The sequence below is a fragment of the Chitinophaga costaii genome, from assembly GCF_900094705.1.
Taxonomy (GTDB): domain Bacteria; phylum Bacteroidota; class Bacteroidia; order Chitinophagales; family Chitinophagaceae; genus Chitinophaga; species Chitinophaga costaii.
Window position 1 is genome coordinate 115,343 of record NZ_FMAR01000001.1, and the last position, 57,671, is coordinate 173,013.

Annotated in this window: 13 protein-coding genes (1 of these 13 cut by a window edge); all 13 read right to left on the reverse strand. The window is 49.8% G+C overall.

Annotation, left to right across the window (positions count from 1 at the left end):
• Positions 1–109 precede the first annotated feature (109 nt).
• Tightly spaced (at most 49 nt apart), the 13 genes in view from GA0116948_RS00460 to GA0116948_RS00520 form a layout consistent with a single transcriptional unit that may run on beyond the window.
• On the reverse strand, positions 110–808 hold the full coding sequence (locus GA0116948_RS00460; protein WP_165798306.1) for a thioesterase II family protein: 699 nt from the start codon (positions 806–808) through the stop codon (positions 110–112).
• Positions 809–815: 7 nt separating this feature from the next.
• Positions 816–1,751: a TauD/TfdA family dioxygenase gene (locus tag GA0116948_RS00465; protein ID WP_089707895.1), complete on the reverse strand. Its 936-nt coding sequence runs from the start codon at positions 1,749–1,751 to the stop codon at positions 816–818.
• Between the two features lie 13 nt (positions 1,752–1,764).
• The gene (locus tag GA0116948_RS00470) at positions 1,765–3,228 is read right to left on the reverse strand and encodes a serine hydrolase domain-containing protein (protein WP_089707897.1); all 1,464 of its coding nucleotides are present in this window, start codon (positions 3,226–3,228) and stop codon (positions 1,765–1,767) included.
• A 26-nt stretch (positions 3,229–3,254) separates the two neighbouring features.
• Positions 3,255–13,964 (reverse strand): hybrid non-ribosomal peptide synthetase/type I polyketide synthase, encoded by a 10,710-nt coding sequence (locus tag GA0116948_RS00475; protein WP_089707899.1) that lies wholly within the window; start codon positions 13,962–13,964, stop codon positions 3,255–3,257.
• A 26-nt stretch (positions 13,965–13,990) separates the two neighbouring features.
• A complete protein-coding gene (locus GA0116948_RS00480) occupies positions 13,991–16,096 on the reverse strand; it encodes a hypothetical protein (RefSeq protein ID WP_089707901.1) in 2,106 nt (701 codons plus the stop codon).
• An 11-nt stretch (positions 16,097–16,107) separates the two neighbouring features.
• Entirely contained in the window at positions 16,108–17,859 is a 1,752-nt protein-coding gene (locus GA0116948_RS00485; RefSeq protein ID WP_089707903.1) for a carbamoyltransferase family protein, read from the reverse strand.
• A 49-nt stretch (positions 17,860–17,908) separates the two neighbouring features.
• On the reverse strand, positions 17,909–25,504 hold the full coding sequence (locus GA0116948_RS00490) for a hybrid non-ribosomal peptide synthetase/type I polyketide synthase (RefSeq protein ID WP_089707905.1): 7,596 nt from the start codon (positions 25,502–25,504) through the stop codon (positions 17,909–17,911).
• Positions 25,505–25,533: 29 nt separating this feature from the next.
• On the reverse strand, positions 25,534–34,242 hold the full coding sequence (locus GA0116948_RS00495; RefSeq protein WP_165798307.1) for a non-ribosomal peptide synthetase: 8,709 nt from the start codon (positions 34,240–34,242) through the stop codon (positions 25,534–25,536).
• Between the two features lie 42 nt (positions 34,243–34,284).
• Complete coding sequence (locus GA0116948_RS00500) at positions 34,285–37,377, reverse strand: non-ribosomal peptide synthetase (protein WP_089707909.1); 3,093 nt, start codon at positions 37,375–37,377, stop codon at positions 34,285–34,287.
• A 34-nt stretch (positions 37,378–37,411) separates the two neighbouring features.
• Positions 37,412–39,268, reverse strand: coding sequence for an asparagine synthase (glutamine-hydrolyzing) (asnB, locus tag GA0116948_RS00505; RefSeq protein WP_089707910.1), 1,857 nt, complete (start codon positions 39,266–39,268; stop codon positions 37,412–37,414).
• A gap of 37 nt (positions 39,269–39,305) precedes the next feature.
• A complete protein-coding gene (locus GA0116948_RS00510) occupies positions 39,306–40,913 on the reverse strand; it encodes an MBL fold metallo-hydrolase (RefSeq protein WP_089708882.1) in 1,608 nt (535 codons plus the stop codon).
• A 31-nt stretch (positions 40,914–40,944) separates the two neighbouring features.
• A complete protein-coding gene (locus GA0116948_RS00515; RefSeq protein WP_089707913.1) occupies positions 40,945–53,904 on the reverse strand; it encodes a non-ribosomal peptide synthetase in 12,960 nt (4,319 codons plus the stop codon).
• 9 nt (positions 53,905–53,913) lie between these two features.
• Positions 53,914–57,671, reverse strand: the 3' portion of a protein-coding gene (locus GA0116948_RS00520; RefSeq protein WP_089707915.1) for a non-ribosomal peptide synthetase. It continues 2,563 nt past the right edge of the window; the window shows 3,758 of its 6,321 coding nt (coding positions 2,564–6,321); its start codon lies beyond the right edge, outside the window; it ends in the stop codon at positions 53,914–53,916.

The window sequence follows — 57,671 nt, forward strand, 5'->3', positions numbered from 1 at the left end:
TTTATAGCGATTTATGCATATAAAAAACCTGCCGTGCCATTGTATGAAGTACATAAAATAGCAAAACGGCAGGAATAAATAATAGCGTGGCATCTGCAACCAACGTGGGTTAGGTTAAAGTCCGGTTGATCAGTGTCATCACTTTTTCAACGTTATTATTCAGGAAGAAATGCCCTCCTTCAAAGTAGCTGACATGGCAGGCTCCGGTGGTATGGTACTTCCACGCATCGGCACTTTCAACCGATACTTTTTCATCTTTCCCCAGCAACACACTGATATCGCAGGCATGTGTGGTTACCTTCCGCAGGCTGAAATCCGTTTCGGCCAGGCGAAAATCATTCCGCAGCAACGGGATGAAAAACTCCTGTAATTCAGGATATTGAAAAAACTCCGGTGGGGTGCCTCCCATTTCCAGCAGCATTTTTTTGAAGCTGTGGTCATCCAGCCAATGGTAAGTTCTTTCTACCGGAAGCTGCACGTCAGGCGCGCCTTTTCCCAGGAAAAACAAATGTACCGGTGCCGGGAGATGTTGTTCTTTTATTTTCAGCGCCAGTTCGTAAGCAAGCACTGCGCCCATACTGTAGCCCAGTAAGGCGTAAGGGCCGTTGTGCAGTTCTTCCCTGATGCGCATTAATACATCGGCTACAGCTGCTTCAACAGTAGCATACGGCGGTTGCGCCATTAAAGTGCCGCGCCCGCTCATTTCCACGGGATGGAGCGAAATATTACTGCCGGTAAATTCCCGGCATTTATTAAATACAGCCGCCGAGCCACCGGCATACGGCAGGCAAAAAAGTTTGATAGCCATTTGTTTTTTATTTAGACATCGCCACAATAACGCTTCTGTCGCCCGTATATGAATTACGGCCATGACATACCAACTCGTTATCCAGTACTAAAAACTGATGTTTTTGCCATACCGGCGCAATCGTAACCTCGTCGATGGTAGCAATTACCTCTTCCACCATATCGGGGGGTATTGGCGTACCATCTCCAAATTCCACATATGTCGGGAAGTTTTCGGGGGTTTCATAGATGGCCGTCATTACGCCATATAATTCTTCTCCCAGGTGCGAAGGATGAAACTGATCCAGCTGGTTAAACCACAGTTCTTCATTCGTAACGCGGTGGCGCAAAATACCGGGGCTATCCTGTTCGAGGCGCAGCTGCCCGAAATCCGTCCATGCATATTTGATCCCGTGTGAAGTACAATAGTCGGTTACTTCCTGCTGATTTTCCGTTTCAAAGGTTTTCTGCCAGGTAGGGCCCATGCCCTGGCCGCCATGAAGGTTGCGGATGTATTTGATGCCTTTCCGGCGAATTTCGGCAGTAATAGACGGGTTCATTACCTCCAGGATCTGGCGGCTGTTGGCCAGCAGCGTTTCGCCGCCGGATTCGCTGGGCTGCAGGCAGCTGAAATACAATCTGCCGGGCCACCGGGACGTATACGACAGTTCATTATGCATGGTAATGCGTTTTGTTTTGTCGTATTCGGTAGAGGTATATATGTTATCTATCAGTTTAATACGGGGCGAGTTACCATCGATATAATTCAGAAATTCAACGGCGGTAGCATTTACGATTTGCCGGAAATCATAGGTGGAATCGATACGTACACCACTGAATTTAATAGCACCGTACTTGCATAACGCAGCATCTATACTATTTGAACTCTGCTGCAGGTAGTCAACAAATTCGGCGGGCGACAAATCACTGAGGGTAACCATAAGTGGATCCAGTAAGCTTCTCATTGCGGTTTTGTTTTTATAGATTCTTGTTTAACAAATATTCTTTACATTTTTTCAGATAGTCGTCAACATTAATAGCGGTCTGGTTTAATGCTTTTGCTTTTGAAAGATAGGCTCCTGCTTTGGCGCAATCCTGGTGCAAATCGATGCAGGCGGCGCCCAGTATGGCGTAACCATTTGCATACGCCGGGTTATTTTTAAATAGAAGATCGGCCAGTGCTTCTCCGGCCCGCGGATCGTAATGATAAATATCGGGCAACATACTTTCGAGGAACTGTGCCTTTTCTTTTGATGCCAGCATACTTTGGGCAGTTTGCAACATAGTTTGGCGGCCATTTTTACGCAGTGTATTTACTATTTCCGACATACACGCGGTACGGGCAAAATAGCTGCCACTGAAGTATACAGCCGCATCCAGGCGGGTGGTGAGCTTATTAATTGTTTCATCGGGCAGGATGCCAAGGTCGTTGTTGGCAAAAAAAACATATCCCCTTTTCTGCCGGGGGGAATAAAGCATATCTGCTTTAAAACCGGTGTTATTGCCGCTGAAGTTAACAATAGTATCCTGCGCCGTAATTATTTCAAAAAAACCATTGCCGATATAATATCGCCCGGAGGCTTGCTGGTTCAGCAGTATAGCGGTATCTAGCATTTGATGCAAACTATTAGCGCTAAGATGTTTCCCGTCGAACAACCGGATGATAAAAGCAGCGTAATCGCCTGCCGAAATATTTACAGAAGAGGCAGGCCATGGCTCGGAAGTAGCCCATTTGTCGAGGGTTGCAGCAAACTCATTATGCCCGAGGGCAAAATCGCCGGTACTGTCGGCAGGCGTATAGTAGAGCTTTGTATGCTGCAGCTGCAGCGGATGGAGTACCCTTAGCTGAACATATTCTTTATAAGGCATTTTGAGTATGGAGGCAATTACCCTGGCGAGGTAATGATAGCCTTCCCCGGAATAGGTAAATGCTGCGCCCGGATCTTTTACAATCTCAAGTACATATTCATCATTCATACCCTGCCAGTTTTCCATGCCGGAAGTATGACTCAGGATCATACGCGCCGTAATCTTCTTATAACGCGGATCATGTTCCAGGCGCGGCTCTGGCTGATACTGGTACAATGGTTTATCCAGGTCTAACACGCCTTCGTCTGCCAGCTGGTAAACTACATCCAGGAGAAACATTTTCGACAGGGAACATGCCTCGAACATGGTATTTTTACCGGCAGCATGTTGATGTGCTGCATCTTTATATCCCCAGGTATTCGTATATACGACCCTGTTGTTTTCGATAACTGCCAGCGACAGTGCCGGGATACCGCTGTTATCAAGGATCCGCTTCATTTGTAAGTCGAGATCTTTAATATCTACCTTCCTGTTATCAGAGAGGAAGTATTGCGGAGATTGCCCGGCCGATTCCGGGATGTTCCCAAATAACAGCAGGCATGCCAGGAGCAGGCGGAGATATACTGAATTCATAGACGATGATTTTAAATGAAGAGGTGTTAACGTACGGCTTGTCCGGATAATAGTTGCCCGTCGATATGCGCGGCCAGTTCGCGTACAGTGGGCATAGCGAGGAAATCGATGATGGCAATGCGGATGTTCAGCTGCCGCTGGATTCGGCGGACGAGAACAGGCGCGTTGAGCGAGTGGCCGCCCAGGTCGTAGAAGCTGTCGTTGATTCCCAGCTTTTCAGCGGGCACCTCTAACACGGCTGCCCAGATAGCGGCAATGGCGCGTTCGGTTTCCGTTGTGGGGGCGGCAACAGGGGCTATCTCCGGCGATATCGGTTCTGGAAGCGCGGCACGGTCAATTTTCCCGGAGGCATTTACCGGCAGCTTTTCCATTTCTACAAAGCAGGAAGGCACCATGTAATCGGGCAGCCTGGCGGCCATGTATTGCCGGATAGATGGCCGGTCGACCCCTTTGTCTGCCACATAATAAGCGGCTAAAACCGGTTGCGGCAGGTCTTGCCGGTAAGTAACCGCAGCCTCCCGGATGGCAGGGCATGCAGCCAATACGCCTTCTATTTCTCCCAACTCCACGCGGTAGCCCCTGATTTTTACCTGGTTATCGGTACGCCCGCTCAGTGCTACATCTCCCGATAAAAGCCAACGTGCGCGATCGCCGGTTTTATAAAGTAACAGATGCCCCGGTTGCTTAAACGGATTTTCAATAAAGCATTCTGCAGTAAGATCCGGTTTTTGGTAATACCCGGCAGCAAGGCCGGCTCCGGAGATATACAAATCGCCATTCACCAATGATGGCAATGGCTGCTTATTTTTATCCAGCACAAAAAACCGGGTGTTCGCAATGGGCCTGCCTACGGTTACCGGCTGGCCTGCCTTTAATTTGCAGGCGGAAGACCAGATGGTTGTTTCGGTAGGTCCGTAAAGGTTCCAAACCGGATACTGACTGATGCCCAGCAGGCGGTCTTTCAGCGTTTCCGTGATAGCTTCGCCACCTGTAAGGATATGGAGGGATGTTTCGTTGGTCCATCCGGCATCCAGCAATTGCTGCCAGCGCGAAGGCGTTGATTGCAGATGGGTAGGCCGGATATCGCGGATACGTGCGATCAGGAGGGCCGGATCTGTTAATGCCGCTGCAGAAGCAATATCCACGCAACCGCCAAAGCAAAGCGGCAGATAGTATTCGAGGCCGGAGATATCAAAACTGTAAGTAGTAACACTCAGCATCACCATCTCTTCATCGGCTCCTAACAACTCCTGCATGGCCCGGATAAAATTATGCAGCGAGCCATGCGTAATTTCCACGCCTTTAGGCCGGCCTGTAGTGCCGGAGGTATACATCACGTAGGCAGTAGTTGCCGGTGTGCATACCGGCAGCGAGCTGGTGGCGCCGGATATATGTTCCGGTAACTGATCCACGTTGATGATACGTATACCCGTTTCCATTACCACTTCATGAGCGGCAGTATCATTCCCTACCAGCAGCAGCGGGGCCTGCAGGTCATCCAATATGAGGCGGGTCCTGTTTTTTGGATGTTTGGGATCCAGCGGCACATAAGCACATCCTGCCTTCAGTACCCCCAGTAATACCACCAGGAGGTTAACAGAGCGCTCCAGGTATATTGGTATAACAGTGCCGGTGGGCACAATTTCCGTGAGGTAAGCCGCAAGTATGGAAGAATGCTTGTGGAGCGTGGCATAATCCAGCAGCTGTTCTTCAAAAACCACCGCATTTGCATGCGGTGTACGCGCAGCCTGCGCCGCAAAAAGGCCGGGGATGGTATCAGCATCATATGCTTTATCAGTAGCATTCAATGATTCCGGTAACAACGGCTGCGTAGCGGAACCTGTTAAAATACCCGTACCGAATACACTGTCTGTTTGTTCGCCGATCTCTATTAATGCACGCTGAAGGGCAGCCAGGAAGGCTTTAGCCACTTCGGTTGCGGCAAAACCGGTTACATAGCTCAGCGCCAGCGCACAGCTATGGCCGGTAACGTTTACATCCAGGTTAAACAGCGAGTTGTTACGCAGCTGATGGCTTACATCACCACCTTCAGGCGCGGAAGCTGGCTGTAGCGGCGGTAATGGGGTAAGGCTGTCATAAATATGAAAATCTGTGAAATTGAATAATACATCTGTGATAGGATTGCCCGCTCCCCTGCCGGCATTAAGCGATTGTACAATGTCCATAAAAGGTACGCCTTCATAGCCCCGCTGCCTGCTTAGTTTTTCATGGATAGCCGTGATGAAAGTAAACCAGCTTTGCTGAAACGGAACCGTAACACGGAATGGAATGGTATTGAGAAAGCAACCGAGTACTTTATCGCCATCTTCTGTTTCGAGCCGGTTGTTTACAACGATGCCCACCGTAAGATCATCATCATAGCTAAAACACTTCAGTGCGGCCAGGAATGCGCCGAAGAAAAGGCTGCGCAAACTTACCTGCAGCCGGCCTGCCTGTTGTTTTAACGCTTGCAGTTGCGGTTTTGTTAATTCAAAAGTATCCCTCCGGAAAATGCCCGGAGTGGTGGTTTCATCAAATGTGAAGCGCTTGTAACCGGTAAGGGTATCTTTCCAGTATTGGCGCAGCAGCGGATTTTCGGCGTCTACAAGCCTGGCTTTCACAAAATCAAGATAAGTGCTTTGCAAAGGCTGCGGCTTAAAATCAGCATCCGTGGCCAATGCAGCCAGTGTGTTATGCAATTCGGTATTAAGCGATGCATCGCTCCAGCCATCAATAATGGCATGGTGACAAATAAAGCAGATACAGTATTGTTCTGCATCCAGTTTGAATATTTTATACCTGAATAATCCCGGCTGTTCGAGGCGGAATGGTTGTTGCCGGTCGTCCTGTAAACTGTTGCGGATGACCGCCTGTTGGGCCGTTGGTGCGAGGCTGCTGAGATCCTGGTAGTCGTAGCTCCGGCTGATTTTTTTATAAACCACCTGCCACAGGTTATCTTCTTCCTGTAAAAAGGCAGTGCGCAAAATAGCGTGCTTCTCCGCGAGCAGTTCCACGGCCTGCGGGAACAAAGCAATCCATTCGTCAGGATATTGCAGGTAATGCACCATCTGGTCGTGATACATGCCTGCATCTTTCATGGCATGATAGATCATTCCTTTTTGTATATCACTCGCCGGATATGCCATCTCTATTGTTGCCGGATCAAGTTCCGGATACCTTACCAGTAAAGCCGCAGCGCCGGCAGCAATCCGTTTTTCGATGGCTTCCATGGCGGCTGTAGTTTCACTCCGCGGTTGCAGGCTGATGACATGTTTTGCAAATGCACCGGCAGCCTGGTGCAGGAATAAATCGGTGACGCGGGCTTTAATACCAAAGGTTTTGTTTACCTGGTTGATCAAACGGATGGCTATCATGGAGTCGCCGCCAAGAGCGAAGAAATTACTGGCGGCAGTAACGTTACCGCATTTCAGTACGGTTTTCCACAAGTCGTACATAGCGTCGCCACCAGCGTCAACATCGGAAGCTTCAGGAGCCTCCTCAGTTGCCTCCGGTGCAGGCAGCCGGGATTTATCTGTTTTGCCGTTAACCGTTTGCGGGATGGCCTCCATTGAAATGATATAAGCGGGCAGCATATAGTCTGGCAGGCGTTCCGCCAGCGAAGCACGAACGGCATCTTTATCCGCAAAGCCCGGATGGAAAACGATGTAAGCGCATAGAAACGTATGCTGCTCTTCTTTCCTCGCTATTACCACTGCATCTTTTACCTGTGGATGCAGCAGCAGGCAGGAGGCGATTTCACCCAGTTCGATACGGAAGCCGCGGATCTTTACCTGGTGGTCCATTCGGCCGATATATTCCAGCTCCCCATTTTCCAAACGACGGGCAAGATCGCCGCTACGGTATAATCGTTGTGCAGGTATATAAGGATGCTGCACAAAGCGGGCGGTAGTGAGTTCATCCCGGTTGAGATACCCACGCGCCACACCGGCGCCACCTACATACAATTCACCAACAACGCCATTGGGCACCACATGACCGGATGCGTCCAGCAGCACCACAGACAGCGTTGGAATTGGCCGCCCGATATTGCTGATATTCGTATTGATTTCATGGATGCCGATTTCCTTATAAGTTACATGTACCGTGGTTTCTGTGATGCCGAACATATTGATAAGGCGAACCCGCGGATAACGCTCATACCAACCTTGCAACCGTGCAGGCTGTAAGGCTTCCCCGCCAAAGATAATATACCGCAAATGCAGTGGTGAAGGCGCTTGTAAAAGCGCTGCATCCGCTAAATTATAAAAGGCCGCTGGCGTTTGATTCAATATGGTAACACGTTCTGACCGGAGCAGGTCGAGGAATGCCTGCGGATCACGGGCGGTTGCTTTTGGCACTATCACCAGTTTTCCGCCAAAAAGCAAAGCGCCATACATTTCCCATACACTGAAATCGAAATACTGGTTGTGGAACATGGTCCATACATCTTCCGCAGTAAAACCGAACAACGGTTGATCATTAAAAAACAACCGCACCACATTTTCATGCGTGATCATCACCCCTTTTGGGCGGCCGGTTGTGCCGGAGGTATAAATAATATAAGCGAGATCGCCGGGTTCATTATGGTTGACCGGAGCAACGGCATTGCTGTGAGCTTCGGTGCTGCCAATAAACATACAATTCCTGTGATAGGCGTTGTGGCCTTCTTCTTCGGTTAACAACAACACGGCGCCGCTGTCTTCCAGCATAAAACGTATCCGATCTTCCGGGTATTCAGTATCTATTGGCAAATAACATGCACCTGCTTTGAGAATACCCAGCATACCGGTAATCATGGCAGTGGAACGGCCGGTAAGCAGGCCCACTACATCATTGCGCCCCACTCCTGCCAGCTTTAACCTGTTTGCCAGGATGTTACTCTGCGTTTCCAGCGCCTGATAGCTCAGGGTTTCCTCATTCAGCACGAGGGCTGTGCGGTCCGGATAGCGCGCGGCGGCGGCAGCAAACAATGCATGCAATGTGGCGGTTGCCGGATAAGCCACGCCGGTATAATCGGAGGCATGCACCAATGCGGTTATCTCTCCGTCCGACAACCACTGCAGTTCATCGATGCGAACATCCGGTTGTTGAATAATGGCTGTGAGTATATTTTTAAACCAGTGGCCGAATTGTATCACCGTACTTTCTTTGAACAGGTCGGTGGCATATTCAAAACCCATCATCAATCCCGCCGGTGTTTCCGCCACAGAAAGGATAAGATCGAATTTGGCGGTTTCCTGGGTAGTTGCTATCGACGACAGCTCCAACCCCGGAATGGAGAGTGATACCGGTTCAAAACTATCGTACACAAATACCACATCAAAGAGTGCATTGTGGCCGGTATTACGTTCCAGCTTCAAGGCGTCCACGAGGTCTTCGTACTGAAATTCCTGGTTATCGAAAGCCGCGAGTACGCCATGTTTTACTGTTTCCAGGAACTCCCGGAAATGCAGGCTGCCAGCGGGGCGGTTGCGCACCGCCAGGGTATTAACGAACATGCCGGTCATATCTGCAGTGTCCGGGTGCTGACGGCCCAGCATAGGCGTACCAACCACCACATCTTCCGTATTACCTAATTTGCCAAGTAACACATTATAGGCAGCGAGGAGCAGTGTAAATAAAGTGAGTCCGGAGGTGTCGGCAATCTTTTTAAGCGCTAAAGTACCGGCTGCCGGTAGTTCAAAATAAACATTGCTGCCGCTGTATGATTTTCGGGCTGGCCTCTTAAAATCGCAGGGCAGTTGCAGGCTTTCGGGTACATCGCGATACAGCTCCATCCAAAACGCCTTCTGTTGCGCAATTTTCTGCTGATGACCTGTACTTTGCTGCCACAGGGCATAATCTTTATAGTGCAATGATAAGGGGGGCAACGATTCGCCACGGTACAAGGCCATAAAATCCCTGATCAGCAAACCTTGCGACACCCCGTCTGTTACAATATGGTGCATATCTATCAGCAGGATGCTTTCTTCCGGGACCAGGGATATCATGCCAACCCTCAGCAGGGGCGGATTTCGCAGGTTAAACGGCGCAATGAACTGCCGGATAATAACTGGTATTTCACTTTCTGTTGCCTGATAGCGGATGATGGAAAAGTGAACATTTGCGCTGATAACCTGTACCGGCTCCTCATTTTTTATCTGGATGGACGTGCGTAATATTTCATGCCGGTGTATTAGCTTTATAAATGCCTTTTCCAGTGCATCGTAGTCGGCTTTCCCTTTTATGCGTATGGCTTTCGGCATATTATAGGCCAGGGATTCCGGCTCCATTTCATGCAGGATAAATAATCTTTTCTGTGCAGACGACAGCAGATGCTGTTCGCTGCCGGTGGCTGGCAGCAGCGGCGCCACCTCGCTTTCACCGGCAAACAGCAGGGAGGCAATACCGCTGATGGTGGCATGTTTGAAAAAATCTGACAGCGAAATATCCACCGCAAATTTTTTCCGGATCAGGTTTACCAGGTTAAGCGCTTTCAGCGAGTCGCCGCCCAGCTCAAAGAAATTATCTTCCACGCTGATTACATCATACCCAAACAGCTCCTGCCATAACTCCAACAGTATGGCTTCCGGACCGGCAGAAGGGAGTACCACCGCTGCCTGTTGCGTTCTTTCCAGCTTGGGTAATGCCAGCGGCAATTCCTTTTCAGCCGGCGTTTGTTTTTTCACCCATTTATCAATACGTGCATTTAAATTATTTACAGATATAATTAAACGGGGGTATGGCGGAACGGCCATCATGGCATCAAACACCGCTGCGGCATCACCGGTGCCAATGCTATTAGCGGGTAATTTGTCCTGCTCACCGGTTTGCCACGCGTCCCAGTCCAACGCCGTCCAACGGGTTCCCTGCGGGTTGTCATAAAGTTCGGCGAGCCTGTCGAGATACGCATTAGCGGCTGCATATGCGAAATATCCCACTCCTCCCAACAAACCTGCAACAGAAGAGAACAACACTACAAAGTCCGGCTGTTTATCTTCAAAAATCTGGTAAATATTTTCCGCCCCGCAAATCTTTGCTCTCATGAGGGCTTCACCTGCATCGGGTGTAAGGTGCGTGATGAGGTGTTTGCTTATATCCGGACGCTGGGCTGCCAAATGAAATACGCCGGCTACCGGGCCCTGAGCCGTAATAAAATCTGCTACTACTTTCCGGAAGGCATGCAGGTCTGTTACATCTGCATGGAGGTATTGTATGCCTGGCACTGTTTGCTGCAGCTGTTCCCAACGCTTGCCGGCGTTGGCCAAAGGCGTTCTGCCAATAACAACAACGCGTCCTTTCTTTTCATGGATGTGCTGCGCCAATAAAAATCCTATCTGTCCAAGACCTCCGGTAATCAAATAATTTCCGCCTTCCTTTACTGCCCGTGTAGTGGCAGGTTGTGTAGTAGTGATGTTCTCATAAACAGGCAGCCAGCGTATATTTCCTGACCGCAGGCATACAAGGTGGTCCGGATCGCTGGCAATACATTCGTGGTAAATGGCATCATAATAATTTTGTAAAGTGGCATTTACGGGGAGATCAATATTAACGGCCTTCAACTGAAAATATTCCTGCGCCATTACGGGTAATATTCCCGGCAGCGCTGCTACTGCCCGTGTTACCTGTTCATTGCCGGTTACATTGTAATTACCTGTGGTAATACTGCAGAGACATATTTTTTCAGGGCTGGTAAGTACAGACAATGCTTTTGCAAGGAACATCCATTGTTTGAACAACTGCCAGTGGCCGGCATCCGGCGCATCCCAGCCAGTGGTATCCACCAGTGTAAGCGCGGTGGTATCTGTATTAAAATGCTTTAGTACTGCGGCATAATGTTCGGGATTATCTTTGTTGATGATAAATTGATGGCTATTTGCTGCATATGTTTCCACCTTATCCAGTAAAAGATGGTATACCGCAACGCCCGGCTGCTGCAGGCGTGTAACCAATTCCGTTACCAGTTGCCTGTTATCGCCTATCACCAGCCATTTTCCGTTTGGCGGGCCGGTTAATACAGGCAACAGGCTTCTGCGCCAGGTTGGCAGGTACCACCAGCTGGCAGGTTTCGTTCTTCCAATGGGTGCCCTGTTTTCCAGGAACTCATCCAACAGCACCGGATCAATTTTAAATTCCTGGGCTACAAACGGATATCCCGGCAGCGGTATTTTTTTGCGTGGTGCCGGGTATAATTGATTCCAGTGTACCGGGATACCTTGCAGCCACATTTGCCGGATGCCTTGCAGCATGTAGTGCCAGTCGCCGACCGTTTTATTATTGACTGGTTTAATGAGGCTCACCAGGATATGTGCTGGTGTATAATTTTCATTTTCCCTGATAAAACTGCTTAAAGAGTTACCGGGGCCAAGTTCAAGGATCAGTGCATCCTGGTTTTTCAGCAGTTGCGATAAGCCTTTATCCAGCTGCACGGTATTGCGCAGGTGGCCGGCCCAGTATTGTATATTGCAGCCATCCTGACCGGTGATAAAACTGCCGGTTACATTTGAAATAAAAGGTACCTGAGGCGTACCAAACTGTTCATCAGCAAAAGCTGCAGCAAATGCCTCGGCAGCGCCTTTCATCATGGGCGAATGAAAAGCATGCGAAGTATTGAGCAGTTGCGAGGCGAAATTGTGGCCAGCCAGTTTTCCCGCAGTATCTTTTATTACAGCGGCGGCGCCCGAAATCACGCAGTGGCCGGGGCTGTTTACCGAAGCAAATGATAACGAAGACGGCAAATGCTTCAGCACTTCTTTCCAGCCTGCGCGTATGGCCAGCATATCGCCGGGTTCCATGGCCTGCATCAGTTCCCCGCGTTTCACCACGAGGCGCAGGGCTTGTGGTAAAGTCATTACACCCGCCATACAGGCCGCCACATATTCCCCGATACTGTGTCCTATCATACTGTGCGGCTGCCATCCCCAGGCGATAACCTGCTGCGCAAGCGCATATTCAAAAATAAACAACAGCGGCTGGCTGTTCACCGTTTGGTTAATTAAGCTACTATCGCTTTCTTCATCAGGGTATAATATTTTTTCAAAGTCTTTGCCCGTCAGTGTTTCCAGCAGTTTAAAACATTGTTGCATTACTTCGCGGAACACGCCTTCTCTTTTATAGAGTTCTGCACCCATGCCTGCATACTGCATGCCCTGGCCCGGAAAGGCGAATATTACTTTACGTTCCTTTGTTTCGGTAACTGCCTGTTTTAACTGGTTATTTTCCAATAATGCCAGCATTTCCGCACGTGTATGAAATATGCCGGCGCATTTGACGGCCATTGTTTCCCGGCCTGCCTGGAGTGTATGTGCCAGGGCGGGCAGGTCAGTATCCGGATGATGCTGTAGAAATGTTTTTAATGATTCCTGCATTGCTTCCAGTACAGGTGCATGCCTGGCCGATAATACCAGCAGGTGTTCTTCCGCCGGCGCTTCAACATGCTTCTCCGGCTGATAGCCTTTAAGCACCACATGCGCGTTGGTACCGCCAATGCCAAAAGAGCTGACCCCGGCAAATACCGGCATTTTTGCAGGCCAGGCAATGGATTCCTTGCTGATGACAAATGGCGATGTGTCGAGCCTGAGCAGCGGGTTGGGTGTATCAAAGTTTACTACCGGCGGAATAATACGGTGATTGACCACCAATACTGCTTTCATAAATCCTGCAATACCTGCTGCCACATCGAGGTGACCGAAGTTGGTTTTGGTAGCGCCCAGGAAACAGTAGTTTCTTTTATCTGTATTAAACGCTTTTTTAAGCGCTTCTATTTCTATGTGATCACCGAGGCTGGTACCGGTTCCGTGTGTTTCCAGGAAGCCTACTTCTTCCGGGGAAATACCTGCTGTAGCCAATGCTTCCTGCACCACTGCCACCTGCCCCTGCAGGCTTGGCGCCGTAAAACCCGGTTTGCGGTTGCCATCGTTATTAATGGCGCTGCCTTTTATGACGGCGTAAATATAGTCACCGTCTTTTATAGCAAGGTCCAGCGGCTTCAATACCACCATACCGGCGCCTTCGCCGCTCACGATGCCTTTTGCCTGCTGGTCAAATGCCCGGCAGTGGCCATCGGGCGAATTGATGTAGCCCTCCTGGTACAGGTATCCTTTACGACGGCCAACACTCAGCGACACACCACCGGCTACTGCTACCTGGCATTGGCCCAGGTAGAGGGAATTTAATGCCATATGCAGGGCTACCAGTGAAGTGGAGCAGGCGGTATCCATACTCATCACGGGGCCGTTGAGCCCCAACTTATGAGCCGTTAGCGAAGGCCCGAAATCTTTACTCATAAAATGATTAGCGCCCCAACTGCCAATGCGGGCAGGGATATCTGATAAGTTGCAGAGGATCTGCCACAGCGGGTTACCAGAGGCGCCGGCAAACAATCCGATGGGCGCCTGGGTTACTCCCGGCGGACAGCCGGCATCCAGCAGTGCATTATAGATACACTCGTGCATCAGCCGTGTCTGGGGGTCCATGAGCATGGCTTCATCCACCGTATAATGAAAGAAAGATGCATCAAAATTATATTTCCCCTTTACCTGGCCGCCATCGGAATATACATACGCCGGATTGTCTGCCAGGTGCGGGTCTACTCCTGAATCAATAATTTCCTGCCGGGAATAAAAGTTGATGGATTCCCTCCCCTCCCGGATATTATTCCAGAACTGCAGGATGTTGCCGGCGCCAGGGAAACGACAATCCATACCAATAACAGCAATATCCTTCACGTTGGTAGTGGTGGTATGATCGGGCATCATGATCTGTTTTTTAAGTCGCTAAAAATCTATTGGATCGTTTGCACGGTGAAGGAAAACACTTCACCAAATACAGGATAAATAAGGCTGAGCGCTGCTTCTAATGAGCCGGCAGCGGCAGCATCCAGTTCCGGAAATGGCACGGGCCAGCGTACTTTTATTACGTTTGCGGCCCTGCCTACTGCGTTGCCGGGCAGGTTAAACACCACGTGCTTCCATGCGCTGTTTGCCACGGTGGCGTAAACTGGCGTGGTATCGTCGTTAAGGTATATTTCCACCTCGCGTCCGCACGCATGAGGGGTACGAAAAGTAAGGGTACAGCGATGGGGTTCATGTTCATTTTTTGCGATAAAATGAAAAGTGCTTGCAAGGGTGCGCGACTGGTAATAGTTTCGCCGCGGGCTCATGGTAAATTCATTATAATTGTTGGTGCTATAGGTAAATGAGGTGAGCTCCACCGGTGCAGCGCCTACGCCATGTTCACTCACCCAGAGATCGGCCAGCTGCTCCAGGGCATTGGGCTGGGCGGCCGTTAACTCTGTAGCCAGGATCCCGGCAAGCGGTATATCCAGCAATTTACGCTGGCGTTCATGGGCCAGTTTCAGGCCTCCTTCGTATTGCCGCATCCCTCCTTCCACAATCACGTCTTCAAAAGCACTACAAAAGATGGTAGCGGTTTCCCTTGCGGAAAAGTCAATGAAATTTTTGATTACTTCCACCACGGAACCGGAATGCCCGATAGATTTTTTACAGTGATACTGCACTAACTCTTTCGACTGCCCGAAATGTGCATTGTGAATGGCAGCGCCAAAGTGTGCAATGGCCTGTACCTGCGATGCCGGCGTTACAGCGGAAGCCGGAATAGCCTCCAACGGTTTGTTTACACCGGCGAGCAGTGAAAGCACTTTTTGCGCCGTGAAGCGCATGGCCGTTTTTATTCCTTCTACTGAAAGGTGGCAATAATCCAGGAAAAGGCTTCTGTTGGGAATACCTGCTGTAAGCGTGCTTTTAAACAGTGCAGGCAGGTCAACTACCTGCATACCGTTTTTGGCAGCGGCGTAGAGCATTTTTTCGCGCATAAAGCCATTACAGCGCGGGGTAAAATTAGAACCCCGGTATATAACCAGGTCCCTTGCTGTTTCGAAGGCTTCCCTGGCAGCATTCCAATTACTGGTAGCAACATAATAATCGCCCAGCCATTCATGCCCGAGTGCATTCAGCGGATCAAGGCGGAGCATTTCGCTGACGGCTGCCAGCCACGCTTCATGGTCCTGCCGGGTGCGGGCCTGTGCGGCATCCCCGCGCGCTTTCAACCACGCTATGCCTGCTTCGCCGGATACCTGCGCCAGGCTGTTTTCAATATCATTACTCCGCCAATCCTGCAGGTTAAATTCAGGTACAATCAACAGCACCGGTACCTGGTGGGCGATGAAGGATTCCCGGATGCTTTCAAATAATTTATCTGATTTTGACAAAGATCCGTTTTCCACCAGCTCACGGATACCGCCAAGACCTTTACTTTTCAGCGTGTGGAGTATTTCGGTACGCGACGCCAACGGCATACTCAGCAATAATTCCTGTAACTGCTGCATCCAGTTGTTGCCCGCAAAAATGATAACGAGGTCCGGTTCCAGTTTGCCACAGCTGTTCACCAGCGCTGTGAGGCCGCCCAGCGTTTGACTGATGCGCGCCAGGTCTATTACCTCTACATTGTTGTGCAGCTCCGCAGATTCGTTCAGGATGGCTTCCAGCTCAATTGCCACATTATAATAGGGATCATAGAGATATCCCCGCGCAACGGATTCTCCTAATAACAGGATCCGGCGCTTTTCACTTTTAGGCTTTATATGATGTACATATGCCCATTGTGACCAATCCACCTGCAGGGCGATATCGCGGTAATAATGGATACCGTCTGCTGCTGGTTTTTCCTGCCAGATACCAATATGGTTACCGGTGGCAGCCGGCTCGGAAGCAGGTTTTAACGGTGTTCTGGCAGGCACGGGAGGCGTTTCTGAAAATACAGCTATCAGTTCCTTCATCCTTTCATTGTTGATATCTCCTTTGCTCATGAGAGCCGCCAGTTCGCTGGCCAGCGGTTTGAGTGCTGCCGATGGTCTGAAGTCCTGTTGCATGATGATGGGAATTAAACGAATGTGTAAACGTTATGGTTAAGCGTGCTGTAGATGGATCTTTCGTGCATAAGTAGGAACTGCAGTAGTTCCAGGCTGTTTTCTTCCCTGCTGATGATAAAATCGCCGATCACGAGGCAATCGATATCTGTCGTGATAAAACATTTCATCGCATCTTCAATATTGCAGACAATCGGTTCGCCTTTTATATTAAAAGAGGTATTTAATAAAATCGGGCAGCCGGTAATACGGTCGAATGCCTCGAGGAGTGCGTAAAACCTTGGATTGGTATGCGGATTTACGGTTTGTACCCTGGCAGATCCATCTACATGTGTAATAGCTGGCAGGGATACATCCGCAATCATCTGACAGGTTTCCAGCATAAAAGGGGAAGGATGATCGAGGTCGAAGTATTCAGCTGCGCGATGTTCGATTACTGCCGGCGCAAAGGGTCTGAATCCTTCTCTTTTTTTAACCATCGCATTGATACGTTCCCGCATAGACGGATGACGCGGATCGGCCAGGATGGAACGTGCGCCTAATGATCTTGGGCCAAACTCCATGCGGCCCTGGAACCAGCCAATTACTTTGCCTTCCTTAATTTTTTCGGCGGTAAGCGTGCATAGCCTGTCGGGGTCGCCGGTACAATCTGTATAAATAATATTTGTAGGTGCGAGAAATTTTTTGATATCATTGTTGGTGTAGGCAGGCCCGAGATATACGTGCTTCATTTTCTCCACCGGCATAGACTCGCCGGTGAGATCAACATAAGCATAAGCTGCCGCCCCCATACAACCACCTGCATCATTAGCTGCCGGCTGTACAAACAACTGTTTGAAAGGGCCATGTTTCAGCACTTTACCATTGGCAACACAATTTAAGGCTACACCACCGGCCATACACAGGTTTTCCATTCCCGTACAATCGTGAAGATAGCGGGCCTTTTCCAGCAGAATCTCTTCCAGCACTACCTGCAGGCTTTTAGCAATATCCATGTGAAACTGTTCCATTTCCGCATCTTCCATACGGGGCGGGCGGCCAAACAGTTCTGCCAGTTCAGGAGAATACATGCATATGCCAGCCAGAAAATCGAAGTAACGCATATCGAGTTTGTATTTGCCACCGGCTTCCATCTGCACCAGGCGCCTCATTTGCTTTACATAGCCGGGCGCGCCATAAGGCGCCAGTCCCATTACCTTATATTCACCGTCGTTAACACCAAAGCCCAGGTAACTGGTAATAGTGCTGTATAACAAGCCCAATGAATCCGGGAAATCCACTTCTTCAAATATTTTCACTCCCTTTGCATTACCCACCCCATAGGTGGTGGTAGCCCATTCCCCAACGCCATCTACTGTAAATACGGCCGATTCCCGGAAGCCGGAAAAGTAAAATGAACTGGCAGAATGTGAGAGGTGATGATCCACATATTTTATTTGCCCCTGGTAGCCTAATACTTCACGTATCTGCGTTTCCACGTGGCCGGGAGATACACTTCCCAGCAGCTCTCCCGGGTGGCCCAGGATACCGCTCCAGATCTGCCTCGCCAGCTTCTTGGAGGGGTCCTCATAATAAGCCAGGCAATCAATATCCGTAATGGATAACCCAGCTTCCCGCAGACAATATTTCATTGCGTGGATAGGCGCAGAGGCATCAGCTTTTCTGCGGGTAAAACGCTCCTCTTCAGCAGCATATTTTAAGATACCGTTCTGCAGCAGACAGCAGGCTGCATCATGAAAAAATGCGGAAACACCTATAATATTCATGTGCGTTGATTAATTGATGAATAGGAAAAAGGAAGAGAGATAAATCAAATTAAGATGCAGTAACAACAGGCATTTCCCGCAGTTGCTGTTCTAAATAACCCTGTATAAAGGTGTGGATGGTATCCATATCGAATATGGCAGCCACGGCTACCGGTACGTTAAATTCCTGTTCGATATACTGTGCCAGCTGCAGTACACGCAGCGAATTTCCGCCTACGTTAAAGAAGCTGTCGTGTATACCAAATTCTGATGCAGCAGTATGCAGCACACGCGCCCAGATTTGTGTGAGGCGCCATTCCAGGCTGCCGTGTGGTATGTTTTCCACCGGCGCCGCCGCTTCCAGCGGTTTGGGCAATGCCTGCAGATCCACTTTCCCGTTATGATTCAGCGGCAATACATCCAGCCACATGATCACAGCCGGCATCATTTGTTCTGGTAAATGCTGCCGCAGGTAAGTTTTAATCGCTTTATCCTCCAGTGGCGTTTGGGAAAGATAATAGGCAACAATCAGCTCCTCCTCTTTTACCTTGCGCACTACCACGAGCGCCCGCTGGATGCCTGCATAACGTAACAGCACCGCTTCAATCTCTTTCAATTCAATCCGGTAACCACGGATTTTCACCTGCCCGCCTGCATGCAGGCGTCCCAGGAAAACCAGTACGCCATCGCTGTTGTAATATCCTTTATCGCCTGAATGGTAGGCACGTACCGGGCCATCCGGCGTTTGCAGCTGTATAAACTTCTCTGCCGTTTGCGCAGCATCGAGGTAGCCGGAAGCCAGGCCATCGCCACAAATCATTAGTTCGCCCGGCGCTAATGGCGGTAATAATTCCAGCGCTTCATTCACCACAAATATCTGTGTGCCATCGATGGGTGTGCCGATGGTAACCGGTTGGTTATTTTCCACCGGTCCGGCCACACAGCCTACTGTAGCTTCCGTTGGGCCATACTCATTATATAGCTGCATATGTGGGTTCAACCGTTTCAGGTGTGCCACCTGGTGCGGCAAAAACGCTTCTCCCCCAACAATGGCAACTGATATACCTGTTGCTGAAATATCCATAGATGCCAGCAGATCTATATGTGCCGGCGTTACCTTTACCGCACCTGTGCCTGCAGTAAAGATGGCATTCAGCGTGTCATAGATGTTTGTGCTGTCTCTGTAAATTGCTACATGCGCACCTCTCGTTAGCGGAGAAAATATACTGGTTAAGGTAAAATCAAAAGAAACGGCACTGAAAAAAGGCATCTTTAATGCCGGCGCATCACCGAAATAATAATGGTTTGCCCAATTGATATAGTTATATAAACTGCCGTGGTTGATCAGCACACCTTTGGGATAACCGGTGGAACCGGATGTAAAGAGGATATAGGCAGGATCGCCTGCATTTCCGGCAAACGGCTGATCCATAGGTGCCGATAATGTTTCCAGCTGAATATCGATGGCAAAAACGGGGATATCCAGGCCCGTGTATTCAAACATGTTATCAGCAACGGTTACCAGCGCTTTACATTGGGCTGTTTCCAGCATATAATAAATGCGCTGCTCCGGCAGCGAAATATCTATCGGTACAAATACGGCATTAACCCGCATAACGGCCAGCATGGCTATGATGGTATGTGCAGAGCGTTCCAGCAATATGCCCACACGATTGCCTGGTTGTATGTTACAGTGCTCCAGCAGGTAGCGGGCCATCCTGTCGGCGGAGGTAATCAGTTCCTGGTAGCTGGTGATGTTACCTTCATCGGTTATCGCCATTTCGCTGCCCTGCTGCGCAGCCAGCTGCGTGATCTGCGCCAGGATATGCCCCTGGCGCCCTTTGGCAGGAACCGGCAGCGGGATGCTGGTGTTGTTACGCAGGGTGATATGTTCTATCAACATACCGGGAGCTGCTGCGAGCTGTTCGAGTATCTGCGTGTAAAAGTCGCTGCAGGCCCGGATCGTAGCCTCTTTATATAAACCTTTGTTATAAGTGATACAGTATTGCAGGGCATCATTGGCCTGGCTGTAAGTAAATAACAGGTCGAAGCTTACCTGCAGTTGCTGGTGCGTTGAAAATTCAATATTATATTTATTGTCAGGCGCATTACCTGTTGCCGTTGAATCCAGGTCATCCGAAGAAAAAGCGATATCAAAAAGCGGGTTACGGCTCATGTTTTTAGGTAAACGTAACCATTCAACGAGCAGTTCAAACGGATAGCGCCGGTTATCAAAATCGCGGTAGGTATTGCTTTTTACCAGTTCCAGCAAACTGCTGAAGGTATCTTTTCCATGTACCTGGTTACGGAAGGCCAGGGTTTCAATAAACATCCCCATCACGGATTCAAATCCGCCTATGTCGCGGCCAAGGTGAGTGCCGCCAATAACAAAATCTGTATCTCCCGTGAGTTTATGGATCAGTACATACAGCGCCGCTAATTGTAAAGTGAACAGCGTAACACCCTGTTGCCGGGCCACTTCATGCAGCTGCCTGGTAAGTGGCGCCGAAATGGCAAATCGGAACTTAGCGCCTTCCCGGCTTTGCTGCGGGCCTCTTTTGAAGTCGGTAGGCATACCGGCAGGAATTGAATAATCCTGGAACCGCTGCTGCCAGTATCCGGCTTCCGTTTCCAGCTCCGCTTGTGTTGCAGGGCTGTAAAACCAATCCAGGTAATCCCGGAAACCTGTTGTTGGCGTTGGTAGTTTACCATCATTCAGCAAAGTAGACAGATCCGCCAGGAAGCGCTGGTTGGAGGTACCGTCTGAAATGATATGATGCAGATCGATGGCCAGGTAATCGTGCGGCACGGTGTTGCCGCCTTTGATAACTGCTACCCTGAACAGTGGAGGTTTTTCAAGATTAAAAGGCCGCTCAAAGGCCGCCAGCGCTGCTGGCAGCGGGAAGTTATCCTGCAATGTATAAAAGGTAAGATCCGGCGAAACATTGGTATGAAACCGCTGCACCAGCTTCCCGTTGGTTTGTGAAAAGGAAGACCTTAATACTTCATGACTTTTGAGCAATTCGCGGAGCGCAACCGTAAGCTTTTCCACAGGAATAGCGTCTGTTTTAAAAAGGAATACCTGGTTATAAAAAGTTTGATCCGGAAATAATCCCTGTTGAATAAACAACCGGTTTTGCGATGGCAGCAAGGCAAAATCCTGCAAAGGAATAAGGGGTTGTAGTGCCACGCTGCCTGCTATTGCCGGTGTTGTTCTGGATTCAACCAATGTTGCCAGGCGGGCAATAGTAGCATGTGCAAAGAAATCTTCCAGCGACAGTTTTATGCCCAGCGTTTTCCGCACGCTGTTGATGTAATGGATCGCTTTCAGCGAGTCGCCGCCAATTTCGAGAAAATCATCATCTATCCCCACTTTCGCCATACCAAAAAGCTGGCAGCATATTTTCGCCAGTTCCTTTTCTATAGCGCTGGCAGGTGCGCGGTAGGCAGTGGCCATTTCAGGACGGTTAAACAGTACTGTGGCCAGTGGTACGGGCCTGTTTTCCACCGGCAGGTGCCTGCCTTTGATCATTGCTTTGCTTACCGTTATACTGGCGCCGGGTGCGGCTATTGCCTGCCACAATACCTCAACACCTTCTTCGGTACTGAGCCCGTTGCTGAGGTAGTGAGCTACTTCCCCGGAAGTCATGCTGGTATCACGCCTCTGCAAAGCCTTTACACTCATCCCCGTCTGTTTCCAGTCGCACCAGTTGATAGTGGTAATATTAGCTGTTGCGGCATTACTCAGCGCATAAGCATTCAGAAATTCGTTAGCCACATTATAGGCGACCTGGCCGAATTTTTCTTCGTAGTACAGGTTGCCATTAGAAGAGAAGAGGGTTACGAAATCAAGCTGACTGAAATCTATTAACTGCTGAAGCAGCAGGATAGCATGTACTTTACAGCGTATATTACGGATCAGCTGTTCTTTTTCTCTCCGGCGGATTACGCCATCATAGTCAATTACACCGGCGGCGAAGATGATGCCGTTGATGCGGCCAAAAGCTGCAGTAGTTCTTGCTATGGCATCCCGCATATCGTCGAACGAAGCTACATCTGCCTGCAGCAACAATACTTCTGTGCCTGCTGCTTTCATTTCGCGTAACCGAAGTATCTGCTGGCTGGTAATATCATCCGGCGCATGAGATGCTAACCATTGCTCCCAATACTGTTCCTGCGGAAATGTACTCCTGCCCAGAAGCGCCAGTTTTACGGGATGCCGTTTGGCCAGGTCGCTGGCGGCGGCGAAGCCCATACCTCCAAAAGCGCCTGTAACCAGGTAACAGCCATCGCTTTGTAATACCACCGTATCAGCGGGCGAATGGATGGCGTTCATTTCGGGTAACAGCCATTCCGTTCCACGGAAAGCTGCCAGGATAGGGGTAGATGCTGCAAACAGTGCCTGCAAAATTGCGGTGGCGTTATTGAACAGTTCTTCCGGTTTTACATCCAGGAAGCGGCAACGCAAATTGCTATGCTCTGTGGCGATGATCTTTAATGCGCCAAGGGCCATGGCTTTCAGCGGGTCTAACTTTTCGGTTTCCGTAGTCTGAATGGTTGCAGTACTAAGAACAGACAATTCAATTGGTTCTTCTATACCGGCAGCTACCAGCGCTTTCACGAGATAGGCCAGGCTCAGGTAGCCGGCATGCAATGCCGCGTCTACCACCTGTCCGGCATCATCCAGCTGGTAAGCATGCAGGATGGCGCCAATGCGATGTCCACCGGCTGTAACAGCTGCCATCAGCTGTTGATAGCCATTCATATCTGATGGGTCCAGCAAATAGTAGCCATCGTGGTACTGATGAAACGATGTGCCCTGATCTACCAGGATGGTATTGATGTTTGCCGCAGTAAGCTGCCCTGCTATATGCGCTGCATGCCCGGTGCGATCGCAGAATACCAATACCGTGCTGCCGGCAGGCGGATAAAGTGCGGGGGGCAGCTTTTCTGCTCTCCATACTTCCTGGTACAACCAGTTGCTTTCCGCTTTACGTGTATCCGTATCCGGTATGGGCAATGCCTGCCCGGAAATTCGGGCTATTACCTGTTGCAGCGCTGTGGATAAGGGGAACAATGTTTTTTCAAACGGATAAACCGGCAAGGCAATTCTGCGGGCAGTAGTTGCCTCATACAGCAATTCCCATTTAATGTGCAGGCCTGCCTGCCATAAGGCCGACAAATGTTTTGAAAGGTAGCTCCGGTCGTTTACCGGCTCGCTGGCATTGCGGAGGGTATTGCAAAGCAATACTTGCTTATCTGCAAGCAGTCCGCGTATTATTTTAGTCAGCTGCTGACCGGGTCCTATTTCCACAAAAGTATCATACCCATTATCCAGCAGCACTTGTATGCCAGCTGCAAAATTCACTGTCTGTCGCAGGTGGGTGGCCCAATACCGGGCATCCGGCGCCTCTTCCAGCCATTTACCCGATACATTGGAGATCAGTGGCAACTGATTTTTCTTACAAGGAAAATCCTGCAGAAAAGTATGGTATTCCTCCAGTACCGGATCCATTAATACGGAATGAAATGCGTAGGCTGTTTGCAGTGGTTTGTAACTGATCTGTTTATCTTCCAGTGTGGCAGCCAGTGCTTCCATGGCGGGCAACCCACCCGCCAGTACTACCAGCTGCGGGCCATTTACCGCGGCTACACTTATGCCTTCCGGCAACCAGCTTTCCAGGTTTTCCAATGATTCAAATACTGCGAACATTTTACCCGGCGCTGTTTGCTGCATTAAGGTACCCCGCATTCCCACCACACGGATGGCCGTTTGCAAATCCCACATACCTGCTATCACGGCGGCTACATATTCACCGATACTATGGCCGATAACGGCGGCAGGCTGCACGCCCATTTCAATCAGCAGCCTGGCCATTGCATAGCTGATAGCAAAGATGGTGAGCTGTGCGTATAAGGTATCATGAATACGATCATCAACTTCCCCTGTTGCAGGAAATAATATCTCTTTTACAGATAATCCATAATAATCAGCGATCAGGACAAAGCATTCATCCATGCTATGTTTGAATGAAGGCAGCTCCCTGTAAAGATCTTTCGCCATCTCCATATACTGAGAACCCTGACCGGTAAAAGCAAATACAATTTTACGTGCCGGATGACTGTATGCTGCCGGCCATTTCAATGCTGATAATTTACCGGCCAGCGAAGCAATGGAATCCGCGCCAACGGCCATCCGGCAGTTGAAATCAGCACGGCCGCAATGCGTGGTATATGCAAGGTCCACCAGCCTGGCAGCAGGATGCTCGGCCAGGTATTTCACCAGGTTGCTGGTCATGCTGCGCAGTATTTCCGGCGAGCGTGCAGATAGGTGCACATAATGCTCCCCCGGCGCCACCTCAGCAGGCGGTTGTTTTTCCGGCTCTTCCACCACCAGGTGGCAATTGGTGCCGCCAATGCCCAGTGAGCTGATGCCTGCACGTAATTTGCCGTTAACAGGCTTCCAGGGGCTGCAAACAGTATTTACATAAAACGGGCTTTCTTCAAATGCAATATTCGGATTGGGGCGGGAAAAATGCAGGCTGGCAGGAATAACGCGATGCTGCAACATCAATATCACTTTGATCAGTGATGCAATACCCGCAGCAGCATCCAGGTGGCCGATATTTGTTTTTACAGAACCCACAGGTATTTTCTGCGGCTGCCTGCCAAAAGCATCCGACAATGCCTGAAATTCTACCGGGTCGCCCAGCCGCGTACCTGTGCCATGCATTTCCACATAACTGATATCGCGGGCTTCCACCCCGGCAATACGCAACGACTTTTTCACCACTTCCTGCTGCCCTCTTACACCGGGCGCCGTAAAGCCAACTTTTTCACTGCCATCGTTATTAACAGCAGATCCTTTGATCACCGCATAGATCGTATCACGGTCGCGCAGCGCATCCTGGTATTTTTTCAACACCACAGCGCCGCCGCCTTCGCCTTTCAGCGTACCATTACCGGCTTCATCAAAAGCACGGCAATGGCCATCCCGGGAGTAGATCGAATTTTCTTCGTACATATAGCCGCCGGTATCCAGCAGGGATACTGCCACGCCTCCAGCCACAGCTATTCCGCAGTCGCCTGTAAGCAAAGCGCGTACCGCCTGGTGCACCGCTACCAATGAAGAAGAGCAGGCCGTTTGCATAAAAAGCGCAGGGCCACGGAGGTTTAGTTTATAGTTGATTAAGGAACACAGGTAATCTTTATTGGATAAAAAACCGCTTTCCATCCCCCCGGTACCACCCGCGAGCGACACCAATGCCTGCCAGATAGCGCTGTCGCCGGCGGAGGCATATAATCCTATCTGCTGCGCAGTTTTACCAGGAGCATAACCCGCCATTTCCAGGGCATTGTAAACCATTTCATGGAAAATACGGATCTGCGGGTCCATCATATTCACTTCTGCAGGCGTATATCCAAAAAACTGTGCATCAAAAGCTTCCCGTTCGCTGAGGCGGCCCGCAACCGGTACGTATTCCGGATGTTCGTATATTTCAGGGCGTACGCCCAATGCGGTCAGTTCAGCTGTACTGTAATGCTGAAAGGTTTCTTCGCTCTTTACGAGCTTTTCCCAGTAAGCTTCCGCAGAAAGACAATCGTTTATCCTTGCCGCATACCCAATCACAGCAACTTCCAGTCCTGTAAGGCCAGTTTCTTTCATAACATTTTTTTATGGGTGATGAGGTAGTATTACTCAGAAAGGTCAAATAATTTCAGGGTGCTGCTGAGGGAATCTGCCGTTACTGCCGGTTCTTTTTCGTTGGCAGGTACTGCCGCTCCATTCAGGAATGCCGCCAGTGAGGCAATGGTAGGGTACCTGAACACATCTGCAATATGTAATGGCACCTGTAATGTTTGGGTTACTTTAGATACCAGTGAAACCAGCATCAGGGAGTTACCCCCCATTTCAAAAAAGTTAGCCTGTGCGCTGACCGCCGTTACTGATATTTCCAGCAGCGAAGACCAGATACCCGCCAGCAGTTCCTCCGTATACCCGGCAGGCACTACATAGCCTTCTGTTTGTTGCCATTCCGGCTCCGGTAATAAGGCCCTGTTTACCTTCCCTCCCGGTATCATCGGCAATTCTTTCAGATGACAGAAATAGGATGGGATCATATAAGCCGGTAACTGACCTGCCAAAAAGTTGCCCAGCAATGCCGGTGCAACAGGCGCTGCGGCTACATAGTAAGCCACAATATATTTCGCCCGCCCCTGTTCTTTTATCACTACCACCGATTCTCTGACAGCAGGATATGCTGAAAGGCGGTTCATAATTTCACCCAGTTCTATCCGGTAGCCACGCAGTTTTACCTGGTCGTCTATCCTTCCCATGAAATCAATATTACCATTAGGTAAGCAACGCACCTGGTCGCCGGTTTTATAGTAACGTACGCCTGTACGTGGTTCTGTAACGAAGCGTTCTGCCGTGAGGGAAGGCTCGCCGTAATATTCCCTGGCCAGGCATACACCTGCTATCCACAGTTCCCCGCTTACTCCCGGTGGCACATCGTTGCCATATTTATCCATGATCCGTAAGGATACATTAGCGATGGCCTTACCAATGGGAATACGGCCGGTTTCATTTAACTGTACCTCATGGTATACGCAACCGATAGTAGCCTCGGTAGGGCCATACAGGTTAATAATACGCACGTCGGGATAATACTGATAAAAGCGGTGTGCTTTCTGCCCCGACATTTCTTCTCCTCCCAGGATCACATATTGTAAGGATGCCGGCAGCCTGTGGCGGCCGCCATCTTCAATCTGTTCCAGCAGCGTATTAAATACAGAAGGTACAAAGTCGGCGATCGTTACCTTATAGGCATCAATCAGCTGTAACATCCGCAGTGTATCCGTGAGTACAGCCGGTTCCGTGATGATGGTTTTTCCACCATTCATCAGCGGCCAGCATAGTTCCCACACCGCACTGTCGTATACATAACGCGTGGTATGTAATACCGATCCCGCCGCAGCCGCACCGAAGCAGTCATTCATCCAATGCAGGCGGTTCATTAAACCGGCATAGCAAACGGCTACTCCTTTTGGCGTACCGGTAGAACCAGAAGTAAATATGATATATACCAGGTCATCTCCCGATACCGGTGTGGCAGCTACAACACCAGGATCATGCAGGTGAGAAAGACTTACCCGGAACCCTTGTTCCCATTGGGCTGCATCGTGGTCTGCATTACACAGTACGAGTGCAGGACGAATACGTGCCACACATTCCTGCTGCCGTAAAAGCGGCCACCCGGTATCCACCGGCACAAAGGCAGCGCCGCATTTCATGGTAGCCAGGATGGAAACCAGCAATTCAAAAGAATGATCGATCAGCACCACTACTTTATCTCCGTGGCCTACGCCTTTGCCGCGCATGGCTGCTGTAAGTGCATTTACTTTTACCGACAGTTGGTAATAAGTCAGCGGTGTTCCGTTAAACACTGCGGCCACCGCGTTGGGGCTATGGTGTAACTGTTGTTCAAAAAGGCGGATGATTGTATCTGACTGCGGATAGTTAGCCTGCTCATAGCCTTCCCCGATCAGGCTGGTCAACTGTGCTTCCGGTATCAACCGGATATCTGCCAGTGCTATACCCGGGTTATCTGTTATTGTTTTGAGGATCTCATGAAAATACCCGGCAAACCTTGCCACAGTTGCTTCATTAAAGAGTGCAACGGCATAGGTAAAATCGCAGTGTAATCTTTTTGCTGCTTCCCTGGCGGTGAGTACCAGGTCAAATTTGGCCACGTCATTACTGGCGCTGAAACTGCTTGCCTCCACTCCTTCCATTTCAAGCGGTTCATCCTGAAAATTTTCAAAGGCAAAAAACACTTCAAACAACGGATGATGCGCCGTAGTGCGGGGAAGCTGAAGCGCCGTAATCAATGCTGTAAAAGGATAATCCTGGTGTTCCAGGCAGGCCAGCGTATGGCTGCGTACTTCCTGCAGGAAGAAACTGAAAGTTTTGGCGCCGGATGGCCGGTTGCGCATCGCGAGCGTATTCACAAACAAGCCGGCAATGTTTCCCAGGTCGGGATGCTGCCGCCCGCTCACAGGTGTACCCACTACAATATCTTCCTGACCGCTTAAACGATGTAACAGTACATTATAAACAGCCATCAGCAACATAAAAATCGTCACGTCTTCCTTTGCCGCCAGTTGTTGCAGGGCGGCTGTTTCCTGTAAAGAAAGCTGCAGGCTGAAATTGGCGCCGGTATTATCCTTCACAAGCGGACGATCATAATCCTGCGGCAGCTGCAACGTTTGCGGAATATCATAGTATAGCTGCTGCCAGAAAACCCCCTGTTGCCGAATGAGCTCCTGGTAATACCCGCTATTCACCCATGCGGCATAATCTTCATACTGCAAGGCCGGTTCGTTTGGTGTTTGGCCGTTGTATAATGTTACCAGGTCGCGTACCAGGATCTGCTGCGTTATTCCATCGGTGATGATGTGATGCATATCTAACAACAGCACCTGTTCATCTGCTGATATGGTTATCCAGCCTAACCGGATCGGCGGCCCCTGTTCGAGTTGGAAGGGTTGTACAAATTTTCGCAGCTGCGGTTCAATATTTCCCGCCACCGGGTGGTAGTGTATGATGGAGATACCGGCAGTATCCATTACTTCCTGCATGGGCCGGCCGTTATTGAATACAAAACGGGTACGTAAATTATGGTGCAGTTGCTGTAAATCCTGAAATGCTTTTTCCAGGCGTAATAGATCCGGCCTGCCTTTCAGGCGGATATACTGCGGCATATTATAGCTAACCGATTGCGGTTCGTATGCCTGCAGAAAGTAGAGCCGCTGTTGCGCTGCGGTAAGTTCGTAGCATTCCTGTTGCGGTGCGCGTGGTATTTTACTATATATCTTTTCAACCTGCTGTGCGTCTACCCAGGCCGCCAGGTCACGGATTTTATTATGCGCAAAAAGTGTACGCAGTGAAATCCGCTGCTGCATTTCGCGGGCAATACGGTTAATGAGTTCCATGGCGGTTAGCGAGTGACCTCCCAGCTCAAAAAAGCTTTTATCTGCCGGTAACTTTTCTGCGGGTAATTTCAGCAACTGACTCCAGATAGTTGCCAGCGCTTTTTCGGTAGCTGTTGTTGGCAACACCCCTGTTTCCGGCGCTGCCAACATAGCCGGCAGCGCCTTCCTGTCTATTTTCCCGCTGGATGACAGCGGAAATTTCGGCAGGGCCATAAAGTAACCGGGAATCATGTAAGCGGGCAATAAGGCCGACAGGTAAGCCCGTAACTGGTCTGCCGAAACCGGCTCCGCTGCCACATAATACGCTACCAGGCATTTTTCCCTGTCAACCTCCCGAATGCTTACCGCTACTTCCTGTATAGCCTGATGGCGAATCAGCACACTTTCTATTTCTCCGGGCTCTACGCGAAATCCGCGGATCTTCACCTGGCTGTCTGCGCGACCCGCAAATACCAGGTTCCCGTCAGGCATCCACTTTGCCAGGTCGCCGGTGCGGTATAACTTTTCGTTTTTACAAAAAGGATGATCAATAAACTTCTCGCCTGTAAGCGCTTCATTATGCAGATAACCTGTAGCCAGCCCTGCGCCGCCCGTAAACAATTCGCCTACCGTTCCCGGAGGCGTCAGCGCAAGCGCTTTGTTCAGCACATATACACTGGTACCTGCTATGGGGCTGCCAATGGGGATTCGTGGTAGTGTACTGTTGCGATTCGTTTTGTATAAGCTCGTGAAAGTGGTATTCTCTGTTTGCCCGTAACAGCTGTAAAGCGTTACCTCTGGCAGCTTGCGGTGTACCCTGGCTATCACTTCCGGATGAACGATGTCTCCGCCCGTGAGCACATAGCGGATTTTCAGGTGGTCGATATCATGTTCACTCCATTGCTCCAGCAAACCGATGGTAAGCCACAAGGTATTCACCTGGTGGGTAGCAATCACGTTGTTTAACACATCTGCTTCTATATAAGTATCCGGATATACCACTACCGTTCCCCCGCTGAGGAGTGATGCCCAGATTTCAAAAGTGGCGGCATCAAAAGAGATGGACGACAGCTGCAGGGTAACGGTGCTGTTATCCAACACCATATCATTAAGATCCAGCAGCCGGATCACCGACCCATGGCGGATCAGCACCCCTTTGGGGTTGCCGGTGCTGCCTGAGGTGTAATTTATATAGGCCAGGTCTTCCGGACTTACTGCTACCGGCGCCGGGCAAGGTGCATTTTTATCGAGGCCGGCGAGCACGGTTGGTAAATGAAGTACCGGCACATCCACCGCCACGGTAAATAAATCATCCGCAAGTACAAAAGGCGCCTGCAGGTCATCCAGCAGATACTTTACCCGTGGTTCTGGATAGTCGCTGTCTATGGGTGCATAAGCGCCTCCTGCCTTCAGAATGGCGAGTATGGCCACCATCTGGTCTATAGATCGCCGAACACAAAGCGGCACCAGTATGCCGGTGGTAACACCTGCATTTACCAGGTAAGCCGCCAGGCGGTTTGCCTGATCATTGAGCGCGGCATAGGTAAGTACCTGGTCCCTGAATTTTAACGCGATAGCCTCCGGGCTGCGTTTCACCTGTGTATCAAACAGTGCATTGATGGTTTGATCCATTTTAAATCCGGCGGTGTTGTCGCCTTTGGCGAGCAAAGCCTGCTGTTCACCGGCAGGCAGCTCAAACCCATCCTGCAGCAACACCAACGGGTTGTCTGTTACCTTCAACGCTATGTGCCTGAAGTAATCGGCGAACCGCGACACAGTAGCAGCACTGAAAAGACTTAACGCGTAATTGAAATCAAGCGAAAGCTGCTGATCCAGCTCAGACACCGTGAGCATCAAGTCGAACTTGGCATTTGTAACCGGCACCGGGCATACTTCCACTGCCAGGTCGCCGAAGGCCAGTTCACCCGTCTCAAAATTATTATAGGCAAACATTACATCAAACAAAGGATGGCGCGATTCATTTCTTTCCGGTTGCAGTTTAGCAGTAAGCGCTTCAAAAGGATAAGCCTGATGCTCAAAACACGAAAGGGTGTTTTTGCGTACCTCTGCCAGAAATGCTTTGAATGTTTTGGTGCCCTCCGGGTAATTACGCAGGGCCAGCGTATTCACAAACATCCCCATCATTTTGCGGGTATCCGGATGTTCGCGGCCAGCTACGCCGGTGCCGGTAACAATATCTTCATTGGCGCTCAGGTGCGCCAGCAATACGTTATACACCGCCAGCAACAACATAAACATGGTTACATTTTCCTGCCTGGCAAATTGTTGCAACCTGGCTGTTTCATCAACGGTAAAATGAAAGGAGAAGCTCGCGCCGCGATAATCCTTTACCGCGGGCCTTTCGTAGTCGGCAGGCAAATCGGTGGCCGGCGGCAACTCCCTGAACTGATCCGCCCAGAAGTAAGCATGCGACTCCATAAGGGCTTGCTGTTCCCCGCACTGCATCCATTGAACATAATCTTTATAATGCAATGATACCGCAGGTAAACCTGCGCCATTGTACAGCGACATCAGCTCGTTTGTTAGCAACGTTTGCGAAATGCCATCTGTAACAATGTGATGGATATCCAGCATCAGGAGATACGCGGATTCGCTCTGCCTGAGCAGCCCTACCTTTACCAATCCGCCTGTTGCCAGGTCGAACGGGCGCACAAAATCTTTCATTGCCGCGTCATCATCTTCCGTGTAATGCGTAATACTGAAGGGGATGGTTTCTAATATTTCCTGTACGGGCTCTCCGTTTTGCAGCACAAAACGGGTGCGTAATATTTCATGCCGTTGCAGCAGCTGCCGGAAAGCCTCTTCCAGTTTTGCCGGTTGTAAGTTGCCCTTAACCTGCAAAAACCGGGGCATATTATAAGCAGTACCTGCGGAGGCATATTGTTGCAGGAAATATAATCGTCGCTGTGCTGAGGAAAGCGGGTAATATTTTTGCAACGGCGCCGGCGCTATCATACTGCCGGCGTGGCTAACCGGAAGCGTATCCAGTAAGGCAGCCTGCGCGCTGATAGTGGTATGACTGAAAACAAACCGCAAAGGCAGTTGCTTTTGCATAGAAGAACGGATAGCGCTGGTAAGCTCCATTGCTTTCAACGAATGCCCGCCTAACTCAAAAAAGCTGCGGCTGGTACTGATCTGCATTTCACCCAGCTGCAACACGGCGGCCCAAAGGTTACGCAGGGCATGCTCCGTATCCGTTGCCGGTGCAGTGATCTGTGTTTCCAGCAATACCTCTTCTGGTAATGCATTGCGGTTTACCTTTCCGTTAACGGTAAGGGGTAAACGTGGCAGCTGTGTAAAAAAAGCGGGCAGCATATACGCCGGCAATACACCAGCGAGATATGCCCGGAGCTTTTCCGGCGTTACCTCCCGGCCTGCCTCATAAAATGCACTCAGGTATGCATCATCGACACGTTTGCGGAGCACCACCACGGCGGCATTTACACCCTCGTATTGGGTTATTCTTTGTTCAATTTCACCAGGCTCTATACGAAAGCCACGAATCTTTACCTGGTCATCCGCACGGCCTTTGTAATACAGTCTGCCTGCGATATCACGTACCGCAATATCCCCGGTTTTATACATTTTGCTACCCGCTGCAAACGGATTGTCAATAAATTTTTCTGCCGTCAATGCCGGCTGGTGTATATAACCTGCCGCCAACCCGGTACCGGCAATATATAAATGGCCGGGAATGCCATCCGGCACATGGCACAGGTGTTCATCCAGCAAATAAATACCGGTGTTAAAAACCGGCGTCCCTACAGGCACCGTCATACCTTCCTCTGCGGGTGTATACCGGTGAATCATGCAGCCAACAGTGGCCTCCGTAGGGCCGTACTCGTTATAAATTTCCACATGCCCCTGCAGCTTTTCATACACTGCAAATGCGAGCGCCGCCGGAAAAGCCTCTCCTCCTACAATAATTTTCTTTGGCGGTTTGTTGCTATTGATACTTATAGCAGGTGCGTACAATACTGTTTTCAACTGGGAAGGCGTTACTTTTATCACCGTTACCCGGTCGTTTGCCAGCCATGCTGCCACTATATTTTCTTCGGCTTGTTCAGGCGCCACCAGCACAGTTCCGCCGGTATACAGCGGCATAAAAAGGGCGGTTACGGTAAGGTCAAATGATATAGAGGTAAATAAAGGCGATACCGCAGCATGGCCTTGTACATAATATGCAGCTGCCCAATGAATATAATTCAGTAAAGAACGATGTGGAATCATTACGCCTTTTGGCACACCAGTAGATCCGGATGTAAAAAGTATATAGGCCAGCGTTTCTCCGCTGTTGTGTGGTAAAATAATTTCGGGAGATGTGAATACCGCTTTATGCTCTTCATCAAGGTTCATCACGGCAAGGTTTTGCCAGTTCCGGCGAAAAGCATTCCGGGTAATAACAAGCGCTGTTCCAGGTGTTTGCAGGATCTCATCAATACGCCCTTCCGCATACACTGGATCCACAGGTACATATACTGCACCCGTTTTCATTACACCTAATATTACCGGAAGCAGCCATTCTTCCCGCCCGAGCAGGATGCATACCAGTTCGCCTTTTTTGATGTGATAGCGGCTGATGAGGAACGCGGCCACCTTATCCGACCATGCATCAAGCGCATGGTAGTCATAGCTGCTGCCAGCATATTCAAACGCAATAGCCCCGGGGTGTTCCGCTACTTTAGCACGGAATACATCCAGTATAGTTTGTGCTGCGGGCAATGCTGTTGCTGTACTGTTAAACTGCGCCGCTGCCTCAGAAAGTACGGATGGCGCCTGTAACGGCAGCGCCGATACCTGCCCTTCAGGATCTGCCAAAGCCGCCTGCAGCAGGTGCAGACAGTAAGTACCTGTCTGCCTTGCATAGGCTGCACTATAAGCTTCACCGGCATAAATATGCAGCGCAGAAGATGCCAGGCTGAATTGGAACAGTAATCCAGGTTTTGGCTCATGATCCGGCCAATTGTGCCAGGTAAGGCCCACAGCATCCTGAATGGCGCCTGGAAGAAACGTGTCAGATAAATAATCACTATACCGGTTGTCGTTTACATAATCACCGGCTATTAATTTTAAATACGCATGAAAACTATGGTTGCCGGGATGTGCCGCACGGAAAGGAATCAGTTTGCCGCCGGTAGCAGCCGGCGTAAATATGCACACATTTTCTTCATGGCTGCATTTATACGCAAGCAAGCTAACCACCGCCAGCAACAAGGCGCCACGGGATACTTCGCTGCCTGCTACCTGGTACAGCTGCGTAATAACAGCAGGGTCAACGGGCAGGATCACCATTTCCCTGGCTCCACCTGCAGTATTAACAGCGGGGTCTTCAAAACATTTAACGATATTAAAATCCTGGAAACGACTTTGCCAATAATACCTTGCTGCCAGGTTCCTGTTCTTATTCATGGCGGAAGTATTTAACCTCGAGTTAGCATTCATAGTTGATAGTTAAAACGTAAATAAGAGGTCGTCCATTTTCTCTTTGCTGGCGTTGGTGCTATCCAGCAGCTCAATGATGTTTTGGTGCGTGCTCTTCATCAGCGCAGCGGCTACTTTTTCAAATGAATGAAATAAGGAAGCAGCATCTTCCCGGGAAAAATAATTGCCGGCATACTCCACCCGAAAAACATAATTTCCTTCACTTCCGCTGGCAATAAAGGAAAGCGGATATTTGGCGGTACCGCTTTCATGCGGGGAATAGGAAAAGATGGCCGGCTGGCTGGCGATTGACGGTTCGTAGTAATTCTGATAAACAAACATTACATCAAACAGCCTGTTGGTAGCATGCTGCTGTGCAGCATACCGGTATTGCTGCAAATCCGATAAATCATAAAGCTGATTACTGAAGGCAAGTACCAGTGTTTTATTGATGGCTTCCAGCTGCTGGCGGAAGGTATGATAACCATTCACCTGGCAGCGCACCGGCAATGTTTTTGAGAACATGCCAACCATATTATCCAGCTCCACCTGCTCCCTGCCGGCGGTTACCAGGCCGGTCACCAGGTCGTCCTGACCGGTGAGCTGGGAAAGGAAAGACACAAAGCAGGTATACAATACTGTAAACTCGCTGTAGCCGGCAAATTTCAACTCCTGTATCACTTCAGCAGGAAAAGCATCCTTTACGGTAAAAAACAGGGAGCCACCGGACATTACTGCCTGATCGAGGTCTTTTTCCACCTTCACCGGCAGCGCCAGGGATGGCGGCTGTCTGGCAAATACATCCTGCCAGTAGCTGCCCTGTTGCTCGTAGATAGCCGTATGGCGGAAGCCTTCTTCCCAAACTGCATAATCTTTGTACTGCAGCTGAAGCGGCGTTAGCACCCTGCCATCCATGAGCAGTAAAAAATCTTTGAACAGCAGGTATTGCGACAAGCCATCACAGGCAATATGGTGCACATCAAACAACAGGAATTGCTTTCCGCTGGGCTTTGTGATCATGGCAGCCCTGCATATCTCGCCGGCAGCCAGATCAAACGGGCGGATAACGCTATCCCTCCAGGTTTCCTCCTCATTTACCCGGATGTGTGCCAGTGAAAAATCCACTTCATTGCGGATCACCTGCCATGGCTTGCCATCGGTGGTTACAAACGAAGTGCGTAATATCTCATGCTTTTCAATCAGTGTTTTAATATGTTGTTCTATTTCTCCGGCATCCACTACACCATTTATCTCATAAAAAACAGGAATATTATATACCGTACTTTCTGGTTCCAGTTCATACTGGATATACATGCGGAGCTGCGCTGCGGATAAGGGATACTTATCTGCAACAGGCGCCTTGCCGATTTTCATCTGTTGCGTCATCACCGCCTTTTCAATATAAGCGGCCTGCTTACCAATCGTAAGCGCCTGGAAAAGATCATTCAGCGGGAAACGCACATTGAACTGCGCGTAAATTCGCGCAATGAGGCGCATCAGGGTAAGGGAGCTGCCGCCCGTTTTATTAAAATCATCATCGGTAGAAATGTCTGTTTTACCCAGCAACTCCTGCCACACTGTTAACAGCGCTGCTTCCATACCGTTTTTTGGTGCAATGATTTGTTTATGCTGCCTGTTCTGATACTGCCTGATCATTTCCTGCTGGTCCGTTTTCCTGTTTGGCAAAACAGGAAAAACGTCGAGAAAAACTATCTCCGTAGGTTTCATATACTCCGGCAACGACAGATCCAGTAGGGATTTGAGCTGCACTTCCAGTTTGGATGCAGCAGCAGACCCATAGGTATTGGTAAGAAAAGCCACCAGTTTTCCATCAACAGGCAGCACCAGTACCTGTTGCACAGATGGGGCGCTCAGCAATACATTTTCAATTTCTTCCGGTTCTATGCGGATCCCATTAATTTTCACCTGACGATCGTCCCGGCCTAATAACTCATAGTTACCATCCGGCAACTGCCTTGCTTTGTCGCCGGTACGGAAAGCCTGTTCTCCGCTCTCCAGCGTTATAAATTTCTCCTCATTTTTCGCAGGGTCATTGAAGTATCCTTTGCTCATGTACCCGGAAACAATGTACAGGTCGCCCGTAACAAAGGGTTTAACAGGTTTACCATCATCATCAGTGATCAAAAATGCAGTATCGGCAATGGGTACGCCTACGGGTATACGCGGACGGTTTACATCTTCCGGTTGAATATAGTAATATGATCTGATTAAGGTTGTTTCCGTACAACCATACAGGTTAACCAGCTGCACCTGATCCTTTTGCAAGGCATACCAGGGCTTCAGTTCAGCAGGCACAATCCGTTCGCCGGAAAGCAGTACATACCTGAGATCAGGATAATAAGCCGGCGTTGCCGCCCCCGCTTTTATGATTTTGAAAACGGATGGCACACAATGTACCAGTGTAATGCGGGCAGCCTTTAACCATGGCGCCATTATTTCCCGGCTGAAGAAACCCGGGTCGGGCGGTGGTATACAGAGTACGCCACCTGCAAACAACGGCACAAAAACATCGCGCAGAAATGCATCGAAGTAAGGGCTGATCAACTGGCTCACTCTACAGGATGCGTTTAGCTGCAACTCCTGTATTTCCCACCGAATAAAATGCGCGAGGCTTTCATTTTTCCCTGTAATACCTTTTGGTATACCGGTAGACCCTGAAGTAAAATAAATGTATAAGGCATCGTCCCGGTGATATTCCGGGTAAACCGGCATTACGTCCTTATATTCTTCCAGCAAGGCTTTGAGCCGTAATTGCGGTATATCTCCGGGCAACGGCATATCATTTTCAGCAGTTAGGATGCAGGCCATCGGCAGGTTGGCCGTCATGGATCTGAGCCGCTGCACAGGCAGGGAAGCATCCAGCGGCACAAAAACAGCACCGGCATTGGCTACGCCTATCATCGCAATAATGATATCAACGGACTCCCGGAGAAAAAGCCCCACATACGAGCCGGGGCCAACACCATTGCTGATCAGTGCTGCACTTACGGCCTGCGCCCGTTGCTGCAGGCTGGCGTAGGTAATGCTGTCGGCGCCGTTTTCAATAGCAGTATGTTCCCCGCCCTTTACCAAACTTTCGTTAAGCAGATGCTGAAATATCATGGATTATTGTTTTTGCAGATGGAGAGATATGGTATTATTCGAAAAAAGTATCGAGCAACATACCAAATGTGATAACGGTAATCAGCAGGTCAGTTTCGTAGGGCGCATTAATCGTAAACCCTTCCTGGCGGTAACGGGCGGCCAGTTCATCAATGGTAGCCGGGTTAAAATACCCTTGTCTTTTAATCCGGTCAAAAGACAGCAGTTCATTGATGTATTCATTATTTTGCTGTAACAGGTACGGGCTGCCCGGTGCAATGAAGTGAAATTTTTCCCGTTCCATAATCTGCTGCGGCAATACAGGCTCACCCATTTTACGCAGGATATATTTTTCTGTAAACCCATTCAACTTTAATTCAGAAGGGATAGCGGCAGAAAACTCCACCAGGTTTTTATCGAGGAAGGGATAGCGTACTTCCACCGAATTGGCCATGGCCATCCTGTCGCCATGATCGGATACCAGATGGTCTACCAGTCTTATTTTATAGTCGATATACGCACGGGTATTCAGTATATCCCGTCCCTTAACCCTATCCTGGTTAATAAGCGGGTAATTGAGGCAATTCACGGTATCAAAAGTGTCATTCACCGCTGCGGAATAAAGCGATCTTTTTATGCCTTCATACTCCAGGTAATTTCTTTCATAAAAGAAATCAGGATTGCCCCACAGGCGGTTTCGCAGCTCCATTTCTGCCGCCGATGCAGGCGTGGTGGTACCACTCAGCATTTTCATTTTATCGAACCGGTATCCTACATAGCCGGCAAAAAACTCATCTGCGCCTTCGCCGGATAATATTACCTTTTGCTGAAGACGGCGCACTGTTTCCGACAGCGCCATAGACGCGGTGTTATATGTCTCCTTAATCGGGCATTCACTATAATACACTGATGTTTTCAGGCGGTCGGTGATTTCATGATAGGGAAACAATTTCTGGTGCAGCGTTACGCCAGATGCTTTGGCAATCAGTTGCTGATATACCGATTCGGAATGGATCGAATCTGTAAAGTCGATAGAAAATCCCAGCCGCCCGGCATCAGGCATCAGCTGTTTTACCTTCATGGCTATGATAGACGAGTCGAGCCCGCCACTCACATACAGCCCCGAAGGCACATCTGCACGCAAGCGCAAACGAACCGATTCGTTAAACAGTTCCCCAAGCTTTGAGGTGTAGTATGCTTCATCGGCATCAGGAATCATGCTTTCTTCCGGGTATATAAGATCCCAGTATTCCACATCTTTTATTTCACCCCGCTCATTAACGAGGAGGTAATGACCATTTTCAAGACTGCGGATATCGCGGAACATAGTGCGGGGGCTGATAAGCCCGGCAAATGTTAATACCTGGTCCAGCCCGGTGAGGTCTGTTGCAGCGCTCACATGAGGATGCTCCAGGATAGCCTTTATTTCCGACGCAAAAATAAAAGTATCCTTTGCGAAAGTATAATAGAACGGTATAATGCCCAGCTGATCCCTGGCGCAAAACAAGCGTTGCTGCCGTTTGTCGTACAGCGCAAACGCAAACTGCCCGTTCAGTTGATTCAGGAAAGCAGGCCCGTGTTCTTCATACAAATGCAGGAGTACTTCCACATCGGTGGCTGTTTTGAAAGTATGCCCTTTCAGGAGCAGGCTTTCTTTCAGCTCTATATAATTAAAGATCTCCCCATTGCATATCAGTACCAGCGAGCCATCTTCATTGGTGAGTGGCTGCATACCATCCTGCAGGCCGATGATACTGAGACGTGTAAATCCCAGTGCCACATTACCGAATTGCAGGGTATCCTGTGCATCCGGGCCCCGGTGTATAAGCCGCTGGTGCATGCTGCCGATAACGCGATGGTCATGGTCCCTGTCGAAAGCGCCATAGTTAACAAATCCGCATATTCCACACATAGGTAGTTTTTTACTGATGAATGACTGTTATAAACGATCAGGCGTTTTGTGTTGTGTAATGGTAAAAGAGTTCTTTTTCTCCGAAAAGACGCTCTGCAACTATATTGCGGCGTGTACATTCATTTACCAGCATATCTGATTGTACAATAGGGTGAGACGTAGCGGTGTATTTCAGGCTGCTGATAAATTCCAGCCAGGGCTCCTGCCCCATGGCATATACGTATGCCTCTTTCGGACGGAAGATATCCACGAGGTGCATGCCTTTCTGAAAGTCGCTTCCTGACAGCCGCCTGGACTGATCAGACTCACGGGATATTTTCCGCGTAAGCAGCGGCCCGTACAACCACGACAGTGGCGCCCCGTCGCATTCCATCCCGAGAAAAACAACATCCACATCGCCCAGGATGGCATGTACATGCTCATATATCCTGGCTTCCATTACCCTGGAATCGGCCACAAAAAGGAACTTAAAATTATTGACGGCTACATGAAAACAAATCTTACACCGGATATCCAGATCGCTGTGTTCACCGGTAAATGGCAGCCCGGTAATGGTTACATTCCGGAACTTTATTTGTTCCATTTCTTCGATTTCATACACATTTTCAAAACCCAGGTATTCAAACATCATTTTCAGGTTAGGGTCTTGTAACGCCCCGCCGGAAGTAGCCGGCACAATAATATTCCTGATCCGGTGACGAAGTGGCAACAGCGTTTCAAACAAAATATGATCCTGGTGATTGTGCGTAATCAATACATAATCGATCACCTCCGGAATATCTACGTCAGAAAAATGCGATACGCTGGATTCATAGCCGTAATAGCTGATTACAGGATCGGTAAGAATACTCACCTCTCCCGTTTCCACGAGGATACAGGCATGTCCGAAATACCGCATCCTGGCTTTATCTCCTTCATATTTGCGGTAGGCAGGGTAAGGTTCGGATGTAAAAAAGCTGTCGAACAAAGGCCGGTCTGCATCGGCAACGCCTAGTACGGCCGCTATTTCCTCCACCGACCCGCCCTCTCTTTTCATGCGGCTAAGCTGATCGATACCCGGATGATCAAAGGCTACGGGCAAATGCAATACGCCTGGTTCGTTGAGCCGGGGCGTACTTAGGCAAAACGGGCGCTCATCGTTGTTCGTAAGCCACAGCGCCAGGCTTTGCGATGATTTATTATAAAAGGGGCTTTCGTAAAGCAACGATTCAAAAAAGCGGAACGACGGGTTATCGTTGAGATCGTAGATCAGTTCCACATATCCTTTGAGTATATCCGGCACTTTTTCATAAAGTGATTCCAACGAATAACCTTTTGCATTTTGCCGTAACATATCGTCCAGTTCGGCCACTGCAGCGGAAAATTTTATGGCGTTTTCCCGGGTTTCGGTTGTTCGCGTTTTAAGTGCAGTAATATCTGCCGTTCTGTCTTCCGCAAAATCCATAAAAGGACCGCCCAGCATCTTAGGGTTTTTCACGGCTGCTTCGTGCATTTTGGGCGACTGAATATAAGAATCCATAATCTTCAGGTGCCTGCCTGTTACATTCATGGCGCTGGTGGCCGGTGAAATCAGGTGTGGCCACGCATACCATCTGTCGAACAGCGGTTCAAATACTACGTTGGGTTTTAAATATTTCTTCTGCATGGATATATGTTTTTTCGGGAGATGAAAGGATTTAAATCCGGATAGCTGCGATGTCTGAAACATTGTTCAATAAAGCATCCAGGATGCTTTGGTAATACTGCAGGAACGCAGCAATTACGCCTTCGTCATACATGGCTTTGCTGTAAATAAATTCGATAACGAAACCGTTTGCCTGTTCCAGTACCTGCAGCTTAAATCCGTATTGGGTGGTACGCGCCCGCTGAAGTGTGCCGGGTTGCAGCATCCGGTTGTTGATGGTAAGCGCGCTGCTACGGTCGTAGTAGTTAACAAAAGAAAAATGCACCGGTGTGAACGCGCTATGCGTAATGCCAAATTGTTGGCGAACATCCGCTACAATTTCGTCGAACTGTACTTCCTGGTTATCGAATGCAGCAAGTACCTGTTCTTTTACGTTTGATAAAAATACCGCGATATCCTCATCCGGGTTTATATCCTGGCGTAACGGAAGAATATTTACAAAGGTGCCTACCACGTTATGCAGTGCGTGATCTGTTCTGCCGATGGCATCTGTGGCAATGATGATGGTATCACTGCCAGAAATTTTATGCAGCAGGATGTAATAGGCTGCCAGTAACGTCATAAAGTCTGACAGTCCATAACGGGCGCCAAATGCTTTCACCTGGTGATATACATCATCTTCCAGCAGCAGCGGTAATACACCGGCAACAGTAATATCGGCATCTTCCGCAACCGCATTTACCGGGAGTTCGGGCGGCGTAAAGTATTTCCCCATTGTTTGTTTCCAGAAAGCCCGTTGTTGCCGGAGGGATACCTGTTCGCTCCGTTGCCAGCCGGCGTAATCAACATACCTTACAGGCGATGGTGCAGGTGTTTCCCCCGAAGCTATCCGGTTAAAATCATTGATGAGCACATTAAATGAAATGCCGTCGCAGATAATGTGGTGAAGATCTATCAGCAGGTATGCGCCACCCGATTGGAGCTGTAGCCAGCCAAATCTTACCGGAGGGGCTATGGTAATGTTGAAGGAGCGGACAAACTGTGAAAATACGATGGCGGCTTCTTCTTCATCGGCAGCAGTTAATTTTTCTATAGTGATGGAGGTATCTTCCAGGATTTCCTGCATAACGCCGGCAGGCGTAAGCGTGAAAACGGTGCGCAGGGCCGGATGATGCGCTGCCAGCGCCCGGAGCACGCTTTCGAGGTTAGCCATATCGGTGGTATCAGCGCGGTAAGCGCCGGAAATATTATACAGCAGGCTGTGGGCATGACGGGTATAATCAAAGAATATACGTTCCTGTGCATACGATACGGGGTATTGAAGCTGGAAAGGCAGCCGTGGTATGTCTGTTTCCCTTGTTACCGGCTGTGCATCCATCGCGGCAGCCATAGCAGATAAGGTAGGAGTTGTGAAAACCGTGCGGATATCTGTCTTCTTTCCAAATACTTCATTTATTTTATTCACCAGGTAAAATGCTTTGATTGAATTACCTCCCAGCTGGAAAAAGCTATCGCGCGGGGCGGGCAACCTGTCGCCCAGTTTCAATATAGCCGACCATATCGCTGCCAGCTTCTCTTCTGTACTGTTCAAAAAGGCCGTTTCCTGCGCAGCTGAAATATAGCGCACCGGTTCCGGCAGGGCTTTCCGGTCGGTTTTTCCATTGGGGGTAAGTGGCAGGTGACTGATCTGGTTAAATATTTCCGGAATCATGTAATCCGGCAGTAAGGTGGCGAGGTGTTGGCGAATGACATCGTTGGCCACAGGCGCCGTAGCTACAAAGTAGGCCACCAGGCATTGTTCGTTCATTACTTCCGCCACTACCACTACTGCTTCTTTTATCAGGGGGAATGATAACAATTGTGTTTCTATTTCGCCGGGTTCAATACGGTAACCGCGCAGTTTCACCTGGTGGTCGGAACGGCCATTCAGGGCAATGTTGCCGGAAGGCGTCCAGTAGCCGGTATCGCCGGTTTTATACATTGTTTCATATCCGGGTGCGGCAAATGGATTTGGAACAAATTTTTCGGCAGTAAGTGCCGGCAGGTGGTAATAGCCTTGTGCAACACCCGCCCCGGAGATATACAAATCTCCCGCTGCTCCCGGTGGCAGCAGGCTTTGATTTTCGTCCAGTATATAAAAGCGGGTGTTGGCTATGGGTTTACCTATAGTGATTACGTCGTGCTGCATTAATGCCACAGCAGACGAGAAGATGGTGGTTTCTGTAGGGCCGTAAAGATTCCAGACGGGGCGGCCATTGCTGAGTGCGGCCAGGCGGGCATGCAGCAACACGCTCAGCGGTTCACCTGCCGTAAGCAGGAGTGTGCCGGCAGGGTTGCGCCAGCCGGTATCCAACAACATCTGCCAGCGTGAAGGGGTGGTGAGCAGGTGCGTAGGGCCGGTGGCTGCCATCCTTTCAGCAAGCAGCCGCGGATCGGCTGCTACAGCGGCAGATGCAATATCTACCTGCCCGCCTGCAAATAGTGGCATAAAATATTCAAAAACGGAAATATCAAAACAATAGGTTGTTACGCTTAATACCTTTACCGTTTGGTTTGTATGCAGCAATGCGATGGTGGCAGCAATAAGGTTATGCAGCGCCCTATGCGTTATCATTACGCCTTTCGGGTGGCCGGTGGTGCCGGAGGTATACAGCACATAAGCCAGCATATCTGCAGTTGGTACTTCAGGCAACGGAGCGTGGCTTTCTTCCTGAATAGCCGCCCATGCAGATTCCAGGATTATTACATGGCAACTTTCCGGCGGATGTAGGTTTACCGGTTTATCTGTAATGAGTACACGGGGTTGTAAATCATCCAGTATCCGTTGCGATCTTTCCGCCGGATGATCCGGATCAATGGGTGCATAGGCACATCCTGCTTTCAGGATGCCCAGTAACACGATCAGCATACTACGGGAACGTTCCAGGCATACTGGTACGATGGTACCGGCGCCGGCATAACGGCGCAGATAATGGGCCAGCTGATTGCTGTGTGCATCGAGCATGGCGTAACTGACAGATTCGGATGTATAAGTTATAGCGGTGGCTTCCGGTGTTGCAAGTACCTGCGCTGCTATCAGCGATAAAATAGTATGGCCTGAAAATACAGCCGCTGTATCATTAAAGTGATGAAGCAGGGTTTGTTTGGTTGCCGGCGCCAGCAAGGTAGCTGCATTGGCAGGTAAGCCGGGTAACCAGGCAATATGTTCTAATGCCCGCAGGTAATGCGCGGCCACATTAGCGGCCGTGGTGGCTGATATAAAACCGGTATCGTACACCAGGGAAAACTGCAATTTGCCACCGGTACGGTTTACATGCATACTACACTTCGCATTAATCCGGATCTGCCCTTGCAGTTCCGCATCGCCAGGCATGCCTGCATCCGTTAATTTATCATACACATGGAAATCAATGTAATTAAAAAGCAGATCCGTAATGGGGTTACCATCCTGCCCGGATGCGCCCACGGCTTCTACTATACGCATAAAGGAAACCCCTTCGTATGGACGCTGTTCATTGAGTTGTGTGTGCACCAGGCGGCAGTACTGTTCCCAGTTCTGATCCGGTGGGATCACCGATCTTACCGGCACCGTATTCAGAAAGCAGCCCAGCATTTTATCGCCGTCTTCCACCGGCGGGCGGTTGTTGACCACCAAACCAACGGTAAGATCGCTTTCAAAACTAAACAGCTTCAATGTTACCAGGTAAGCCGCCAGGAAAAGATCTCTCAATCCCATCTGCCACCCGGATGCCTGTGTTTCCAACGCGCTTAACAGTTCGCCCGTCAGCTGTTGTTCCTCTATATTAACCGTGCTGGTAAGTTCTTTGGGCCCGCCAAAGCGATAACGTTTATATCCCTTCAACTGCCGCACCCAATAGGCAACAAGGGCTTCATTTGCGGCATCTGCCATCCGGGCAGTAACAAATATTTTATAATTATTTTTTAGAGATGGAAGATGATAATCTTCTCCTTTATAGAGCCTTTCGAGCACCTGGTGAAGCGCCGTATTCAGCGAAGCATCGCTCCATCCGTCTATAATCGCATGGTGACAACTAAAACAGATACAATAACGTGCCACCCCCCGTTTAAAAACAGCGAACCGGAAAAGCCCCGGTGTGGCATGCGGGAACGGCAGCAGTTTATCTTCCGTTAAATAGCGGTGGATATAGGCCTGTTGTGCAGCCTCGTTTTTATCGCAGAGATCATAATGCGCAATAACCGGATCAGCCGTTTTATACACCACCTGCAGCAGCCCCTCTTCATCCTGTACAAATGCGGTACGTAAGATTTCATGCCTTGTTACCAGCATTGCGACTGCCTTATCAAAAAATGAGATCCTGGCTTCTTCATAGTGTACCGTGTGTACGGTTTGGTTATGATAAGCACCCGGCGATTGCCAGGCATGGAATATCATTCCTTTCTGGATATCTGCCGCCGGATAAACGTCGCTCACCAGGGAGGCCAGCTCCGGGTGGCGAAGCAGGAAGGCCGCTGCAATGGTTTCCAGCTGTGCTGCTACTTCCTTGTTATGATGGATGGTATGCGTACCCGCCAATACCGACCGGGTGTAGGCAGCCAATGTTTTGTGTTTAAAAATAGCTGCTACCTGTGTTACAAGATCAAATTCGGCCGCCACTTTATTCGACAGCTGTATCGCTTTAATAGAATCGCCGCCGAGGCTGAAAAAGTTGCTTTCCGGAGTTACCTGCCGGCGTTTTAATACGGATGACCACACTTTAATCATGCGCATCTCTGCATGATCTGCCACTACTATATCAGCAGTTGAAACATCGTTGTTATTACCCGTGGCAATATCTCCGTTATTATCTGCATGAATAGGCGGTAAAGCCTTACGGTTTACTTTACCGGAAGTATTTAAAGGAAAGCGATCCATTTGCTGGTAGGCGGCTGGCACCATATAAGAAGGCAACAAACGGCCCATATGTTCCCGTAATAAAACCGGTGGCAACGCTTTTTCCGACAGGTAATAAGCAGCCAGGAAATCGTGCGGCGCCTGACCGCAATACACCACCGTGGCAGCGTGTATACCGGGATATTCCAGCAAGGCCGCTTCCACATCTCCCAGTTCTATCCTGTAGCCACGTAACTTTACCTGGTTGTCGGTTCGCCCGCTCAGTAATATAGCGCCGTTGGGCAACCAGCGGCCGGCATCACCGGTTTTATACATGCGCTCGTGTCCCGGAACAGCATAAGGATTGTTCAAAAACTTTTCGGCGGTAAGCGCAGGCTGGTTATAATACCCGTGCGCAACGCCATCTCCGGAAATATATACCTCTCCGGATGCACCTACCGGCATCAGGTGCAGATTTTCATCCAGGATATAAAAACGGGTGTTGGCAACGGGCCTGCCGATGGTTACTTCCTGGTGCGCCTGCAAAGCTACTGCCGATGAAAAGATGGTAGTTTCCGTAGGTCCGTAGAGGTTCCACACCGGCTTTCCGTTGCTGATGGCAGCCAGTTGCGCATGCAGCTGCGCCGTGAGCGGTTCGCCCGCAGTGAGAATCAGCGTGCCTCCCGGATTATCCCATCCTGTTGCCAGCAACAATTGCCAGCGCGACGGCGTAGTGAGCAAATGCGTAGAACCGGTAGCCGTAAGCCTTTCGGCCAGCAGCCGCGGATCGGCTGCTACAGCGGCAGAGGCGATATCTACCTGTGCACCCGCACATAGTGGCATAAAATATTCAAATGCAGAAATATCGAAGCAGTAAGTAGTTACGCTCAGCATCCTTATCTCCCGGGATGCATCCAACAGCGAAATAGTGGATGCAATGAGATTATGAAGTCCACGGTGGGTAACTACTACCCCTTTGGGCGAGCCGGTAGTACCGGAAGTATACAGTACATATGCAGGCATTTCCGCATTCAGTTCCACCATTAAAGGTTCAGTACTTTCTATCCCGATAGCCGGCCACACTTCGGTAAGTGTAATCAAACGGCAATCATCGGCTGTGTGCAATGCAGAAGGCTTATCGGTGATGAATACACGTGCCTGCAGTTCATCCAGGATACGCTGCGATCTTTCTGCCGGATAGCCCGGATCAATTGGCGCATAAGCGCATCCAGCCTTCAGGATGCCCAATAACACTACCAGCATTTCCGCGGAACGCTCCAGGCATACCGGTACAATGACGCCAGGCTTTACATAACGGCCCAGGTAATGCGCAAACTGGTTGCTGCGCGCATCCAGTGCTGCATAACTGAGCACCTGGGATTCATACTTAACGGCAGCAGCGCCAGGCACTGCACGCACCTGCTCCGCAAATAACGCCAGTATGGTGGTTGTTTTATAAGATATACCCGTGTTATTAAAATCATGCAGCAACAGCTGGCTGGTGGCGGCCGGCAATAATGAAGTAGTATCGGTTGCCGTACCAGCCATGGCCTGCAACATCTGTAGCAGGTAGGCGCCGAAATCGGCTGCCAGCTGCGTATCAATGAAGGTATCGTTGTAGCTCAGCGTTACCTGATCTGCTTTCGCATGTAAATAAAACAGCGCCCCGTTTGGCGTGTTATCTTCATCATCAAACCAAAGGTCCGTTATGGATGGTGCAGCTGTAGCCTCCCACCATGCCGCATTTTCCAATGCGGTACGCCGGGCAGCCTGCACCTGCTTTACCCATGTATTCCAACCGGTAAAAGGCGGCAAGGCCATGCGAACCGGCAGATATTTTTCAGCAGCGAGCGCAATCGTAATATCGTTGTCATAACTAAACAGTTTTACTGCGGCAAAACAGGCAGCCAGAAACAGGTCGTGCGGCATCACCTGCCATTCCGCTGCTTTGAGCGCTAAACCCGCCTGTAAGGATGCAGGCAAAGGCCATTGCTGTACACAGCTGTTACCCGGACCAGTAGCCGTAATAAACCGGAATTTCTTATTGCCTTCGCGCAATTGCTGCCAATGCGTAATACCAGCTGTAATAACGGCCAGTCCGGATACCTCCGTAATGGCTTCACCGGCCATTGCCTCCAGCAATTCCATCAGCTGCGCTGCCACCAGGTTTACCGTAGCTGTGGGCAACAATTCATCGTTATACGCAAAACTGAGATCCAGCTGATCACGCGAAACTTTTACGGAAACCGTAAGAGAATAATTTGTTTGTTCCGCCGTAGCCATATTGCTCACCAACAGGGATTGCTGCAGCTCCTGCATAGCGCCTGCCGGGTAGTTTTCAAATACCAGCAATGTATCAAACATCACAGGCCCTATGCGGGTAAGGGTTTGCAGCGTGGCAAGGGAAACATGACCCGCTTCCCGGCAGCGTACATGATGTTCCTGCAATTGCCGCAACCAGTCGGCCACCGGTATTTTTTCATTAACTGCTGCATACACAGGGATTGTATTTACATAGAGCCCTACCCTGCTTTCCGCGTTTGCCACACGCACAGAACGCCCTGATACCGTAGTGCCGAACACCACATTCTTTTGCCCGTTGTAACGCGATAATAAATATGCCCAGGCGCCCTGCATCAGGGTATTAACGGTGAGATGGTGTTTGCGGGCATATACCTGCAAAACTGCCCCACGCTCAGGCGTAATATGAAAATGCGCAGTGGTATTACCGAATACGGTATTACTTGCTGCCGATGAAGTAATGAAGGGCAGCAATGTTGGCTGCTGCAAACCACACAGCCATTCCGACCACTGCATCATTACCTGCACATCCGGCATGTGCTGCAGGCTGGTAATCAGTTCGCGGTATTCATCCTGTGGGGTAACAACAGAACCGGTGGTTGCATGATACAATGCCAGCAACTCCTGCAGTAATACCATCAACGACCATCCATCTAAAATAAGATGATGATTTGTCCACACCATTTTCACGCCTCCGCCCGGCATATACATGAGCGTAATGCGGAATAACGGCGGCTCATCCAGGTTAAAAGGCATTTGCCTGTCATTCGTTAGAAATACGTCCAATGCCGCTGCCATCAAGGATTCCTGCATGTAGCGATAGTCGAGTACGGTAACCGGCAGGGATACATTTTCCATTACATATTGAACGGGGCGGTCGAAGGTATCTGTTACAAAACCTGTTCTGAGCACCGTATGTTTTTGTATGATAACTGCCCAGGCAGTCTGCAATTTTTCAATGTCAATGCCATTTGTAAAATCACAACTAAACTGAACAATATAAGCGCCGGGTGTATGCTGGTAAATACTGTGAAATATAATCCCTTCCTGTAAAGGGCTAAGCGGGTAAATATCCTGCAGTCCCGGACGCTGCGCAATAAACTGTTGCAATGGCTGCCAGCCTGCAATATGGCTTAAACCATAGTCTGCCGGCGTTTTTATACGCGCCTGTTTTACCGCACAGCTACGGATAATTTCCTTTAACCTTTCCTGGAAAACATCGGCTATATGTTCGATGGTTGCTTTTGTATAAGCCGCGGTACTGTAGCGGATATCCGTATGCAGCTGCCGGTTGCTGATATAACAGCTGAATTCCAGTTTGCTGTCCAGGATATTGCCGGCGGCTATATTCGCCGGCTGAAAACTGCTGTTATAGGCGATTCCACCAGAGGCGGCAAAAAGATTATCGAGGTTACCGAGATAGTTAAAGATAATATCGCAGATATCAGCATCCAGCGTTCTGCGCAGGTGTTCAGGCCCCAGGTACCGCAGCATGCCATACCCCAGCCCTTTATGCGGAGTGGCCCGCAACTGCTCCTTAATGGCAGCTACCTGCGTAAGAAGTGTTTCGCCCGGTGGCAGTGAAAGCAATACCGGGTAAAGACTGGTAAACCAACCGGCTGTTCTGCTCAGGTCTGCATTATCTGGCTGCAACCCGCGGCCATGGCCTTCCAGAGCGACGGTGCAATTGGGGCTGCCTGTCCAGTTACAGATGGCGTAAGTGCCAGCGCTCAACAGCAGGTCCTGTACATCTGTTCCTAATACCCGGTTAGCTTCTTTTTGCAGTAACGAGGTGGTGGATACATCCAGCGTACGCGTGGCATAGGTTACGGTTTCAAAAGTGGCCTTTTCCCCGCCGCTTATTTCTAGCGGTAACGGCACATACTGTTCTGAAATATTTTTCCAGTAGGCATGCTCCTGCAGGAACACGGGGCTGTTGGCCCATTTCTTCAGGAGCTCACTCCATTGCCGGAAAGAGGTGCCTTTATCCGGTAAACGCAGCGTACTGCGGGTAGCCGGCTGCGTGATAAAATTGCGCAACTCATCGATGAGCATCCGCCACGAAACACCATCGATGGCCAGGTGATGGATAACAATAAATAAATAATTCTCCGCCGTATCTGCCGGCGTTTTCACAAACAGGCACCGGGCCAGCTTTCCCTCGCTGAGCGAAAGTGCTGCTTGTTGCTGTGCGAAGAGCGTCATACAATATTCGTGAAGGTTGCCAGATACCGGCGCCACCACTGTTTCAAAAACAGGCGCCTGGTTTCCGTACAACTGCCGTATTGTTCCCTCTTCTTCCTTATAACAGAAACGTAGTGCGTCGTGCTGCTCCAGCAACTGCGCCCAGGCAACTTTTAACCTGTCTTCCCGGATGGTTTTCTGTACATTCAGTGTCAACGACTGATTATAGAAATCAGGTTGTGCCAGCTGTTTATTAAAAAACTGTATTTGTATGGGCAGCAGCGCTGCAGGGCCGGTCAGCCGTCCCTGCTCATTCAGCAGCTCATGCTGTTGCCGCATATGATGCTCCTGCTTACTGATTGTCTGGTATTCAAAAATGTCTCTTACAACCAGGTGCAATCCTGCGTCTTTTGCGCGGCTTACCAGTTGAATAGCGATAATAGAATCGCCGCCCAGTTCAAAGAAATTGTCATGAATACCTACCGGAGATACCTGTAACAATGCCTCCCATATGGCTGCGAGTTTTAGCTGAATCTCCGTGAAAGGCGCAATAAAAGCATGCGCTACACCCGCCTGCTGATCCGGCTCCGGCAAAGCAGAACGGTTTATTTTTCCGCTTGCTGACAATGGAAAACTATCGAGTTCAATGATACGCGATGGCTGCATATATTCCGGCAGCAATAACTTCAGCGCCTGTTGCAAATCGTGGCTGCTGAACCCTGGATGGGTGGTTACATAAGCCACCAGCCATTTGCTGCCGGAAGATTGTTCTTTTACCAGCACCTGCGCCTGCCGTACCAGTGGCTGCATTTCCATCACCTTTTCTATTTCCGCTGTTTCTATCCGGTACCCACGGATCTTCACCTGCTGATCACCACGGCCCAGGTACGCAATGTTGCCATCGGGGAGCCACATGGCTTTATCGCCTGTATGGTACACCTGGTAAAGATCATTTCCATTTACCGGGTTAATGGTAAAAGCGGCGGCTGTTTGCGCCGGGCGATCCAGGTAACCTTCCGCTACCTGGATACCGCCAATCAGCAATTCCCCGCTGATACCGGGTGGTTGCAGGCTTCCGCCTTCGTTTACAATATAGAGTTGCACATTACTAACCGGCCGCCCGATGGGAATGCCGGATGCATATTTGTAAGGATCCTCTACTTTCATGGCCGTTACCTCTATGGCAGCTTCCGTTGGACCGTAAAAATTATAGAGCGGCACTGCTGGCAGTACTTCCCTGCAGGCGGCAGCTACTGCCGGCGTTAATTCCTCACCGCTGCAAATCACCGCCTGCAGGCTGTTGCATAATAACGCAGTGGCTTCCTGCAAAAAAACCGATAACATCGATGGTACAAAATGTACCAGTGTTACACCATGATGCGCTATTAATTCCTGCAGGTACAACGGGTCCTGTTGCCCGCCCGGGCGTGGCAATACCAGCCTGGCGCCGGTCATCAGCGGCATAAAGAGTTCCCATATAGATACATCAAAACAGAAGGTGGTCTTCTGTAAATAAACTGCCTGCTCATCCAGCTGCAGGTAAGCCTGCATCCACAACAGGCGGTTATAGATGCCACGATGCAGGTTCATCACGCCTTTGGGCTGGCCGGTGGTACCAGATGTATAAATGATATAAGCCGGTTGCGCTGCATTATACCGCCTCGCGGGAGCGGCTGTAGGATATGCTGCATAAGGCTGTTCGTCCAAAGAAAATACAGTGATATCACCAGGCAGCGCGCCGGCGTATTTCTGCTGCGTAAGTACTACGCGCGCATTTGTATCATTAATAATAAAATGGATGCGGGCCTGCGGATACTGCGGATCTACAGGCACATAGGCCCCACCTGCTTTCAGGATTCCCAATAGCCCGGTCATCATCTCAAAGGAACGATCAAGGCAGATCACAACAGGGGTTCCGGCTCCAATGCCATGCGCCATTAACAGATGCGCCAGCTGGTTGGAGGCTGAATCCAGTTCGCGGTAACTGCATACCGCATCTTCAAACACCAGTGCCGGTGCATCCGGACAACTGGCCACTTGTGCGTTAAAATCATCCACCAGGGTACGATCAGGCGGTGTGGCAACGGCCGTATCGTTGTAGCTCTGCAGCAATATATGTTCGTCCTCCGTTAGCATGTTCAAACGGCTTATTGTTATTTCCGGAGATGATAATGCGGCAGATAACAATGCTTCAAAATGCGCTGCCATCCGCTGTATAGTAGCCTGTACAAACAGGTTGGCGCTATATTCGAAAAGCAGCGTGATGCCGGCCGGATGATCCACAGCGGTAAGCGTAAGATCAAATTTAGCAATCTCATACGCAACAGCATAAGGCGCCAATGTAGCCGCCCCCAGGCGCAGGTCCTGCATCTGAGCGGGCTGATAAGCAAACATCACCTGGAACAACGGATGCAGGTTGGCGGTCCGTTCCCTTTTCAACTGCTTTACCACTTTTGAAAAAGGCACTTCCTGGTGCTCAAAAGCTGTTAATGTGGTTTGCTTCAACTCCTTTAGCAGCGCAGAAAAAGACATAAACGGATCCAACTGGCTACGTATCACCACCGTGTTTACAAAATAACCAATCAGCGCCAGCGTTTCAGGATGCTGCCGGTTAGCTACCGGTGTACCGATAGCAATATCCCGCTGCCCGGCATAGCGATGCAGCAATACATTGAATACCGTTATCAGCAACATGTAGGGTGTAACATTTTGTTGCGCGGCATACAACTTCACGGCGGCCGACAGAGCTGCCGGCAGTTCCCAATGCAGTGTACCACCCTGGGAACCGGGCGTCAGGGGCCTTTTAAAATCAGCAGGCAGGTAAATATCTTCGCTCCCTTTCAGCTGTTGCTCCCAATAGGCAAGCTGCTTGTCAAATAAATGATTTTGTGCCGCGTCATGTTCCCAGCGCGCATAGTCTGCATACTGTACCGGCAGCGGTATCAGCTGCGGCGTTTGCTGCGCCTGCAATGCGGAATACAAGGCAGTCAGCTCCTGCATCAACAGCGGAACAGACCAGCCGTCGGCCGCAATGTGATGGATCACTACTACCAGCACATGCTCCTGTTCCTTTTGCCGGCAGAGCAGCGCCCGCAGCATATAATCATCACACAGTGAAAAAGGCTGATGGATAAAATTCCTGATTACATCGCTATTTCCCTCGTACTGTTTAACCAGTTTCCATGCATCTGCAGTAACAGGCTCCTGATATGGAATACCTTTCTCTGCTTTAAAAACAGTACGCAGCGATTCATGGCGGCGGATAATTTCCATGAGCGCCGTTTCCAGCAGTTGCGGATCTATGTCTCCCTTTATGGTATATGCCAAAGGCAGATGGTAATGCAACGATCCTTCCAGGTTATTGATAAACCACAGGTTTTCCTGTGCAAAGGAAAGCGGGGCGGGATAAGCGGATACGGCTGATGATTTAATAGATGGCGGGGCGCCGGCATCGCCATTACCCGCCAGGGCATGCCGCAAAAACGATCTTATTTCTTCCTTACGGACAATAATCATTTCCATCAACGCCTGGTTTTCGAGCCCACTGCCATTGTTGGAGAGCAATAGTTTTTGCCCGTCCAGCGAAATGGAAATACCTTTCCTGGACGCGTTACTCAACAACGTTACAACGTCTTCTGTATTAAAATCTACCGGTGATGCGGAATTATTGTTCATGCGTTTGGGTTATAGCTCCATTACGTTGATATCGCGTATATTTTCATGGCTGCTGCCAATTACTTCGAGGTAGCGGGCCATATTATCAATGGTACCCAGTTTAAAAAAAGTTTGCAGCGGTATCCTCACAGCAAACTGCTGGTGTACATTGTAGAGCAATTGTGTGGCTAACAAGGAATGTCCTCCCAGTTCAAAGAAATTATCCCGGATACCTATCGGAGAAACCGGCAATAATGACGCCCAGATAGCCGCCAGTTTTATTTCCACTTCCGTGGCAGGGGCCACGGTAACACGTGCGGCATCTACCGGCTGGTCTGGTTCCGGTAAGGCATTACGGTTTATTTTTCCGTTTGCAGACAATGGAAAATTATCTATCACGATAATACGAGATGGCTGCATGTATTCGGGCAGCAATAATTTAAGCGCCTGCTGTAAAGCCGTTTTTTCAAAGCCGCCGGTTGTTGTTATGTAAGCTGCCAGCCACTTATTGCCGGTAGCCTGCTCTTTTACCACCACCTGGGCCTGTAGCACATGCGGCTGTGCTTCTATCACCTTCTCCAGTTCAGCGGTTTCTATGCGGTAACCGCGGATCTTCACCTGGTGATCGCCGCGGCCCAGGTAGGCGATATTGCCATCGGGCAGCCACATGGCCTGGTCGCCGGTCCGGTACACCCGGAAGGGATCATCGGCATGAACCGGGTTACTGATAAATGCTTTTGCCGTTTGACCGGGGCGGTTCAGATAACCCTTTGCCACCTGGATGCCGCCTATCAGCAATTCGCCGCTGATACCCGGCGGTTGCAGGCTTCCTGCCTCATTTACAATATAGAGCTGTACATTATTAACAGGCCGGCCAATAGGCACGCCGGTATTGTATTGGTGCGGGTGTTCCACTTTGATGGCGGTTACGTCAATCGCAGCTTCCGTTGGCCCGTATAAGTTATACAACGAAATATCCGGTAATAACGCCAGGCAGGATGCCGCCAACGCCGGTTTTAATTCTTCCCCGCTGCAAACCACCATCCGTAAGTCTTTGCACAACACCGGGTCTGCTTCCTGCAAAAACACCGATAACATGGATGGAACAAAATGTACCAGCGTAACGCCATAACGGGCCATCAGCTGTTGCAGGTATAACGGGTCTTTCTGTCCATCCGCAAGGGGCAATACCAACGTGGCGCCAATCATCAGCGGCAGGAATAATTCCCAAACCGATACATCAAAACAAAAAGTGGTTTTCTGCAGGAAAACAGCTTGTTCATTAAGTTGCAGGTAGCCGCGCATCCAAAGCAAATGGCTGTAAACGCCGTTATGCAGGTTTACAACGCCTTTGGGCTGGCCGGTAGTACCGGAGGTATAAATAATATAAGCCGCCTGCGTAGCACTGTACAGCCTTCCCGGAGATATTGCGCTGTACGTCGCATAAGGCTGTTCATCCAAAGAAAAAACGGTTACATCCGTAGTTATAGCCGCTGCATATTTCAACTGGGTGAGTACCACACCTGCCCCGGTATCATTAATAATAAAATGAATCCTGGCCTGCGGATACGCCGGATCTATGGGAACATATGCCCCTCCTGCTTTCAGAATTCCTAATAATCCTATCATCATTTCAAATGAACGATCCAGGCAAATGACCACCGGTGTGCCGGCGCCAACTCCCTGCGCAAGCAGTAAATGGGCCAGCTGATTGGATGCCTTATCCAATTCCTCATAACTTAGTACGGCCTCCTCAAAAATCAATGCCACCGCTTTGGGATCACGGGCAACCTGGTTGTTGAAATCATCCAGCAGCGTGCTTTCTGCAGGTATCGCCACATTTGTATGATTATAGCTTTGCAGTAATAAATGTTCTACCGCCGTCAGCATATTTAACCTGCTCACTGCTATATCTGGCGATGATAAGGCAGCAGCCATCAACATTTCGTAATGCGTTCCCAATTGCCGGATGGTAGCTGGCAGAAACAGGTCGGTGTTATAATTGATCACAACGGTAAGTCCTCTTTCTGCCGGCGTTACTTCCAGTGTGAGATCGAACTTGGCTTTTGTTTGCGCAAACTCCACCGGCACTGCATTGGCATCACCCAATTGCAGGTTATAATACGCCTGTTTATCCTGTAATATAAACATGTACTGAAATAACGGCGAGCGGCCCGGATCTCTCGCGCCGCCCACGCGGTCTATCACCTTTTCTAAAGGAACAAACGCATATTTATAGGCAGTAATGAGCAATGCTTTTACCTGTTGAAGTAATACACGGAATGATTGATCCGGCTGGATTTGTGTGCGAACCGCGAGCGTATTGCTGAAATACCCGATCAGCCCTTCTATGGCGGCCTGTTCACGATTGGCCACAGGTATGCCTGTACATACATCAGTTTGCCCGCTATAGCGATAGAGCAATACCTGGAACAGGGTAAACAACCAGGTAAACAAGGTCAGATCTTCTTCGGCGGCCTGTTCCTGAATACGTTGCAAAGTGGTGTGATCAATAAAAAATGAATGATCAGCGCCGTTGTAAGAAGATTGTAAAGGACGCGGCATGTCGGCCGGCAGTTCTAAAGCAGCTACCTCCCGCAGCTGTGTTTCCCAGTACTGAATACCGGCTTCCATCAGCTGTCCTGAAAAAACGGTATGCTGCCAGCTGCTATAGTCTGTATACTGTAGCGCCAGTGGCGGCAGTGAATCGATGGCGCCGTTATATATCGCCATCAGCTCATTCATAAATAATGTATTGGACCAGCCATCAAAAGCAATGTGATGAACCGTTATCACTATATATTCCAACTGCCCGTTCCGCAGTAGGTACCACACCCGTAACGGATGGTCTGCCGCCAGGTTAAATGGCTGTGCCGCATTGGCATGTATGAAAGCCCGGATCACCTCCTCCGCATCATCCGTCATATTTTTTTCGCCGGTCAGCTGCCAGCTGTTTTCCGGCAGCACCAGTTGGTAAGGCTCGCCTGCCCTGGTTGGAAAAACTGTACGTAAAGGCTGATGCCGGTTTGTTAACAGGCGGAATGCATCCGTGAGTTGGGATGTGCCCACCTCGCCATCCACCTGGAGCGCCAGCGTAATATGATATTGTGCAGCGCCTTCAAACTGGTCAAGAAACCAAAGGCGTTGTTGCCCGAACGATAAGGGGATCCGCTCCGGGAGCAAAGTGGCAGGGTGTAACGGCGGCAATTGCGCTGCACCCATACGATCCACATACCGGCCCAGTTCGCGCAATACCGTATGATCAAACAAGGCATTAATGGATACTTCCGCATACAATTGCTGCCGGATACGATTGGCCACCCTGGTGGCCGACAGTGATTCGCCGCCCAGCGCAAAAAAATCGTCGAGTACACCAATATTGCCCACCTGTAATATTTCTTCCCAGATGCTGGCTAAAACACATTCTGTTTCAGTTTCCGGCGCTACATATCCTACCGCAGCTTTGTTAAGCGCATGCGTGCCATCCGGAGAAGGCAATGCGGCATAATTTAACTTGCCATTTGTGGTAAGCGGAAAATGCTCAACAGCAATCCATATGCCCGGCACCATATAATCCGGTAATCTATCCTGCAGGTATTGCCTGAGTACATCATTTAACCCGGAATGCCCCCTGGCAATTACCGGCTGGTAATAAGCTGCCATGCCTTTTCCGGGAAATGCTTTATTTACCAGCGTTACCACTGCCTGTTGTACATCCGGATGGCTTTTCAGCAGGCTTTCTATTTCGCCGGGTTCTATACGATACCCATTAATTTTTAGCTGATCAT

What these genes read in the sequence shown, in the direction of transcription:
- GA0116948_RS00465 (WP_089707895.1), bottom strand. Translation starts at nt 1,751, where the DNA reads ATGAGAAGCTTACTGGATCCACTTATGGTTACCCTCAGTGATTTGTCG.
- GA0116948_RS00485 (WP_089707903.1), bottom strand. Translation starts at nt 17,859, where the DNA reads ATGAATATTATAGGTGTTTCCGCATTTTTTCATGATGCAGCCTGCTGT.
- GA0116948_RS00490 (WP_089707905.1), bottom strand. Translation starts at nt 25,504, where the DNA reads ATGAAAGAAACTGGCCTTACAGGACTGGAAGTTGCTGTGATTGGGTAT.
- GA0116948_RS00515 (WP_089707913.1), bottom strand. Translation starts at nt 53,904, where the DNA reads ATGAACAATAATTCCGCATCACCGGTAGATTTTAATACAGAAGACGTT.
- GA0116948_RS00475 (WP_089707899.1), bottom strand. Translation starts at nt 13,964, where the DNA reads ATGATGCCCGATCATACCACCACTACCAACGTGAAGGATATTGCTGTT.
- GA0116948_RS00510 (WP_089708882.1), bottom strand. Translation starts at nt 40,913, where the DNA reads ATGCAGAAGAAATATTTAAAACCCAACGTAGTATTTGAACCGCTGTTC.
- GA0116948_RS00480 (WP_089707901.1), bottom strand. Translation starts at nt 16,096, where the DNA reads ATGCAACAGGACTTCAGACCATCGGCAGCACTCAAACCGCTGGCCAGC.
- asnB (WP_089707910.1), bottom strand. Translation starts at nt 39,268, where the DNA reads ATGTGTGGAATATGCGGATTTGTTAACTATGGCGCTTTCGACAGGGAC.
- GA0116948_RS00460 (WP_165798306.1), bottom strand. Translation starts at nt 808, where the DNA reads ATGGCTATCAAACTTTTTTGCCTGCCGTATGCCGGTGGCTCGGCGGCT.
- GA0116948_RS00495 (WP_165798307.1), bottom strand. Translation starts at nt 34,242, where the DNA reads ATGAATAAGAACAGGAACCTGGCAGCAAGGTATTATTGGCAAAGTCGT.
- GA0116948_RS00500 (WP_089707909.1), bottom strand. Translation starts at nt 37,377, where the DNA reads ATGATATTTCAGCATCTGCTTAACGAAAGTTTGGTAAAGGGCGGGGAA.
- GA0116948_RS00470 (WP_089707897.1), bottom strand. Translation starts at nt 3,228, where the DNA reads ATGAATTCAGTATATCTCCGCCTGCTCCTGGCATGCCTGCTGTTATTT.